Consider the following 56,452-nt stretch of genomic DNA (forward strand, 5'->3'; position numbering starts at 1 on the left):
CGAAGCCGTCCTTGACGCCCATCATCTTGGCGCGCGGGTTGGCGGCGAGCGGCAGCATGCACACCTCGCCGTCCGCGGTGCCGTCGTCGATCTGCCGCTCGGTCCAGCCGACCGTCGCGATCTCGGGGTTGGTGAAGATGTTGGAGGCGATCTTGCGCTCCTCGAGCGGGATCGCGGTGTCCCCCATCGCGTGGAAGACCGCCGTGCGGCCCTGCATCGACGCGACCGAGGCCAGCGGCATGAGGGTCGTGCAGTCGCCCGCGGCGTAGATGTTCGGCACGGACGTGCGGCTCACCTTGTTGACGCGGATGTGGCCCGACTCGGTCATCTGCACGCCGGCCTCCTCGAGGCCGATGCCCGCGGTGTTGGGGATCGCGCCGACCGCCATGAGGCAGTGCGATCCCTCGACCGTGCGGCCGTCCGACAGCGTCACCACGACGCCGTCGCCCGTGTTCTCGACCTTCTCGGCGCGCGACTTCGCGAGCAGCTTCATGCCGCCGCGCTTGAACACCTTCTCCAGCACCTTGGCGGCATCCGCGTCCTCGCCAGGGAGCACCTGGTCTCGGCTGGAGACCAGCGTCACCTTGGCGCCGAGGTTCATGTACGCCGAGGCGAACTCCGCACCGGTCACGCCCGAGCCGACCACCACGAGGTGCTCGGGCAGGGTGGTCAGGTTGTACAGCTGCTTCCACGTGAAGATGCGGTCGCCGTCGGGCCGCGCGGCGGGCAGCTCGCGCGGCGTCGCGCCGGTCGAGACGACGATCGTGTCGGCCTCGATGCGGTCGAAGTCGGTGCCGTCGGGACCGGTCGAGACGACGACGGCGTCCTCGCCCTCCAGGCGGCCGTGGCCCGCGATGATCCGGACGCCGGCCTCCAGCAGGCGGCTGCGCATGTCCTCGGACTGCTGGCCCGCGAGCGCGAGCAGGCGCTTGTTGATCGCGAGCAGGTTGATGGCGATCTCGGGCTTGAGCGGCTTGCCTGTGTCGCCCTTCGCGTAGAACTGGACGCCGAGGTCGCCGGCCTCGGCGATCGCGAGCGCCGCGTCGGCCGTCGCGATCAGGGTCTTCGACGGCACGACGTCGCTGATGACGGCCGATCCGCCGATGCCCGCACGCTCGACGACGGTGACGTCGGCTCCGAGCTGGGCGCTGGCGAGGGCGGCCTCGTAGCCGCCCGGCCCTCCGCCGAGGATCGCGATGCGCTGCCTGCGTTCGAAGTCGAAGACCATGCCCCCATTGTTCCCCACGGGCGTCATCCGGGCGAACGACGTGCGGACGACGCGGGAGACCGCGCGCGAGCCGGAAAGCGGGAACCCCGAACTATCGTGGTGCCATGACGAACGCCCATCCGCTGGAGGCCGCGGCCTCCCCCTTCGAGGTCGCCCGGACCGCGGCCTCCGACATCGCGCGCCTGACCGGCGTGGAGCGCCACGACATCGCCGTCACGCTGGGCAGCGGATGGGGCCGGGCCGCCGAGCTGATCGGCGAGACCGTGGCCGAGATCCCCGCGACCGAGGTCACGGGCTTCTCCAAGCCTGCCCTCGAGGGCCACGTCGGCACCATCCGCTCGCTGCGCACGGCCGGCGGCCGCCACGTGCTCGTGATCGGCGCTCGCACCCACTACTACGAGGGCCACGGCGTGCGCCGGGTCGTGCACAGCGTCCGCACCGCGGCCGCGACCGGTGCGACGACGATGGTCCTCACGAACGGCGCGGGCGGCATCCGGGAAACGTGGCGGGCGGGTCAGCCGGTGCTGATCAGCGACCACATCAACCTCACGGCGGACTCGCCGCTCGAGGGCGCGACGTTCATCGACCTCACCGACCTCTACTCGGCGCGGCTGCGCGAGATCGCCCGCTCGGTGGACCCGTCGCTCGACGAGGGCGTGTACTGCCAGTTCCGCGGGCCGCACTACGAGACGCCGGCCGAGGTGCGCATGGCGCGGGCCATCGGCGGCGACATCGTCGGCATGTCGACGGCGCTCGAGGCGATCGCCGCGCGCGAGGCGGGCATGGAGGTGCTGGGCTTCTCGCTCATCACCAACCTCGCCGCCGGCATCTCGCCCGACCCGCTGAGCCACGAGGAGGTCATCGACGCGGGCCGCCAGGCCGAGCCGGTGATCTCCGGGCTCCTCGCGAAGGTCATCGAGCGCCTGTGAGCGCCGCGATGGACGGAGTGCTCGCGCAGGCGCGCGCCTGGCTCGCGCAGGACCCCGACGCCCAGACGCGCGACGAGCTGGACGGCCTGATCGAACGCGCGGAGGCCGGCGACGCCGACGCCGCGGACGAGCTCGCGGACCGCTTCGACGGCCGCCTGCAGTTCGGCACGGCGGGACTGCGCGGCGCGCTCGGCGCCGGCAGCAACCGGATGAACCGCGTGCTCGTGGCGCAGGCCGCGGCCGGATTCGCCGAGTTCCTCCGCGAGCGCGACACCGAGGGCGCCCCCACCGTGGTCATCGGCTACGACGGCCGGCGCAACTCCGACGTGTTCGCGCGCGACTCCGCCGAGATCTTCGCGGGCGCGGGGCTGCGGGCCATCCTGCTTCCGCGTCGCCTGCCCACGCCGGTCCTGGCGTTCGCGGTGCGCCACCTCGGTGCAGACGCGGGCGTCATGGTGACCGCGAGCCACAACCCGCCGAACGACAACGGCTACAAGGTGTACCTCGGCGGGCGCGACGAGGGCGCGCAGATCGTGGCGCCGTCCGACGCGTCGATCGCGGCCTGCATCCGCCGGGTCGCCGACGGCACGCCCGTCACGGAGCTGCCGCGCTCGACCGACTACGAGATCGCGGACGACGCCGTCGTCGAGGCGTACGTCGCCGCGACGGCCGCGGTCGGTCCCGCCCCCGAGGGCGCGGCCGGCACCCGCTGGGTGTACACGGCCATGCACGGGGTGGGCTGGGAGACGTTCGCGCGCGTGCTCGAGGCAGCCGGCTACCCGGCCCCGACGGTCGTGGCCGAGCAGATCGAGCCCGACGGCGCGTTCCCGACCGTGGCGTTCCCGAACCCCGAGGAGCCGGGAGCCATGGACCTGGCCTTCGCGACCGCGCGCGCGGCCGACGCGGAGTTCGTGATCGCCCACGACCCGGATGCCGACCGCCTGGCCGTGGCCATCCCCGTCCCGGCCGGCGAGGGCGAGGGCGGATGGCGCCGCCTCACCGGCAACGAGGTGGGGCTCCTCCTGGGGCGCCGCGCCGCGCGGGCGCACGCGGGCGAGCCCGGCGCGTCCCTGGCGTGCTCGCTCGTCTCCTCGCCCGGGCTGGGCGCCCTGGCGGAGAAGCACGGGCTCGGCTTCCACGAGACGCTCACGGGGTTCAAGTGGATCTCGCGTGCGCCGGGCCTGGTCTTCGGCTACGAGGAGGCCCTGGGCTACCTCGTCAACCCCGGCACGGTGCGCGACAAGGACGGCATCTCGGCGTCCGTCGCGTTCCTCCAGCTCGCCGCGGAGGCGCGCGGGCAGGGGCGGACGATCGCCGATGCGCTCGACGACCTGACGGCCGAGATCGGCTTCTACGCGAGCGGGCAGGTGTCGGTGCGCGTCGACGACGTCTCGGTGATCGCGTCCATCATGGCGACGCTGCGCGCCGAGCCGCCGGCCGCGTTCGGCGAGCGCTCCGTGACCGAGGCGACGGACCTGCTGCAGGACCCCGCACGGCTGGGCGGGGACGTGCTGCGCTACGGCCTGGACGACGGCTCGCGCGTGATCGTGCGGCCGAGCGGCACCGAGCCGAAGCTCAAGGTCTACCTCGACGTGCGCGGCGAATCGGCGGCGGACTCGGCCGCGCGCCTCGCGGCCCTCGAGGCGTCCGTGCGCGAGCTTCTCGACCGCGTGTCCTGAGTCGCCGCCGGCGGCGGGGCGGCCCCCTTGGCGGCCCCGCCGCCGCGACGTACCATGCCCGCAGGAGGACCGGTCCGCGGGGCCGGCGCAGACCGAAGGGATCTGGACATGGGCATGATGATGGACATGATGCAGGCCATGCCGGAGGCGTCGACCTCGGGCATGGACATGGCGATGATGCAGGAGTGCATGGAGGCGTGTTCGGCCGTGAGCATGACCGCGACCATGTGCGCGGACGCGGACATGGGCGAGGACATGGCCACGTGCTCGGCGATGTGCGCCAACATGGCCGACGTCGCCACGGCGACCATGCGCATGATGATGCGCCCGATGGGCTACGACTCGGCCGTCATGCACGCCATGATGACCGCCTGCATGACGATGGGCGAGGCCTGCGCGGCGGAGTGCCGCATGCACGCCGAGATGCACGAGCACTGCCGCATCTGCGCCATGGCGTGCGAGGCGATGGTCGAGACCTGCCGCAAGGCGATGGCCTCGATGTCGATGGCCTGATCTCGTCAGGCCGCGCGCTCAGCGGCGGCGGGCGCGGATCAGCTCGCCGCCGACGGCCAGCACCTCGGCGACCGGGTGGAAGGCCACCGGCTCCCCCGCGCCGAGGCGCACGCGCGCGTCCAGGAGGATCCGCTCCCCCGCGAGCGTGACGAGCGCGACGCCGTCCGCATCCGCGCACATCGCGAGCGCGTCGATCCACGCGCTCGGCCATGCCGAGACCACGGCGCGCTGCATCGGCAGCACTTCCCGGATCACGTTGTCGCTCATGCCCCCACGGTAGGTTCGACGCCGCGCCGGTGTCACGCGGCCCGTCACACGCCGTCACAGACTGGGGCGCCCCGCCAACCCGCGGTGCTTCGCCGAGCCCGCGGTTGATCGACCGCGGGCTCGCCGGATGAGCGCGGGTTCGGCGACATGTCGTCCACAGCCCCGCGAAAGGGCGGGTTGTGCGGGTCGGTGCGGCGCGGCCGAACGGCTCCGTGCGCGGAGGAGCAGGCTCGCGCGCATGAACGAGCCTCTCACCGTCTACACCCGCGCCGACCTCGAGGAACTCGGGATGACCGATCGCGCGATACGGAAGGCCGTGGCCGAGAGACGCGCGCATCGCATCCGACCCGGTGCCTTCGTGAAGGCCTCGGAGTGGCGAGCCGCGCACAGCGAGCAGCGGCAGCGGGCCGGCGCGCAGGCGGCACTCCAGGCCGCGCGGGGCCGTCCCGTCTTCGCGGGCGTCACGGCGGCCGCCGTCCAGGGGCTGCCGCTCTTCCGCGAGCGCGATGACCGCGTTCACGTGCTCGCCGGCGCGAGCCGGGCGGCTGCCGCGAACGCCTTCGTGGTGCGCCACGAGGCGCCGCTCGACGATCAGGATGTCGTCGACTTCGACGGCATGCTCGTCACCTCGCTCGACCGCACGGTGTTCGACCTGATCCGCGTGATGCGCCCGGAAGCGGGGGTCGCCCTCACCGACGCCGCGCTGCGGCTGGTCCCCGTCGAGCATGAGTTCCGCGATCGCCTGCGCGAACGCATCGCGCGCGCGCCGGGCGCACGGGGCATCCGACGGGCGCGGATCGTCGCGGATTTCGCGGATTCACGCGCCGACTCACCCGGAGAGAGCGCGAGCCGATGGTTCCTCCACGTGCTGGGCTTCCGCGTCATCCGGCTCCAGGTGCACTTCCTCGGCCCGGACGGCAGCGACCTGTGGGTCGACTTCGGATTCAAGAAGGGGCACGGCGAATTCGACGGCGCGAGCAAGTACACGGATCCGCACTTCCTTCGCGGGCGGACGCCCGAGCAGGCGCTGATCGACGAGAAGCGGCGCGAGGACTGGCTGCGCGGGATCACGCAGGAGCCCTTCGCCCGCTGGATGGATCGCGACATGCCGAACGCGCGCGCCCTCGGCGCCCGGCTCGCCTCGTTCGGCATCCATCCCGACGAGTGATCGCCGAACCCGCGCTGCTTCACCGAGCCCGCGGTTGATCGACCGCGGGCTCGCCGGATGAGCGCGGGTTCGGCGACGACGGGCGCGGGTAGGTTGAGGACATGGTGCAGCGGAGCGTGACGATCGGCCTGGCGCACGGGCTGCACGCGCGCCCGGCGGCCGAGCTGGCGCGGCTCGCGCAGGCCGTGGAAGGGCGCCTGCTGATCCGGGCCGGCGAGCGGGCGGTCGACGCGGCGAGCGTCCTGGCGGTGATGGACCTCGCGCTGGGCGCCGGCGACCGGGTGGTGCTCGAGGCCGAGGGATCCGGCGCCGAGGCGACGCTGGACGAGGCCGAGGCGCTGCTCGCGCCGCGCTAGCCGTCGATCACGGCGGCGAGCTCGTCGAGGAACGACGACAGATCCACACCTCGGCGCACGATGCGCTGCGCGCGGTCCGGCTCGCCGAACACCTCCACGAACTGCTCGAAGACCGTCTGGAACGCCTCTCGGTCGCCCTCGCTGAAGGCGACCAGCGCGACGACGTGCACGCGCGCGTCGCCCCATGGCACGGGCTGCTCGCTGACCCCGATCGCGATGGCGGTGCGCGAAGCGGTCATCTTCAGCGCGTGCGGCACGGCGAGCGTCTCGGCGAACGCGGTGGACGACAGCCGCTCCCGCTCGATCGTGCTCTCGACGTAGTCCTCGCCGATCACGCCCTGCGCCACGAGCAGCGCGCCGAGATCCCGGATCATGCCCTCCTCGCCGCGCGAGGCGTCCAGGCCGCGGAGGAAGGCGCCCGGCGCGAAGTACCGCGCGAGCTCGGCCCGCAGCCGCCCCAGCCGGCGGGCGCGGCGGACCCGGCTCGCCGCCGCCGCGACGCGCTCCACGTCGGCGTCGGTGAGGAAGGGCTGGATGCGCACGATCCGGTCCGCCGGGGCGCGCCCCTCCGCGAGCGGCGGCTCGATCGTCGTGAGCACGAGGTCGGTGTCGATCGCATCCCAGTCGGGGTCGACGCGCGTCTCCACCCCCGTGACCTCGATCGAGCGGCCGAGCGAGCGGTCCACGCTCGAGCGCAGCAGCTCGTGCAGCTCGTAGTACCCGGGGCACACGATCGTGGCGGTGAGCGTCGTCTCGGCCCGGCGGCTGCGCTCCAGGCGGCCGCCGACGTGCATGGCGATGTACGCGATCTCGTCGTCCCGGATCGGCACGCCGAGAGCGTCCGACAGCTCGCTCGCGATCGACACGGCGACGTCGAAGATCATCGGGTACGCCGACTTGAGCGTGCGGGTCAGCGGGTTGCGCGACCACGCCTGCTCGCGTGCACGGTGCACGAGGTTCTGCACGTGGAGCGAGAGGCGCTCCACGAAGTCGTCGTGCGCGATGTCGACCAGGTAGCGGTCGGCCGCGTGCTCGACCGCCCGGCGCACGACCGCCGCGATCGCCGGGTCCGGCGCCACGGCCGGCTCGTCCCGCGAGCCCGGCACCACGATCCGGGTGAGCACCAGCGCCGCCAGGTGCAGCCGATCGCCCTCGCCGAGGTCGACGCCGAAGTGCTCGCGCGCGAGCGCGCCGATCGCGTCGGCGATGCGGACCCGCACCTCCTCCGGCTCCCCGTGGACGGCCTCGAGCGCACGGCCCTGCGCGACGCGATCCGCCGCGATCGCGACGTGCAGCACCACGTCGGCGGCCGAGAACTCGTTGACGAAGAAGCCCTGCTCCCCCAGCCGCGCCACGAGGTCGGACTTGAACGCGCCGAGCGCCTCCGACGGGATCGCCATGGTGTCGGCCGCGCGGCGCAGCGCGTCGAGGTCGAACGCGCCGGCCTCCATCTCGTCGTGCGCCAGTCTGCTCACGAAGCGGCGCTGCGCGAGCTCGGTGCCCGCGAGCCGCACGCGCGGGCCCGAGCGCTCGAGCGACAGGCCGCTCGCCTCGCCGCCGCCGAGCATCGCCCGGACGCGCCCCAGGTCGGCCTCGAGCGTCGCGGCGCTCACGTGCATCCGCTCGGCCGTCTCGTAGACGTCGATGCCGTCGCCCGCGTCGAGCAGGGCGCGCACCAGGGCGTGCAGGCGCTCGCGCGGCGTCCCGGCGTCCGGCTCCGAAGCCGCGCGCAGCGCGGCGGCCGCCGAGGCCGTGGCGCGGTACCCCGCGGGCCCCGACTCGATCGCATCCCCGCCCGGGACGCGCGCGTTCAGGGCCGTCACATACGTGCGCACGCTGCGCGGCGTGACGCCCAGCTGGTCCGCGAGCGTCGCCGCGGTCACCCAGTCGCCGCGGCGCATCAGGATGCCGAGCACCCGATCCTGCCGCCGTCTCGTCACACGGCAAGTCAATCAGACGACGTCGGGGCGGAGCCTTTCTTCCGCCCGGGCGGAAAGAACCCTCCTTGCCGCCCCCTCGGCGCCGGGCCAGGATCGATCGGAAGGGAAAGTGACAGATCGATGAGGATCCTCGTGGTGTGCGGTGCCGGTGCCTCCAGCACCTTCGTCGCCCTCCGGCTGCGCAAGGCCGCGGCCGATGCCGGGCTGCCCGTCACCGCCCTGGCGGGCGCAGAGCCCTCCCTCGCGATCGACCTGGACTCGGCCGACGTCGTGCTCGTCGGCCCGCACCTCGAGCGCTCCCTCGACGACATCCGCGCGCTGGCCGCGCCCCGGGGCGTGGCGGTCGCGCTGCTCCCCGACGACATCTTCTCCGACCTCGACGGCAGCCGCGCGCTCGCGCTGGCGCGTGCCGTCGCCGAGCAGGACCCCGCGGCGCGGGGTCCCCGACACGACTCCGCATCCGCGGAGACCGCCTGACGAAGGGATCACCATGGCCACTCGCACCGTTCGCATCGGATCGTCGCACGGGCTTCACGCTCGCCCCGCGAAGCTGTTCGCGCAGGCGGCGAAGGACGCCGGGATCCCGGTCACGATCGCCAAGGGCGACGGCAAGCCCGTCAACGCCGCCAGCATCCTCGGCGTCATCGCGCTCGGCGTCGAACAGGGCGACGAGGTGACGCTGACGGCCGAGGGCGCGGGCGACGAGGGCGTCCTCGACAGCCTCGCCGAGCTGCTCACCACCGACCACGACGCCCAGTGAGCGTCATGACCGAGACGATCACCGGCGTCGGCATCGGGCTCGGCGTCGCGCAGGGCCCCGTGGCCCGCATGGCCGAGCGCGCCCCCGCGCCGAAGGACGCCGCGAGCGACCGCACGCCCGAGGAGGAGACCGCCCGCGTGCGCGAGGCCGTCGCCGCCGTCGCGGCCGAGCTGTCGCGCCGCGCCGAGACGACGGAGGGCATCGCCCGCGACGTGCTCGAGGCCCAGGCCATGATGGCCGAGGACCCCACGCTGGAGGAGTCCGTCGACGCCCGCATCGCGGCCGGCAAGACCGCGGAGTGGGCGGTGCACGACGCGTTCGCGGAGTTCCGGGCGACGCTCGAGGCCGTCGGCGGTTACCTCGGCGAGCGCGCGGCCGACCTCGACGACGTCGCGGCCCGCGTGATCGCGCACCTGCGCGGCGAGCCGGCCCCCGGCGTCCCCTCGCCCGGCCACCCGTTCGTGCTGGTGGCGCAGGACCTCGCCCCCGCCGACACCGCGCTGCTGGACCTCGACCCCGCTTCGCCGAACCGCGTGCTCGCGCTCGTGACGACCGAGGGCGGCCCCACCTCGCACACCGCGATCCTCGCGCGCGAGAAGGGCATCGTCGCGGTCGTGGGCGCGGCCGGCGCCGCGGACCTCGCGGACGGCGACACGGTGATCGTCGACGCCGCCGCCGGCGCCGTCGTGACGTCGCCGACCGCCGACCAGCTGGCCGACGCGCAGCGCCGCGTCGACGAGCGCGCCGCGGTGGAGGCCGCTCCGTGCACGCCCGGCGCGCTGGCCGACGGCACCGCGGTGCCCCTGCTCGCCAACCTCGGATCGCCCAAGGGCGCGGCCGAGGCGCTCGAGCTCGGCGCGGAGGGCGTGGGCCTGTTCCGCACGGAGTTCCTGTTCCTGAGCTCGAAGGAGGCGCCGAGCATCGAGGCGCAGCGCGCCGAGTACGCCGCGCTGCTGACCGCGTTCGCGGGCAGGAAGGTCGTCGTGCGCGTTCTGGACGCCGGCGCGGACAAGCCGCTGCCGTTCCTCAACGACGCCGAGGAGGAGAACCCGGCCCTGGGCCTGCGCGGCATCCGCGCCCTGCGCGCGAACGAGCAGATCCTGCGCGATCAGCTCACCGCGCTCGCGCAGGCCGACGCCGAGACCGACGCCGACCTGTGGGTCATGGCGCCCATGGTCGGCACGGTCGAGGAGGCCGTGTACTTCACCGGGCTCGCGCGCGAGCTGGGGCTGAAGACCGCGGGTGTGATGGTCGAGGTGCCGTCGATCGCGCTCATGGCCGACCGCGCGCTCGCCCACACCGACTTCGCGTCGATCGGCACGAACGACCTGACGCAGTACACGATGGCGGCGGATCGCCTGCTCGGCTCGGTCGCGACGCTGCAGGATCCGTGGCACCCCGCGGTGCTGCGGCTCATCGCGCAGGTCGGCGAGGCCGGCGCGAAGCACGGCAAGCCGGTCGGCATCTGCGGCGAGGCCGCGGCCGATCCGCTGCTGGCGGTCGTGCTCGTGGGCCTCGGCGCCACGACGCTGTCGATGGCGCCGGCCGCCCTGGCCGACGTCCGCTACTCGCTCGGCAGGTACACGCTCGACGACGCGCGGCGCATCGCCGCGGCGGCGCTCGACGCCGACGACGCGGCCGGCGCACGCGCCGCGGCCCGTGCCGCGGCCGAGCAGCCCGCCTCCTGACCCCTTCCCCTCATCACACACCCGAAGAAAGACGAGTCACCATGACCGACACAGCAGCCGCGGCGACGTCGCCGGGCGCACTCCGTGTGGGCGTGCAGAAGTTCGGCACGTTCCTCTCCGGCATGATCATGCCGAACATCGCCGCGTTCATCGCCTGGGGTCTCATCACGGCCCTGTTCATCCCGAGCGGATGGATGGGCAGCGAGGGACCCGTCGAGGCCTGGCGCTGGGCCGACTCCGCCATCCTCGGCGGCGGCACGGCGTCCGACGGCACCGAGTACCTCGGTCTCGTCGGCTCGATCATCACCTACCTGCTGCCGCTGCTGATCGCCTTCACGGGCGGCAACGTCGTGTACGGCCACCGCGGCGGCGTGGTCGGCGCCGTGGCGGCGATGGGCGTCATCATCGGGGCCCAGGGGACGATCATGTTCCTCGGCGCGATGATCGCGGGACCGCTCACGGCCGAGATCCTGAAGCAGATCGAGAAGCTGTGGGACGGCAAGATCCGAGCCGGCTTCGAGATGCTGGTCAACAACTTCTCTGCCGGCTTCGTCGGCTTCTTCGCCGCACTCGCCTCGTTCTTCTGGCTTGCGCCGGTCATGAAGTGGCTCACGGAGATCCTCGGAAACGCGGTCGGATGGCTCGTCGACACCGGGCTCATCCCCCTCGCGAGCATCATCGTCGAGCCCGCCAAGGTGCTGTTCCTCAACAACGCGATCAACCACGGTGTGTTCACTCCGATCGGCACCGAGCAGTCGCAGGAGTTCGGCCGCAGCCTGCTCTTCATGGTCGAGGCCAACCCCGGACCCGGTGCGGGCCTGCTGCTCGCGATCACGGTGTTCGGCGTGGGCGCCGCGCGCGCCACCGCGCCCGGCGCGTGGATCATCCAGTTCCTGGGCGGCATCCACGAGGTGTACTTCCCCTACGTGCTCGCCAAGCCGGTCCTGATCCTGGGCCTCATCGCGGGCGGCGCCACGGGCGTGCTGACGAACGTGCTGTTCGGCTCGGGTCTCGTCGCCCCGGCGTCCCCCGGCTCGATCTTCGCGATCCTGATCCAGACCGCGCCGGGCAGCCACCTCGGCGTCATCCTGGCCGTGGTGCTCTCGGCCGCCGTCACGTTCCTCGTGACCGCGGCGTTCCTGCTGGCCAGCCGCCGTCGCGACCTCGCGGCGGAGGCCGCGGGCGGCGACAAGTTCGCCGCGGCCGTGGCGCAGACGCAGGCCAACAAGGGCAAGTCGTCGGCCGCGCTCAGCGGGCTGGCGGGCGCCTCGACCGGTGCACTCAGCGCGCCGGCCCACGCGGTTCAGCGCGTCGTGTTCGCGTGCGACGCCGGCATGGGCTCGTCCGCCATGGGCGCCAGCGTGCTGCGCAGCAAGTTCAAGGCGGCCGGCCTGGACGACGTCACCGTCACCAACAAGGCGATCGCGGCGCTCGACGGCAACGCCGATCTCGTCGTCACGCAGGCGCAGCTGACCGACCGCGCGAAGCAGCGGGAGCCTGGCGCCGTGCACGTCTCGGTGGACAACTTCATGAACTCGCCGCGCTACGACGAGATCGTGGAGCTGCTGCTGACGCAGCGCGCCACCGCCGAGGTCAAGGCCGAGCACCCGGTGGCCGAGACCGTCCCGGCCGCGCCCGACGGGGTCGCCGGCACCGCGCCCGCCCCCGCCACGCGCGCCGAGGCCCGTGCGGCCGCGGCGGCCGCCGAGGAGGAGCCGCTCCCCGAGGACCCCGCCCGCCCCGACGAGGGCGTGCTGAGCCTCGGCAACGTGCGCATCCACGAGGGCTCCGTCTCGCGTGAGGAGGCGATCCGCGAGGCTGCCGACCTGCTGCAGCAGACGGGCGCCGTCACGAGCGCGTACCACGACGCGATGCTCGCCCGCGAGCAGACCGTGTCGACCTACATGGGCAACGAGCTCGCGATCCCGCACGGCACCAACGACGCGAAGGACGCGGTCCTGGCCTCGGCCCTGACGGTCATCCGCTACGACGGCGGCGTGGACTGGGACGGCGACGAGGTGCGCTTCGTGGTCGGCATCGCCGGCAAGGGCGACGAGCACCTGGGCCTCCTGCAGAACGTCGCGATGCTGTTCTCGGACGACGAGCAGGTCGCCCGGCTCAAGGCGGCGAAGACCCCCGAGGAGCTCTACGAGCTCTTCAAGACGGTGAACGAGGACTGATCACATGGCGAAGGCCGTTCACTTCGGCGCGGGCAACATCGGACGCGGATTCGTGGGGCTCCTGCTCCACGAGGGCGGGTACGAGGTGGTGTTCTCGGACGTGGCGACCGCGCTGGTCGATGCGATCAACGCCGCCGACGAGTACACCGTGCACGAGGTCGGCGAGGGCGGCCGGGATCGCGTGGTCACCGGGTTCCGCGCGATCGACAGCGCCGCGGACCCCGACGGCGTGGCGGCGGAGGTGGCGACGGCGGACGTCGTCACCACCGCCGTCGGGCCGACCGTGCTGCGCTTCATCGCGCCGCACATCGTCGCGGGCCTCGCGCTGCGCGAGCCCAACGCCGCTCCCCTGCAGGTCATGGCGTGCGAGAACGCGATCGGCGCGACCGACACGCTGCGCGCGCACATGCAGGAGGCCGCGGGCGAGGCATGGGACGCGCTCGCCGGCCGCGCCGTGTTCGCGAACACGGCCGTCGACCGGATCGTCCCGGGCCAGCCCGAGGGACAGGGCATCGACGTGACCGTCGAGCCGTTCTACGAGTGGGCGATCGAGCGTCACCCGTTCGGCGACGCTCCCCCGTCCATCCCGGGCGCGCACTTCGTCGACGACCTGGCGCCCTACATCGAGCGCAAGCTGTTCACGGTCAACACGGGCCACGCGACCGCCGCCTACCTGGGAGCGCGCGCGGGGCTCGAGAAGATCTCGGACGCGCTCGCGGACGAGACCGTGGCCGCGGGTGTCGCCCGGGCGCTCGAGGAGACCTCGGGGATCCTCGTCGCCAAGCACGGCTTCGACCCCGCGGAGCTCGCCGAGTATCGCGCCACGATCCTCGGCCGCTTCCGCAACCCGGCCCTGCCCGACACGGTGCGGCGTGTCGGCCGCCAGCCGCTGCGCAAGCTGTCGCGCCACGAGCGGTTCGTGGGCCCGGCGGCGGAGGCGGTCGAGCGGGGGCTCCCGGTGGACGGCCTGCTGGCCGCCATGGGCGCCGCGCTCGTGTTCTACGACCCCGAGGACGAGCAGTCGGTCGAGCTCCGCCGCCTCCTGGCGGAGCTCGATCCGAACGCGTTCACCGCGCACGTGACGGGCCTGGAGCCCCAGCACCCGCTGTTCGCGCGGTTCGCGGCCGTGGTCGCGGAGGCGCAGTCGGCGCAGCGCTGATCAGAGGCGCAGGACCCCGCGGGCCCCGGTGGCGACACCGGATTCCGCGGGGTCCGTCCGTCTCCGCGGGTCCGAGAAAATAGTCGAAATTTCGGTTCGATAATCGAACGCGGCGGCTAGGATCGGTCGCGTGAGCGAGACATCCGAGACCGTCGCCGTCGACACAGCCCGTCCCGCTGCGCGCGCGGGCGCGCAGGCCGGCTCCCAGACCCTGAGCCGGGGCATCCGGCTGCTCGAGGTGCTCGCGGCCGCGGATCGGGCCATGTCGATCGACGAGCTCGCGGTGTCGCTCGGGGTCCATCGATCGGTCGCCTACCGGCTGCTGCGCACGCTCGAGGACCACGGCCTCGTGTCCCGCGGCGGCTCCGGGCTGGTGTCGCTGGGCGCCGGCCTCGCGGCGCTCGCCGCCAGCGTGTCGCGCGATCTGCAGCAGGCCGCGCTCCCCGAGCTCGCCGAGGCGGCCGACGACCTCGGCATGACCTGCCTGCTGGTGCTGCTCGAGTCGGACGAGGGCATCACGGTCGTGAGCACTCCCCCGCGCCGCACGGTGGCGGTGTCGTACCAGCCCGGCCACCGGCATCCGATCACGCGCGGGGCGCCAGGCAAGGCGCTGTTGATGGAGCTCGCGGACACCGCGTGGCCGCCGGACGCGCCGGCGCAGCTGCGCGCCGAGATCGAGCTCAGCCGCGAGCGCGGCTACGCCACCAGCCACGACGAGGTCGTGGCGTCGCTGTGGTCGGTCGCCGTGCCGCTCGTGCTGCCGGGCCAGCCGCTGGCGGCCGTCGCGGCGATCCACGTCTCGCTGCCCCGGCCCGAGCCGGAGATCGCCGAACGGCTGCACGCCGCCGCGGCAGGCATCGCGCGCGCCCTCGGCGCCTGAGCCCGGCGCCTCTCGATCGAGCAGAGGCGCCGGGAGACGCGATCAGACGGTCGCGCGCTGCGGCACGAACACGCCCGCGAAGAACGCCGCGAGCGCGTCGGTGGCGTCGAGGGGAAGCACGTCGGCCACGTAGTGGTCCGGGCGGACGACCACGATCGCGCCGTCGCGGCTGATGCCGCGCGCCTCGAAGATGTCGTCGGCCGGATCGGCCGCGTAGACCTTCTCGTAGTCGACGACCTGGAACGGCCCCACCTTCGGCAGGAAGATCGCGGGGACGCGGTCCATCTCGACCCGCGGGTGGTCCTGCTGGTAGATCACCTTGACGTCGAACCAGGCGTCGACGTCCGCGCCCTCCGGCGTGTAGGCGACGACGGGGGAATCCGGCGCCGAGGCCAGCCATTCCGCGAGCTCGGTCGTCTTCGAGGGCTCGCCGGCCGCGGCGGCGTCGGCGAACACGTAGATGCGCCAGCGGCCGTCCGCGCGGTGATGATGGCCGAGATGCTTGGGGTTGGCGTCGCAGACGCGCACGACAGGGTTCGACTTGAAGCGCTTGCCGACGGGGAACCCGGTCGCCAGCTCCTGGCGCGCCGCGCCGTCGATGATCATCGACGGCTCGTACTGGGTCATGAAGCCGGCCGGGAACTCGATGGTCTTCATGTAGAAGTCCTCGAGCGCCGACGGATCCTCCATCTCCTCGGGCTTGGCCGCCATGAGCGTCGACCACTTCTTGTCGAACTCGATCAGGTTCACGGCGACCTGCTGGCGCTCGGCCGAGTAGGTGTCCAGCAGCGACTCGGGCGCGCGGCCCTCGAGCACGTGCGCCAGCTTCCAGGCGATGTTCCACCCGTCCTGCATCGAGACGTTCATGCCCTGGCCGGCCTTGGCGGAGTGCGTGTGGCACGCGTCGCCGGCGATGAAGACGCGCGGCGTGCGGGCGCCGTCCTCGCCGACCGGCACGTCGTCGAACTTGTCGGTCACGCGGTGGCCGACCTCGTACACGCTGCGCCACGCGACGTTCTTCACGGTGAGCGTGTAGGGGTGCAGGATGCGGTTGGCGCGGGCCTCGACCTCCTCCTGGGAGGTCTGGCGGACGCGCCCGTTGTCGTCGTGGGGCACCTCGCCGAGGTCGACGTACATCCGGAACAGGTGGTTCCCCTCGCGCGGGATGTGCAGGATGCTGCCGCCGTCGTGCGACTGGATCGCGCACTTGGTGCGGATGTCGGGGAAGTCGGTCTCGGCGAGCACGTCCATGACGCCCCAGGCGTGGAACGCCTGGTCGCCGACCAGCTTGCGCCCGATCGACTCGCGCACGCGGCTGCGCGCGCCGTCGGCGCCGACCACGTACTTCGCACGCACCGTGCGCTCCTCGCCCTCGGCGACGCCGGCCGAAGAGCCGGCGCCCTCGGCGCGGCGGAGGGTCACCTCGACGGGGTGCTCGCCGTCCTCGTCGACGCGGAGCGCGACGAACTCCCAGCCCCAGTCCGGCTCGAGGCGCCCCGGCGCGTTGCGCGCATACTCGGCGAAGTAGTCCAGGACCCGCGCCTGGTTGACGATCAGGTGCGGGAACTCGCTCATGCCGTGCGGGTCGTCGGGCGTGCGTGCCGCGCGCACGATGTTCGCCGGGTTCTCGGGATCCGGCTTCCAGAAGCACATCTCCGTGATCCGATAGGCCTCCTCCGTGATCCGGTCGGCGAAGCCGAACGCCTGGAAGGTCTCGACGCTGCGGGCCTGGATGCCGTCGGCCTGACCCACCGCGAGCCGCCCCGGACGGCGATCGATGAGGCGGGTCGAGATGCCGCCGAACTGGGCCAGCTGCGCGGCCGCGATCATGCCGGCCGGGCCGGCGCCGACGATCAGCACGTCCATCTCGTCGGGAAGCTCCGGAGCGCGATCCAGGCCGATGCCCTCGGCGGGCTGCACCCGCGGGTCTCCCGACACGTAGCCATGGTGGTGGAACTGCACGGACTCTCCTACCTCTCGAGGCCCCGCGTCGTCGTGGAGCCGGACTCGCCACCTTCGGCGTTCGATAATCGAACGGCGCGTTCGCTTATCGATCACAGTGATTCTACGGAGCACACGCGTGCCGCGCAACCGGTTAGGATCGTGACAGTCCGGACTGGCCGCACGCCAGGACCGGTGCTCGAAAAAGGGGCACGAAGCCGACGGCGAGACACATACGGGAATCCGCAGTCCACCCGTCTCTCTCAGACACCGTCGTCTCGAAAGGCCTTCGCCATGCCCACCGTCTCCGCACACGTCGCCGCCGCGCTCTCGCGCCACCTCGATCAGGTCTTCGGCCTGATGGGCAACGGCAACGCCCACCTGCTGGACGCGCTGCTGCGCGACACCGGCGCCGCCTTCACCGCCGTGCGTCACGAGGTCGGCGCGGTCGTCGCCGCCGACGCGCACTTCCGCGTCTCGGGCCGGATCGCCGCCGCCACGACCACGTACGGCGCGGGATTCACCAACACGCTCACCGCGCTCGCCGAGTCGGCACAGGCGCGCATCCCGCTCGTGCTCGTGGTCGGAGACCAGCCGACGCACGGCCCTCGCCCGTGGGACGTCGACCAGATCGCGCTCGCGTCGGCCGTCGGCGTGCGCACGTATACCGTCGGCCGCCTCGACGCGGCCGCGACCACGGTGATCGCCATCGAGCACGCGCTGGCCAACCGCACCCCGGTCGTGATCGCCCTCCCCTACGACACCCCCACGCTCGACGCGGGCCCCATCCCGCCCCTGCCCGAGCCGCGCCTCCCCGGCCCCGTGATGCCGTCGGCGGACGCGCGCGCCGCGATCACCCGCGCCGCCGAGGCCCTCGCGGGCGCCGAGCGCCCCGTGCTGCTCGCCGGACGCGGCGCCTGGCTCGCGGGCGCCACCGACGCGCTCGGTCGGCTCGCGGCCGCCGCCGGGGCCGTGACCGCGACCACCGCCCTTGGCCGCGGCGTGTTCCCGGACGGCGAGCACGACCTCGGCGTCACCGGCGGCTTCGGCGCGCCTGGCGCGATGGATCTGATCCACGGCGCCGACGTGGTCGTGGCGATCGGGGCCAGCCTGAGCCCGTTCACGATGCGCTTCGGCGAGCTGCTCACGCCCGAGGCCCGGCTCATCCAGGTCGACATCGCGCCGACCGCGACGCACCCGCGCGTGGGCGAGTACATCCGGGGCGACGCCCGGGCCGTGGCAGAGCTCCTGGCGGACGACGTCGCCCGGCTCCGCACGGCCCGCGGATCGTGGCGCGATTCCGTCGACGCCGCTCCGCTGCGGCGCCAGGTCGTCGAGGGCGAGTTCGCACCCGACGGCCGGCTCGATCCCCGCGCGGCGGCGGCCCGCATCGGCGAGCTGCTCCCGGCCGACCGGATCGTGGTGAGCGACGGCGGGCACTTCATCGCGTGGGCGAACATGTTCTGGGACGTCGCCTCGCCGGGCCGGATGGTGATGGTCGGCACGGCGTTCCAGTCGATCGGCCTGGGCTGGCCCAGCGTGGCCGGCGCGGTGCAGGCCGACCCCGAGGCGACCGTGGTGCTCACCACGGGTGACGGCGGGGGCCTGATGGCGCTGGCCGACCTCGAGACCGCGGTGCGGGCCGCGCGCGGCCGCGGCATCGCCGTGGTCTGGAACGACGCGGCCTACAGCGCCGAGGTGAACCTCTATGGCCTGAAGGGCCTGCACGAGGGCCCGATGCGCATCCCTCAGGTCGACTTCGCGGCGCTCGGCCGCGCGGCCGGCGCCGAGGGGGTCGTGGTGGAGCGCCTCGCCGACCTCGAGCGTCTCGCGACCTGGGCCGCGGAGCCGGTCGCCACCCGCCCGTTCCTGCTGCTCGACCTGCGCATCTCGGGTGACGTGATCGCGCCGTACCAGCACGAGGTCATCCGCGTGAACTCCTGACAGCACAGAGACGGAGAGGCCGCCCCGGACGGATCCGGGGCGGCCTCTTCACGTCGACGCGGGGCTGCGTCAGCGCTTGTGCCAGACGTACATGCCGTGCGCCTGCTCGTCCTCGTGCTCGGGACCGAGCGGAAGACCGCGCCGGTCGCGCAGCAGCAGGGTCGCGGTCAGGCTCGCCGCCACCATGAGGAACAGGTACAGCGTCACGCCGTCGGTCGAGCCGGTGCCCGCCACGATCGCCTGCGCGATGGTCGGGGCGAACGCGCCGCCGATGATGGCGCCGATCGCGTACGAGATCGACACGCCCGAGAAGCGGACAGAGGCCGGGAACAGCTCTGAGTACCACGCCGACTGCGGGCCGTACGAGAAGCCGAGGCCGATCGTCAGCAGGATCAGGCCGAGCGCGAGCAGGGCCACGCTGCCCGAGTTCACGAGCGGGAACACCAGCAGCACCGCGACGCCGAGCCAGATCCAGCCCATCGTGTAGGTGACCTTGCGGCCGATCTTGTCGCTCAGCCAGCCGCCGATGAAGGTCGCGATAAGCCAGGTCACCGACGACAGCGTCACGGCGCCGAGCACCTCGCCCAGCGGCAGCCCGACGGGACCCTCGGGGTTCGACGCGTAGCGCTGGATGAAGCCGCCCGTCGTCATGTAGCCGACGGCGTTGTTCGCCGCGAACACGAACGCGCACAGGATCACCAGGGGTGCGAAGCGACGGAACAGCAGGCTGATCGGGGCGCGCGCCTGCTCCTTGCGCTCGGCGATCTCCTGGAACACCGGGCTCTCCTCGACGCGGCGACGCACGTAGTGGCCCACGAGGATCAGCACGAAGCTGAACAGGAACGGGATGCGCCAGCCCCAGTCGAAGAACGAGTCACCCGGGAAGAAGAGCGTCATCAGCTGGTTCATGCCGCTCGCGAGCAGGAGGCCGATGGGCACGCCGATCTGCGGCATCGCGCCCATCAGGCCGCGGCGGTGCTTGGGCGCGTGCTCGACGGCCATCAGGACAGCGCCGCCCCACTCGCCTCCCGCCGAGATGCCCTGCAGGATGCGGAGCAGGATGAGGATGATCGGCGCGATGACGCCCGCCATCGCATACGTCGGAAGCACGCCGATCAACGTCGTGGCGGCACCCATCAGCACGAGGGTCGCGATCAGGACCGGACGGCGTCCGAACTTGTCGCCGTAGTGCCCGGCGAGGAAGGCGCCCAGCGGGCGGAACAGGAAGCTGATGCCCACGGTGGCGAACGAGATGATCGCGGCGCTGCCGGGGAACAGCTCCTTCCACGGCGCGAAGAACAGCGTCTCGAACACGACACCGGCGGCGAACGCGTAGATGAAGAAGTCGTACCACTCGACGGTGGTGCCGACGACCGTGGCGAAGGCCACGCGGCGGCGGTCGGTGGAGCTGGAGATGGTGCCGGTCGGCGTGAGCGGACCGGACGCGTCTGGGGCAGACATCAGGACCTCCTTCGGTCGAGATTCTCCGGCGCATCGTCGCGCCGGGGTCGGGGGGGGGAACGCTTGTTCGGATATGGAACGCTACGTTCACATACGGAATCGGGCGATTCGGATGCGACGCTACACCACGACAGCCCTGGAGGGCCAGCATAATGTGACCGATCGATCGGTCAGTAAGTCCGCGGCGACAGCCGCCCCTTGACGCGATCCCGCGGGAGGTGCGTGAGGATCAGGACCCGAAGCCCTCGCCGATGAGCTCGATGAGCTCCTCGCGGTCCTCGACGGGTAGGAACGCGCCGGCCGCCGCGTTCAGCTGGAAGGTCTCGAGGTCGTCGAGCCCGTAGCCGAACACGGCGACGAGCTGGGCCAGCTCCCGGGTCAGCGAGGTGCGGCTCATCAGGCGGTTGTCGGTGTTGACCGTGACCGCGAACCCGAGCTGGTAGAGCAGGTCGAACGGGTGGTCCTCGAGCGTCTTGCCCCAGGCCGCGACCGCGCCCGTCTGGAGGTTCGACGAGGGCGACAGCTCGAGGGGGATCTCGCGGTCCCGCACCCACCGCGCGAGGTCGCCGAAGCGCACCCGCACCTCCTCGCCTTCGCGGCTGACGACCTCGAGATCCTCGGCCAGGCGCACGCCGTGACCGAGCCGCAACGCGCGCCCGTCGATCAGCGCGGAACGGATCGAGTCGAGCCCCGCCCCCTCGCCCGCATGGATCGTGGTGGGCAGGAACGCGTGGGCGACGATGTCGATCGCCTCGCGGTGCCCCGAGGCGGGGAACCCGTCCTCCGGTCCGGCCAGGTCGAAGCCGACCACGCCCTCGTCGCGGAAGTCCACCGCGAGCCGGGCGATGTCGGCCGAGCGGGCGTTCTGCCGCATGGCGGTGAGCAGCTGCCCGACCCGGATGCTGCGTCCGGCGTCGTCCGCGGCGTCCTCGCCCTGCTCGATCCCCTCCTGCACGGCCTCGACCGCCTCCTCGAGCGTGAGGCCGCCCGCGAGGTGCTGCTCGGGCGCCCAGCGCACCTCGCCGTAGATCACGCCGTCCTCGGCGAGGTCCTCGACGAACTCGCGGGCGACGCGCGTGAGGCCGTCGCGGGTCTGCATGACGGCCGTGGTGACCGCGAAGGTCTCGAGGTACTTCTCGAGCGACCCGGAATCGCTCTGCCGCGCGAACCACGATGCCAGGCGGGCCGGGTCGGTCTCGGGCAGGTCGACGCCGGCGGCGTCCGCGAGCTCCACGATCGTGTCGGGCCGCAGGCCGCCGTCGAGGTGGTCGTGCAGCGACACCTTGGGCAGACTGCGGATCGACACACCCTCCACGCGGGCGTCGCCGAACGGATCGATCATGGGGTGCTCCTCGAGGACGGTGATGCCGGTGGCGGACGGAGGGTCAGGACGCGGTGATGCGCTCGCGCACGAGCGGGGACCTGTCGGGCTCGGCGTCGCCGATCTCCCACGCCCCCTCGAGCACCTCGAGCGCGCGGGCGAAGCGGCTGTCGTCGGGTCCGCCGATCGTGAAGAGCGGCTGGCCCGCGGCGACGCGGTCGCCGGGCTTGGCGTGCAGGTCGATGCCCGCCTCGTGCAGCACGGGGTCCTCCGCGCGGGCGCGGCCGGCGCCGAGACGCCAGGCGGCCACGCCGAAGCCGTAGGCGTCCATGCGGGTGACATAGCCGTCGCGCGGGGCCGTGACGACGTGCGTCTCGGCCGGGACGGGAAGGGGCGCGTCCGGGTCGCCGCCCTGGGCCTCGATCATCCGGCGCCAGGCGTCCATGGCCCGGCCGTCGCGCAGCGCGGCCTCGACGTCCGCGTCGGGTTGCCCCGCGAGCGCGAGCATCTCCCGGGCGAGCGCGACCGTGAGCTCCACGACGTCCGCGGGACCGCCGCCGGCGAGCACCTCGACCGACTCGCGGACCTCGTTGGCGTTGCCGATCGCGAGGCCGAGCGGAGTGTCCATGTCCGTGAGCAGCGCGGTTGTGCGCACGCCGGAGTCCGTGCCCAGCTCGACCATCGTCCGCGCGAGCTCGCGCGCCCGGTCGAAGTCCTTCATGAAGGCGCCCGAGCCGAACTTGACGTCGAGCACGAGCGCATCCGTACCCTCGGCGATCTTCTTCGACATGATGCTCGAGGCGATGAGCGGGATGGCCTCGACCGTGCCGGTGACGTCGCGCAGCGCGTAGAGGCGCTTGTCGGCGGGCGCCAGCCCCGACCCGGCCGCGCAGATCACGGCGCCGACGTCGCGCAGCTGCGCGGTCATCTCGTCGTTCGACAGCGCCGCGCGCCAGCCGGGGATCGACTCGAGCTTGTCGAGCGTGCCGCCCGTGTGACCGAGGCCGCGTCCGGACAGCTGCGGCACCGCGACGCCGAACGCGGCGACCAGCGGTGCGAGCGGCAGCGTGATCTTGTCCCCGACGCCGCCGGTCGAGTGCTTGTCGGCCGTGGGCTTGCCGAGGCCCGCGAAGCTCATCCGCTCCCCCGACGCGATCATCGCGTCGGTCATCACGCGGATCTCGTCGCGGTCCATGCCGTTGAGCAGCACCGCCATCGCGAAGGCCGCCATCTGCGCGTCGGCGACGTAGTCGCGCGTGTAGGCGTCGATCATCCAGCGCAGCGCGTCCTCCGGGACCCGCCCGCCGTCGCGCTTCGCGCGGATGACGTCGACCGCGTCGAAGGGCTCGACGGCGCCGTTCTCGGTCGCGCTCATCGGCTCGCCTCCTCGAGGTCGCGGGGCCCGAACGCGTCGGGCAGCACCTCGTCGATCGTGCGGATGCCGGACACCGTCTCCAGAAGCATTCCGGTGACGGCATGCTCGGAGAGCAGCTGCCGGCAGCGGCCGCACGGCATGATCGTGGCGCCGTGGGCGTCCACGCACACGAACGCGACGAGCTTGCCGCCGCCGGTGCGGTGCAGGTCGGACACGAGACCGCACTCGGCGCACAGCACCACGCCGTAGGCGGCGTTCTCGACGTTGCATCCCGACACGATGCGCCCGTCCGACACGAGGGCCGCGGCCCCGACCTTGTAGCGCGAGTACGGCGCGTACGCGTGCTCCATGGCCTCGGTGGCGACGGCGCGCAGCTCGTCCCAGTCGATGTCCCCGGAGGGGAACTGATCGTCGCTCATCTCATCCCTTGATGTACGGCTTGCCCGCGGCGGCCGGCCCGCGCGACTGCCCGACGAAGCCCGCGACCGCGAGGATCGTGACGACGTAGGGCAGCATCTGCATGAACTGGCCGGGGATCGGCGATCCCAGCACGGTGAGCAGGTTCTGGAGGTTGGTCGCGAAGCCGAAGAGCAGCGCCGCGAGGGCCGCGCGGATCGGGTCCCAGCGACCGAAGATGACCGCCGCGAGCGCGATGAAGCCGAGGCCGGCCGTCATGCCCTCGCCGAACTGCGGCACCGACACGAGCGTGAAGTACGCGCCGCCCGCGCCCGCGATCACGCCCGCGAGGCACACGTTCCAGAAGCGCGTGGGGTTGACCTTGATGCCGACCGTGTCGGCGGCCTGCGGGTGCTCGCCGACCGCGCGCAGGCGCAGGCCCCAGCGGGTGCGGTAGAGACCCCAGGCGACGAGCGCGACCGTCGCGTACATCAGGTAGACGATGAACGGCTGGTTGAACAGCACGGGCCCGAGCACCGGGATCTCCACGAGGCCCGGGATCGGCAGGCGCGGGAAGGTCGCGGGGCGGTTGAGCACGAGCTCGTTGGGCACGAGGAGGATGCCGTAGAGGAAGCCCGTGAGGCCCGTGACCAGCACGTTGAGCACGACGCCGACGATCACCTGATCGACCAGGTACTTGATCGAGAACGCCGCCAGCACGAGCGCGACCAGCACGCCGCCGATCATGGCGCCGATCAGGCCGACGTACGGGCTGCCGGTGACGCTGCCCAGGATGGCCGCGGAGAACGCGCCGAGGAGCAGCTGTCCCTCGATCGCCACGTTGACCACGCCCACGCGTTCGCCGATGACGCCGCCCAGCGCGCCGAACACGATCGGCACCGAGATGGACAGCGCGCCGCCGAACAGGTTGACGACGGGCACGAGGCCGCCGGCGCCGGACCAGGTCAGGAACGCGAACAGCGCGATCAGCCCGAACGCGAGCGTGAGCCACAGGCGCGTGCGCCGGTAGGCCCAGACGTCCCACACCGCGACCGCGGTGAGGGCCGCGAGCAGCACGAGGCTCGTGAGCACGGCCGGCGCCGTGGGCACCGAGACCTCGCCGAGCGAGAGCGCCTCTCCCCCGCCCAGGCCGAAGCGCGTGACGCCGTCTCGGCCCGCCAGCAGGAACAGCGCGCCGAGCAGCACGGTCACCACCGCGAGCGTGATCGCCGGCTTGGGGTGACGCACCCGCACCGTGGGGTGGACGACCGGGGCCTCCGGGTCGAGGGTCGCCGTCGTGGTCATCAGGCCACCGCCTTCCGCGCCGCCTTGGCCCTGGCCCTGGCGCTCTTCTCGGCCTCGCTCTTGGGCAGGAAGAAGATCGTGCGCACGAGCGGCGGGGCCGCGACGAACAGCACGACGAGCGCCTGCACGACCAGCACGAAGTCGATCGGGATGCCCGCCGCCTGCATCTGGTACGCGCCGGCCTTCAGCGCGCCGAACAGCAGGCCCGCCGCGAACGTGCCCCACGCGCGGCTGCGCCCGAGCAGCGCCACCGTGATGGCGTCGAAGCCGAAGCCGGCGTCGATGTGGGAGTTGAAGCCGGTCGTGACCGCGCCCTGGATCTGGTTCATGCCGGCGAGGCCCGCGAGCGCGCCCGCGAACAGCATCGCGTAGACGTACACGCGCGGCACCGAGATGCCGGCGGTGCGGGCGGCGCTCGGATTCTCGCCCACGGCGCGCATCCGCAGCCCCAGCGCCGAGTGCTCGAGCAGCCACCAGACGAACACGGTGGCGAGCACCACGATCACGAAGCCGAGGTCCAGGTTCGGGAAGCGCGGGCCGAGCAGGTCGGGGAAGACCGCGCCGGCCGGCGTCGCCTCGGTGATCGGCTGGGTCGTGCCGGCCTTCTGCAGGACGCCCTGCGTGCTGACCATCCACTCGACCAGGAGCACGCCGACGTAGTTGAGCATGATCGTGAGGATCACCTCGTGCGCGCCGGTGCGGGCCTTCAGCAGGCCCGCGATGCCGGCCCAGATGGCGCCTCCGATCAGGCCGCCCGCGAGCGTCACCGGCAGCTGGAGGGCGGCCGGCAGATCGAGCTGGAACGTCAGCAGCGCGGTGAAGGCGGCGCCGAAGACGATCTGGCCCTGCGCGCCGATGTTGAACAGCCCGACCCGGAACGCGACCGCGACGCCGAGGCCGGCCGCGATCAGCGGTGCGGCGGCGCCGAGCGTGTTGGTCAGGGAGCGGATGCCCGTGAGGAAGTCGTCCGCGCGCGTGTTGTAGATCGCGCCACGGAACAGCGCGTCGTAGCCGGCGACCACGGCGTTCCACGCCGCCGAGAGGGTGTCCGCCGGGCGCGCGAAGAAGTAGCCGGACGCGGCGGCCACGTCCTCGTCGGTGAACGCGATCAGCACGCCGCCGACCACGAACGCCGCGACGAGAGCGAGCACCGTGGTGACGATGCTCCCCCTCAGGATCTCGCGCAGGAGGACGCTCCCCCGCGGCGGGGGTGCCGCCGGGGCCGTGTGCGGCCGCGGCGCCTGGGGCGCGGGCGTGGTCTCGGTCATGCTGCGGTCTCCTGTGCGCCGGCCATCATGAGGCCCAGCACGTCGCGCGGGGTGTCGGCGGGGACGATGCCGACGATCCTGCCCCGGTACATCACGGCGATCCGGTCGGCGAGCGCGACGACCTCGTCGAGCTCGGTCGACACGACGATCACGGGCACGCCCGCGTCGCGCGCGGCGACGATCCGGGCGTGGATGAACTCGATCGACCCGACGTCCACGCCGCGCGTGGGCTGGGCCGCGAGCAGCAGGCTGAGCTCACGGCTCATCTCGCGCGCGACGACGACCTTCTGCTGGTTGCCGCCGGACAGGGTGCCGGCCGGCGTGAGGGGGCCCTGGGCGCGGATGTCGAACTCGTCGATCCGCTCGCGCGCGAAGCGATCCAGCGCTCCGCGCTGAAGCGTGCCGGCCTTGACGAACTCGGGAGCGCTCGACCGGTCGAGGATGAGGTTCTCGGCGATCGACATGCCGCCGACCAGGCCGTCGATCTTGCGGTCCTCGGGCACGAAGCCGACGCCCGCCTCGAGGATCGAGCGCACGCTCTGCCCCACGAGCTCGCGACCGTCGAGCGTGATCGAGCCGGCGACCCGGTCCTGCAGCCCCACGAGCGCCTCGGTGAGCTCGGTCTGGCCGTTGCCCTGCACGCCCGCGATGGCGAGGATCTCGCCGGGCCGCACCTCGAAGTCGACGTCGTCCACGAGCACCGCGCCCGTGGGCGAGACGACGCGAAGGCCGCGGACCTCGAGCCCGCCGGTCGTGGCGGGGGCCGCCGGCTCCTTGTGCACGGTCAGCTCGACCGCGCGACCCACCATGAGCGAGGCGAGCTCGGCGTTCGTCGACTGCGGCGACGCCTCCCCCACGACCTTGCCGCGGCGGATGACGGTGATCTTGTCGGCGACCTCGCGCACCTCGCGCAGCTTGTGGGTGATGAAGACGATGCCCGTGCCCTCGTCGCGCAGCTGGCGCATCATGGCCATGAGCTCGTCGGTCTCCTGCGGCGTGAGCACGGCCGTCGGCTCGTCGAACACGAGCACCTTCGCGTCGCGCGAGAGCGCCTTGATGATCTCGACCCGCTGCTGGACGCCCACGGGCAGGTCCTCCACGAGCGCGTCCGGGTCGACGTGGAATCCGAACCGGTCGGCGACCGTGCGCACCTGCTCGCGCGCGGCGTCCAGGTCGAGGCGGCCGAGCGCGCCGGTGCGCTCGTGACCGAGCGCGACGTTCTCGGCGACGGTGAAGACCGGGACCAGCATGAAGTGCTGGTGCACCATGCCGATGCCGGCGGCCATCGCGTCGCCCGGCCCGCGGAATCGCTGCGGCACGTCGTCGAGCAGGATCTCGCCCTCGTCGGCCTGGTAGAGGCCGTAGAGCACGTTCATCAGCGTCGACTTGCCCGCGCCGTTCTCCCCGAGGAGGGCATGGATCTGGCCGGGCTCGACCGTGAGATCGATGTGGTCGTTGGCGACGAGACTGCCGAATCGTTTCGTGATCCCGCGGAGCTCGAGCTTCATGTGTGGCACCCTATCGCGCGCGTCTGTCGAGGTGGAGGAGCGGCCGCATGACGCGGGGCGACCGGACCGTCCAGGTCCGATCGCCCCGCGTGCGGCGTGCTGAGGGTTACGGCGAGTTCTCCGACTCGACCGTGATCTCGCCGGCGATGATCGCCTCCTGCAGGGCGGCGATCTCGTCGAGCGTGCCCTCGGGCAGCTCGGCCTCGAAGTCGTGGAAGCTCGACAGCGCGACGCCGCCGTTCTCCAGCGTGCCGATGTAGGGGGCCGGGTCGAACTCGCCCGCGGCGGCCGCCTTGGTGGCGTCGTACACGGCCTGGTCGATCGCCTTCATGATCGACACGAGCGTGATGTCCGCGAGGTCCGGGTCCTTGACCGCGAGGTCGCTGTCCACACCCATGAGCAGCACGTCCTGGCCGCCGTCGCGGATGGCGGCCGCGGCGCTGGTGTAGATGGGGCCGCCGACGGGCAGGATCACGTCGACGCCCTGGTCGAGGATGCCCTGCGCGGTCTGGCGCGCGACGTCGTTGGCCTCGAAGCCGCCCGTGAACGAGCCGCTCTGCGCCTCGGCGTCCCAGCCCACGACCTCGACCGCGGCGCCCTTGTCCTCGTTGTACTTCTCGACGCCGAGCTGGAAGCCGTCCATGAACACGGCGACCGACGGGATCTGCATGCCGCCGAAGGTGCCGACCTTGTTCACACCGCTCTCGGCCGACCACGCCGCCGCGGCGTAGCCGCCCAGGTACGCGGCCTCGGCCGTGTTGAAGACGAGCGGCTTGATGTTCGGCGCGTCGGTGGTGCCGTCGAAGTCGGTGTCCGCGTAGTCGTCGATGATCGCGTAGTTCACGTCGGGGTTCGCCGTGGCCGACTCGACCGTCGCCGCGGCCAGGTTGAAGCCGACGGAGATGATCAGCGAGCAGCCGTTCGAGACGAGCGTCTCGAGGTTCGGCGCGTAGTCGTTCGCGCTGGTCGACTCCATCTCCTGGGCCTCGACGCCGAGCTCCTCCGCGATGCGGTCCATGCCCTCCTTGGCCGACTGGTTGAAGGAGCGGTCGTTCCAGCCACCCTCGTCCGAGATGAGGCAGGGGATGAAGTCGTCGGCGGGCTCCGGAGCGGCCGAGCCGCCGGGGGTCTCCTCCTCGGGCGCCGCGCCGCAGCCGGCGAGCAGGATCGCCGTGCCGGCGATCGCGAGGCCGGCGAGCGCGGCCTTCCGGGTGGTCCTGATCACACTGTCCTCCATGAAGAACGTCGGCCCCGGATGTGCGGGGGCGCTATGCGGCCCCGCATGGGCGCGGGGCGATACGCTCACGCTACATAACGTCGACCGAGCATTCCGCCCAGAGCAGGGCCCCGAAACGCGATAGTTACAAAACCGCCTCGCGCGGCGCGCTCACGCCGGCGTCCGCGGTCAGAGGACGCTGTCGCGTCCGTCCTCGTGCAGGCGGCCCACGACGCTCTTCACGCGCTGCGCGTGCTCGCTCGTCGTGACGAGGAGGGCGTCGTCCGTGTCCACCACGATCAGCCCCTCGACGCCGACGACCGCGATCACGCGGTTGGTCTGCGAGACGACCAGCCCCGTGGACTCGTCGACCAGCACCTTGTCGTTCTGACCGAGGATCGACATCGTGTCCGGCCGGCCGCCGGAGATGAGCTTCGCCAGGCTCGCGAAGTCCCCCACGTCGTCCCAGTCGAAGTGGCCGGGGATGACCGCCAGGCGACCCTTGGCCGCGGCCGGCTCGGCGACCGCGTAGTCGATCGCGATCTTCTTCAGCCCGGGCCAGACGCGGTCGCACACCTCGGCGCGGCGGTCGGTGTCCCACGCCCGCGCGATCTCGAGCAGGCCGGCGTGCAGCTCGGGCTCGTTCGCGGCGAGCTCCTCCAGCAGGACGTCGGCCCGCGAGATGAACATGCCCGCGTTCCACAGGTAGTTGCGGTCCGCGTAGTAGCGGCGCGCGGTCTCGAGGTCGGGCTTCTCCACGAAGCTCTCCACGATGGCCGCCATCGGCGCGCCGTCGACGTCGATCTCGTCGCCCTTCTTGATGTAGCCGAAGCCGACCGACGCCTCGCTCGGCGCGATGCCGATCGTGCAGATGTAGCCCGCGCGCGCGGCCGCGACGGCCTGCTGCACCGAGAACTCGAACGCGCGCTGCCGCGTGATGTGGTGGTCGGCGGCGAAGGAGCCGATGATCACGCCGGGCTCGCGCTGCTCCAGGATGGCGGCGGCGAGGCCGATCGCGGCGGCGGAGTCGCGCTGCGACGCCTCGATGAAGACGTTCGCGAGCGGGATCTCGGGGAGCTCCTCCTCGACGCGGGACTCGTGCGCGCTGCCCGTGACGACCGCGATGCGGTCCGGTCCGGTCAGCGGCAGCAGACGGTCCCACGTGTTCCGCAGCAGCGACACTCCCGACCCGGTGAGGTCATGCAGGAACTTGGGCGCCTCGGCGCGCGAGAGGGGCCACAGGCGCGAGCCGACTCCCCCTGCGGGGATGACGGCGTAGAAGTGCTCGATCTCGGCAGGCATGCGCTCCACGCTACCGGTTCCCATTTCTCTCGACGTCGAGAGAGTTAGGTTCGCCTTCATCGCGGAACCGCGCGCGCCGCAATAGAGTTGGGGTGCCTACGGCCCGCCCCGCGCGCCATCCGGGCGACGACCTCGCAACGATCAGGGAGGAACGACGTGTCCGCTCCTACGCGTCTGACATTGTCGGTGGCGGAGACCACCTCGAGGGTCCCCCGGGGCACCCTCTACCGCGGCCGTGAGGGCATGTGGTCCTGGGTGCTCCACCGCATCACCGGCGTGGCCATCTTCTTCTTCCTGCTCGTGCACGTGCTCGACACCGCGCTCATCCGGGTCTCCCCCGAGGCGTACGACGCGGTCATCGGCACCTACAAGCACCCCATCATGGGCCTCGGCGAGATCGCCCTCGTCGGCGCGATCGCGTTCCACGCCTTCAACGGCCTGCGCATCATCCTGGTCGACTTCTGGGCGCGCGGCGCGCAGTACCAGCGCCAGCTCTTCTGGGGCGTCATCGCCGTCTGGGTCGTCGTGATGGCCGGCTTCGTGCCCCGCCAGCTGATCAACACGTTCTCGCACATCGGAGGGGGCCACTGATGACCGCCGACACCCTGGCCGCGCCCCGCGCGCCGCACAGCGCCCCCCGCAACAAGGGCGTGAACCTCGAGAAGTGGGGCTGGATCTACATGCGCGTCTCGGGCGTGCTGCTGGTCGTGCTGATCTTCGGACACCTCTTCGTGAACCTCGTCGCCCCCGAGGGCGGCGTGCACGCGCTGAACTTCGCGTTCGTCGCCGGCAAGTTCGCCTCGCCGTTCTGGCAGTGGTGGGACGTCCTGATGCTGTGGCTGGCGTTCATCCACGGCGCCAACGGCATGCGCACGATCGTGAACGACTACGTGCACAACGCGAAGGTCCGCTCGGCGCTGGTGTGGGTCATCTGGATCGCCGCCGCCGTGATGATCGTGCTCGGCACGCTCGTGGTGTTCACGTTCGACCCGTGCCTGGGCGTCACGCCCGACAGCACGCTGTGGGACATGTGCCAGGCGCAGGCCTGACGGAAGAACGAATAAGGGATATGGCAACGCAGACCAGCGAGTCCGTCGTGCGCGACGGCGTCCACTACCACCAGTTCGACATCGTCATCGTGGGCGCCGGCGGCGCCGGCATGCGCGCGGCGATCGAGGCCGGCCCCGGCGCGAAGACCGCCGTGATCACGAAGCTCTACCCCACCCGCTCGCACACGGGCGCGGCGCAGGGCGGCATGGCCGCGGCGCTCGCGAACGTCGAGGAGGACTCGTGGGAGTGGCACACCTTCGACACGGTCAAGGGCGGCGACTACCTCGTCGACCAGGACGCCGCGGAGATCCTCGCCAAGGAGGCCATCGACGCGGTCATCGACCTCGAGAACATGGGCCTGCCGTTCAACCGCACGCCCGACGGCAAGATCGATCAGCGGCGCTTCGGCGGCCACACGGCCGAGCACGGCAAGAGCCCGGTGCGCCGCGCGTGCTACGCCGCCGACCGCACGGGCCACATGATCCTGCAGACGCTGTTCCAGAACTGCGTCAAGCTCGGCATCAACTTCTTCAACGAGTTCTACGCGCTCGACCTCATCACGGTGAAGGACGCCGACGGGAAGACGCAGATCGCGGGCGTCGTCGCGTACGAGCTCGCCACGGGCGACCTGCACGTCTTCCATTCGAAGGCCGTGATCTTCGCGACCGGCGGCTTCGGCAAGATCTTCAAGACCACGTCCAACGCGCACACCCTCACGGGCGACGGCGTCGGCATCGTGTGGCGCAAGGGCCTGCCGCTCGAGGACGTGGAGTTCTTCCAGTTCCACCCGACCGGCCTGGCGGGCCTGGGCATCCTGCTCACCGAGGGAGCCCGCGGCGAGGGCGCCATCCTGCGCAACGCCTCGGGTGAGCGGTTCATGGAGCGCTACGCCCCCACCATCAAGGACCTCGCGCCGCGAGACATCGTCGCGCGCTGCATGGTGCAGGAGGTCCGCGAGGGCCGCGGCGCCGGCCCCAACAAGGACTACGTGCTGCTCGACTGCACGCACCTGGGCGCCGAGGTGCTCGAGACCAAGCTCCCGGACATCACGGAGTTCGCGCGCACGTACCTCGGCATCGACCCGGTTGTCGAGCCGGTGCCCGTGATGCCGACCGCGCACTACGCGATGGGCGGCATCCCGACCAACAACGACGCCGAGGTGCTGGCCGACAACGAGACCGTCGTCCCCGGCCTGTACGCCGCCGGCGAGTGCGCCTGCGTGTCGGTGCACGGCGCCAACCGCCTCGGCACCAACTCGCTGCTCGACATCAACGTGTTCGGCAAGCGCGCCGGACGCAACGCGGTCGAGTACGTGAAGAGCGCCGACTTCGTGCCGCTGCCCGCGGACCCCGCCGCGGGCGTCCGCGACATGATCGAGGGCATCCGCTCCGCCAAGGGCACCGAGCGCATCTCCGACATCCGCAAGAAGCTGCAGGAGGAGATGGACGACAAGGCCCAGGTGTTCCGCACCGAGGAGAGCCTGACGGACGTCCTGGGCACGATCGCGGAGCTGCGCGACCGCTACCGCAACATCTACGTGGACGACAAGGGCAAGCGGTACAACACCGACCTGCTCGAGGCCGTGGAGCTGGGCTTCCTGCTCGACATCGCCGAGATCGTCGCCTACGCGGCCCGCAACCGCCGCGAGAGCCGCGGCGGCCACATGCGCGAGGACTACCAGGCGCGCGACGACGAGCAGTACATGAAGCACACGATGGCGTACCTCACGGGCGACCCGCACTCGTCGAACCCCGAGGACCACATCAAGCTGGACTGGAAGCCGGTCGTATTCACCAAGAACGAGAAGGGCGAGTTCGTCTACCCGCCCCTGGAGAGGAAGTACTGATGGCCGCCGCCGTCGTGACCGAGGACACCGCCGCTCCCGCGCCCGCCGAGTCGAACGACTCCGGCATCCAGTCGTATCTCGTCACGTTCATCATCCGCCGCTTCGACCCCGAGGTCGACAGCGAGCCGCGCTGGGTGGACTACGACGTCGAGATGTACTCGACCGACCGCGTGCTCGACGCCCTGCACCGCATCAAGTGGGACCAGGACGGCTCGCTCGCGTTCCGCCGCTCGTGCGCCCACGGCATCTGCGGCTCGGACGCCATGCGCATCAACGGCCGCAACCGCCTCGCCTGCAAGACGCTGATCAAGGACCTCGACATCTCGAAGCCGATCTACGTCGAGGCGATCAAGGGCCTGCCGCTCGAGAAGGACCTCATCGTCGACATGGACCCGTTCTTCGCGGCCTACCGCGAGGTCCAGCCCTTCCTGCAGGCGAACTCGGCGCCCGAGAAGGGCAAGGAGCGCGTGCAGTCCGTGTCGGACCGCGCGATCTTCGACGACACCACCAAGTGCATCCTGTGCGCCGCGTGCACGTCGTCGTGCCCCGTGTTCTGGACGGACGGCCAGTACTTCGGCCCGGCGGCGATCGTGAACGCGCACCGCTTCATCTTCGACTCGCGCGACGACGCGGGCGACGTGCGCCTGGACATCCTGAACGACAAGGAGGGCGTGTGGCGCTGCCGCACGACCTTCAACTGCACCGAGGCGTGCCCGCGCGGCATCGAGATCACGAAGGCGATCGCCGACGTGAAGCAGGCGCTCGTCCGCGGCACCGACGCGCAGAAGAAGGCGCTCAAGCTGCTGCACGCCTGACGCCTCCTCGCTCGTCAAGGGCCCGTGGCTGATGCCACGGGCCCTTTCGCATGCCCGGGCTGGTGTCTCTCCGGATCTCGCGGTACAGTTTCTGCAGAGCAGATTTCGTTTCTGCAGATGACCGTGAAGGATTGGCGATGACGACAAGCCCCACCATCTACGACGAGGTGCGCAACGGCATGCTGCCCGCGCACATCTACAACGATGCCGAGATCTTCGAACGCGAACGCAGGAACCTCTTCAGCCGCGCGTGGCTGTTCGTCGGCCACGAGTCGGAGATTCCCCAGCCGGGCGATTACGTCGTCCGCAAGGTGCTGGACGACTCGTTCATCGTGGTGCGAGACGAGAAGGGCGAGATCCGCGCCCACTTCAACATGTGTCTGCACCGCGGCATGCAGGTGTGCCGTGCGGAGATGGGCAACGCCTCGCACTTCCGCTGCCCTTATCACGGCTGGTCCTACCGCAACGACGGCCGGATCGTGGGACTGCCGTTCCATCAGGAGGCGTACGGCGGCGAAGAGGGCTTCAGCCGCAAGGGGGCCCGCCTCCTTCCGGCGCCGAACCTCGACACGTACAACGGGTTGATCTTCATCAGCATGGATCCGGACGCACCGAGTCTCCCCGACTACCTCGGCGACTTCGCGTTCTTCCTCGACTTCTACACGAAGCAGTCCGCCGCGGGCATCGAGCTGCGGGGCCCGCAACGCTGGCGCGTGAACGCCAACTGGAAGATCGGCGCCGAGAACTTCGCGGGCGACATGTACCACACGCCCCAGACGCACACGTCCGTCGTGGAGATCGGCCTGTTCCGCGAGCCGAAGGCCGAGAAGCGCAAGGACGGCAACACGTACTGGGCCGGAAACGGCGGCGGCACCACCTACAAACTGCCGCCGGGGACGCTCGAGGAGCGGCTGCGCTACGTCGGATATCCCGACGACATGATCGAGCGGATGAAGCAGACCTGGTCGCAGGAGCAGCTCGATGTGATCGGCGACAACGGATTCATGATCTCGGCCGCATCCGTCTTCCCGAACATGAGCCTGGTGCACAACTGGCCCAAGGTGGAGGACGGCGACGATGTGCTCCCCTTCATCTCGCTGCGCACCTGGGTGCCGATCAGCGAGTGCGAGACCGAGGTCTACTCGTGGTTCGCGGTCGCGGCCGATGCGCCCGAGGAGTTCAAGGAGCTCAGCTACAAGGCGTACCTCATGTGCTTCGGCTCGACCGGCATGTTCGAGCAGGACGACGTCGAGAACTGGGTGTCGCTGACGAACACCGCCAAGGGCGCGATGGCGAGGCGCCTGCTGCTGAACAGCCGCATGGGCATGCTGAAGGACGGCAGCCCCGTCGTGGAGCCGCTCGGCGACGACGAGTGGGCGGGGCCCGGCGTCGCGCACGTCGGATACGGCGAGTACAACCAGCGCCACCTGCTCGAGCGCTGGGCCGACTACGTGGAGGCGGATGCGCCGGAGCCGCAGCGGCCGATCGGACTGGGCGGGGTGCGACTGACGCCCTCGGCGGCGGCCGCCGCCGCGGCGGGCGACTGCGCGACCGGTGATTCCTGCGACGCGGGCACCGCGGCCGGCGACGGCGCGGTGGACACGGAAGGAGTGACGGCATGACGTTCGTCGGAGCGGAGCTGTCCGCGGAGTCCGTGCTGAATCGGGGCGCGACGCAGGCCCGCAAGGTCGGACCGTCGCTGTCCTTCGGGGACGCGCGGCACCTCGAGCTGTCGCGCTGGCTGGTCGAGGAGGCGTACACGCTCGACGACCAGCGGTACGAGGACTGGCTCGCCACCATCGCGGACGATGTGCACTACCTCATGCCCGTGCGGGTCACGACCGCCCTCGGCGCGGGCTACACGACCTCTCCGGGCATGGCGCACTGGGACGAGAACAAGTACTCCCTGAGTCGCCGCGTAGCGCGGTTTCTCACCGAGCACGCGTGGACCGAGGATCCCCCGTCCCGCCTGCGGCACTACGTCACCAACGTGCGCACGTTCGAGACCGACGTGGAGGGCGAGCTCATCGTCGACTCCGCCGTGCTGCTGTTCCGCAGCCGCAGCGACACGAATCCCGCGTCGATCCTGTCCGCGCAGCGCGAGGACGTCCTGCGGTGCACGGAGGACGGCTACGTGCTGGCGCGACGTGTGATCATGATCGACGAGTCGGTGCTGCGCACCCAGAACCTGGCGATCTTCCTATGACTCTCGAATGGGAAGGCGAGGACATCGATCGCGCCGCCGCGCACCGCGCGTACGAGGCGCATCAGCGGCTCGTCGAGCGCACGATCGGCGTGCCGCTGACGATCGCAAACGAATTCAGCGAGATCCGTGTATCGCACGTGGAGACCCGAAACGGTGCGCGCCTGCTGATCGAGTCGCCGAAGTCGGGCCAGTGGATCGCCCTCGACCCGCTCGAGCTCGAAGCGCTCACGTGGCAGACGACGCAGACCTTCTCGGCGATGATCGCGTCGCCGTACGAGCCCATGTTCCCGGAGCCGGCACAGTCGCCGGCGGAGTGAGAGGTGATGAGATGACCGCCATTGTGAAGGCCGACCTCGGCGCCTGCCAGGGCTACGCGAACTGCGTGGTCGGCGCCTCGGACTACTTCGACATCGACGACGACGGCGTGGTCGTGCTGCTGCAGACGGACGTCCCGGACGCGGAGCTGACGCGCGTCGAGGAGGCGGCCCGCAGCTGCCCGGTGTCGGCGCTGAAGGTGATCCGGGGATGACCAGGATCGTCATCGTCGGCGCCTCGGTCGGCGGTGTGAAGACGGCGCAGGGTCTGCGCTCCGGAGGATTCGACGGCGAGATCGTCGTGGTCGAGAAGGAGGACGTCGCGCACCCGTACGACAAGCCGCCCCTGTCGAAGGCCTACCTCACATCGCCGGACGACCTCGGCGCGATCCGGCTGATCGATCAGGAAGACCTCGCCGCGATCGACGCGTCCTGGCGCTTCGGCGTCGCCGCGACGGGGCTCGACCCTGCGGCGAAGGAGCTGCTGCTCGAGGACGGCGAGCGGCTGGCGTACGACGCACTGGTGATCGCAACCGGATCCCGCGCGCGCACGTCACCGTGGGGCGAGGGGCCGGGCATCCATGTGCTGCGCACGACCGCCGACGCACACGCGCTGCGTTCCGCGCTGCAGCCGGGCCGTCGTCTCGTGATCGTGGGCGGCGGGTTCATCGGCGCGGAGGTCGCGGCGACCGCACGCAAGGCCGGCGTCGACGTGACGATCGTCGATCCGCTGCCCGCGCCGATGTCCCGCGTGCTCAACGAGGACGTCGGGCGGATCTTCCTCGACAAGCACGCCGCCGAGGGGGTCCGGACGCGTTTTGGGACGGGCGTCGACGGTGTCGAGCGCGTCGGCCGGGAGCTCGAGGTCCGCCTCTCAGATGGCGAGCGGATCACCGCTGACGCGCTGCTCGTGGGCATCGGCGCCGTCGTCAACACCGAGTGGCTCGAGGGATCCGGGCTCGTTGTCGACAACGGCATCGTCACGGACGGCCGGCTCCGCGCGATCGGCGCCGCGGACGTGTTCGTCGTCGGCGATGTCTGCCGCTGGCAGCATGAGGACGGGTCGGGCTCGACCCGCCTGGAGCACTGGACGAGCGCCGCGGATCAGGCGCGTCTCGTCGCGCACAACCTGCTCTCCCCGGCGGAGGCGCGCGCGTATGTGCCGGTCGAGTACGTCTGGAGCGACCAGTACGACTGGAAGATTCAGGTGGTTGGCCGCACGGGCTCCGCCGAATCGCAGCTGATCGGCGACCCCGCGCACGATCGCTTCGCCGTCGTGTACTCCGACGGCGCGCGCGTGACGGGCGCCGTCATCGTGAACTGGCCGCGCGCGCTCATCGCCGCCCGCCGCGCGGTGGCCGATCGAGGCGACGCGGATGCGCTCGTGACGATGCTGACGGAGATCACCGCCAAGGCGCCGGCGCCCGTCGTCTCCTGAACGGATCGGCTGCGCGTCGCGCACTCCTCAGAGCGCCGTGATGGCGCTCTCGTCGATCGCCGACGCGAGCCGCTCGCCGAGGCGGGCGCGCGTGGTGTCGTCCATGCGGCTTGCGGGGACGGAGACGTTGATCGCGAGCCGCATCGGCAGGGCACCGGCGGGGAACGCGGCCGCGACCGAGCACACGCCGTGCTCGCTCTCCTCGTCACCCACGGCGTACCCGCGGCGGCGGACCTCTTCCAAGGCGCGCTCCAGCTCGGGGAGCCGTCGGATCGACTTCTCCGTCAGCGTCTCGAGCTCCTCACCGGGGAACGTCCTGTGCAGCTCGTCGGCCGACAGCGACGCGAGCATCGACTTCCCGGACGACGTGCAGTTGGCGGGCATGGTCCGCCCGAGGCGCGACGCCACCCGCACGGCCTGGGGGCTCTCGATGGCGTCGATGAAGCGCACCTGCGCGCCGTCGAGCGTCGCGAGGTGCACCGTCTCGCGGAACTCCTCGTTCAGCCGACGCAGCAGCGGGCGCACGGCCTCGCGCACGTCGAACCGCTGCAGGATCGCGAACGACACGCTCGAGAGCGCCCCGCCGGCCCGATAGGTCTTCGACGCCGCATCCTGGCGCACGAACCCGCGATACTGCAGCATCGCGAGCAGCCGGTGCGCGGTCGACGATGCGACACCGAGTGCCTCCGCCACCTCGGTCAGCCGCAGCTCGGGCCGCGCGCCGAGGAGATGGATGATCTTGAGTGCGTTGTCGACCGACTCGATCGGGTACTGCGGCGCGGGGCCGCTCGCCGGGAGGTCGACCGTACCGCTCTTCTTCATGACAGAAATCCTATGCGCGGCGCGGAGAGTCGCGGCCGGGCGTTCCGGACACTCGGCGCGGCGCGGTGGCTCATTCCGTGCGGACGACGCCCCGCAGCCGGGCGAGCTCATGCCGCCAGGCCGTGGCCGTGTTGAAACCGGTGCCGAGGTCCGGCAGCTCGGCCATGTCCGTCTCGGGAAGATCGACGATCTCTCCTCCCGCCGACGCGACAACGAGCGACAGACCCGCCAGGATGTCGACGCTGATCGCCTGCAGCACCGCCTGCTCGACGCCGGCGGCCGCGCTGGTGATGCCGTGCCCGCGCAGCACCACCAGCGGGCGCTCGCCCATCGCGTCCGCCATCTCGGCCGCCAACGTCCGGTTGCGGACGAGGACGCCGCGCGCGTACACGGGCACGCCGCCGGCCGCGAGCCGCGTGCCGGGGATGTCGAACGCGCCGATGAGAGGACGGATCCGGATCCCGGCGAGATCGGCCGCCACGACGCGAGGCGGGTGAGCGTGCACCACTGCCGCCACGGCCGGCCGGCGGCGCAGCACCTCCGCGTGCAGAGGCAGTTCGTTGGGGACCGACCAGCCGTCGAGCTCACCTGGTGCCGCGGCCTCGCCTTCGAAGTCCACGAGCCGGATGTCGTCGGGCGTGGTGTACCCGAGGCCGCGCTCGTGCGGGCCGCGGCACCGCACGAGCATGATGTGCTCGCCCACGCGCAGGCTGATGTGCCCCAGGATGCCATCTGCGAGACCGCGCCCCGCCAGCACACGGCAGGCGTCCGCGATGAGCCGCCGTTCCGCCGCGAAGTCCGCCCGCATCATGCCTTGATCCCCATTCCCCCGTCGGTGTGGATGACATCCCCCGTGATCCCCCGCGCACGGTCGGACGCGAGGAACACGTAGCTCCACGCGTGATCCGCGCCGGACAGCGCGACCTTCAGCGGCACTCGCGCGGCGATGTCGTCCGCGCGGTTCGGGACGTCGCCGAGACTGCGCGCGCCGAGGCCGAGGCTGCCGACGCCGCGCAGATCCGTGCCCACCGTGCCCCCGGGCGCGATGCCGTTCACCCGGATGTCCGGCGCCAGCTCGTGCCCGAGGGCCGTCACGAGCCCGCGCACCGCGAACTTGCTCGGCACGTACAGCACGCCGCCGCGCCCCGGGTAGTACGCGGATGTCGACTCCGTCAGCAGGATCGATCCGCGCGCCTCGCGCAGCGCCGACAGCGCGGCCTTGACGGCGTGGAGTTGGCTCTTCACGTTCACGCGGAACATCTCGTCGAACGAGGCGTCGATCTGATCCGCGTCGATGTCCGAGATCCCGCGATAGAAGTCGAAGATGCCGACGCAGCTGACGAGGACGTCCAGCCCGCCGTACGCGGCCACGGTCGCGGCGACCGCCGCCTCGTTCGCCTCGCGAGTCGTCGCATCCCCCTGCACGGCGGGCACCTCCGGCAGCTCGCTCCGGAGCGCGGCGACCTTCGCCGGGTCCCGCTCCAGGACCGCGACCCGCGCCCCCTCCGCGCGGTACGCGTCGACGACGGCCCTGCCGATCCCCGACCCTGCTCCGACGATCAGCGCGCGCTTCCCCTGGAGCCACCCGACCTCAGACAATGACGCGCTCCAGCGTCTCGGGGGCGAACAGGTCCTCGGCGCGATAGCGCTCGGGCGCGAGCCCCTGCTCATGTGAGTACCGCAGGAAGGTGTCCAGCACGTGGCGATTCGCCTCCAGCCCGTACGGCCACCAGTCGTCGCCGAGTGCCTCGCGCGTGCGCTCCACCTCCGCCCACAGCCAGGGCAGGGCGAACCTCAGCGCCGCGGTCTCGTCGATCCCCGCGAGCCCCACCCGCTTGGAGAGCTCCGCGGCTTTCATCAGCTCCCGCGGCAGCCACCGGTGCTGTTCATAGACGTCGCGGCGCACCACCAGGACGTGCATGATCGGGAAGATCCCGGTGCGCGCGAAGTAGTCCCGCTCCACCGCCTCGGTGTCCGGGAACAGTCGCCGTATGCCGCCATGGCCGGGTGCGTTGTACGGGCCAGGATTGCGCGCGCTGTGGATCGCGTCGATTTCGCCGTCGAGCAGCATCTGCGACAGCGTCCGGCCTTCGGAGATCGGGGTCACGGAGACATCGTCGGGCAGGTCGAGAGCGATCTTCTCGTAACGGCCCGGCTCGTCCAGGCCCCCTGTGCGGTACGACACGGACGAGACAGGCAGCCCGTGGTGCTCCGCGAGGATGCCCCGGATCCAGACGGCGGCCGTGATCTGGTACTCGGGGACTCCGACCGCGCGGCCTGCGAGCTGCGCGGCGTCGGTGATCTCGGAGTCCTCGCGCACGTAGATCGCGCTGTGCCGGAACGCACGCGAAGGGAACACGGGGATCGCGACGAACGGCGCTCCGCGGCTCAGACTCAGCGTGTAGGACGACAGCGACATCTCGGCGATGTCGAACTCGCGGAACCGCGCCATGCGGAAGAACGTCTCCTCCACCGGGAGATCGAGGAAGTTGACCTCCGCGTCCCCGAGCCGAACAGCGCCTCGGCGCAGCAGATCCATGCGGTCGTATGCCTGACAGGCCATCGTGAAGGTCAGGCTCATCCGCGCGCTCCTTCTCCCGGCAGCCGTCGCACGAGGTAGTCCCACACGCTCGCGAGCGCGGCCTCGTGATAGATGTGCCCGCGCTTGGCGAGCGACTCCTCGGCCGCGGACCAGCTGGGCCATCCACCGGCGGCGTGCGTGAGGATCTGCTGCTCGCACGCCCGCTCGAGCAGCACGGCCGTCACGGTGGCCTCTCGGATGTCCCGGCCGACAGCGACGATGCCGTGGTTCACGAGGAACAGCGCCTTCGCCTCGCCCAGCGCCGCCGCCACCGCCGCGCCGAGTTCGCGCGTCAGGATGAGGTCGGCCGTCTGCGTGAAGCGCGGCACGGCGGGCGGAACGAACATGTTCGCGGCGTGGCTCACCGGCCGCAGCTCCTGTCCCGTCGCGGCGAGCGCGACCGCGTGGGGCGGATGCGTGTGCACGACGGCCCCCACGTCCGGACGCGCCGCCATCACCTCGGAGTGGATCGCGCACTCGCTGTGCGGCTGCCCCTCGCCCTCGACGAGGCGGCCGTCGTCGTCCACGAGATGCACGCGCGACGGCGTGATCTCGTCCAGTCCCCACCCCGCGGCCTTGATCCAGATGCCGCGGCCCTCGGGATCCCGCGCCGACGCGTGCCCCCAGACGAGATCCCCGTGCCCGGCTGCGGCGAGCACACGGGAGGACAGCGAGACCTGCTCACGCACTTCGCCCATGGAGTCGTTCCCTCTCTTCGCGATCGTCATGTCGGTGGTCATGCCAGCGACGCCGGGAGGATGAAGGCGAGCCAGGTGAAGACCGGCGCCGTGACGATCATGATCCCACCCCACAGGAGCATGAATCGGAACAGCTTCGGGCGCTCCTCCTCCGGCGCGGTCGACAGCGTCAGAGCGCCGACCGAGGAGAACGGCATCGCGTCCACCACCGTCGCGGAGATGACGAGCGCGACCAGCACCCACGTGGCATCGATCCCGCCCATGGCGATGAACGGCACCGCGAGAGGCACCAGTACGCCGATCAGCCCGGCACTCGAGCCGAACGCCGATGTCACGGCCCCGATGAGGCACAGCAGGAACGCCGTGAGCAGCGGCGCGCCGATATCGGCGAGTCCGCCCCCGATCCACTCGACGGTGCCGAAGCGCTGCATGGCTCCCACGAGGGTGGTGATGCCGCAGATCAGGAGGACGACGGACCAGACGATCTTCTTGTCCGCGCCGTCGAAGTAGTTCGCGAAGATCGAGTGCAGCAGGGCCGCTGCCACCAGCGTGACGAAGCCCAGATCGAAGTCGAACACGAGCGCGGCGATCGCGACGCCGATGATGACGATCAGCGTGACCACCTGATCGAGGCGGATCGGGGTCTTCGGGTGCCCGAGCAGCTCCGTGAACCCGCCCTTGGCCGGGCCACCCGCGGACGTCCCACCGGTGACCGCCGCGCCCGTCGCGCCGATCGTCGCGCCGTCCGCAGCGACGAGCACGCGCTCGCTCACCGCGACGCGGTGGGCACGCGCATCGCGCATCAGGGTGCGCCCGCCGAAGACGAAGTAGATGACGACCGCGAGAGCCACGTTGTACCCGAGGTTGCCCAGGAACAGCGCGGTCCCCGACACGTGCAGGCCGTTGTTCTCCGCCGCCTTCTGTGCGATGATCGCGAGCCCGTTGATCGGCGAGAAGTTGCCCGCGCAGGATCCGTGCATGGTCATGAGCGCGGACATCCGCCGGCTGAGCCCGTAGCGCTCGCCGAGCCGAAGGCACAGCGGCGCGAGCATCGCGACCCCGGCCGGGCCCAGGGCGCCCGCCATGGTGGGCAGCGACGAGAAGATGAAGATCAGCCACGGGACAAGTGCCGGACGATCTCCGAACGCACGGGCAGCGCGTTCGACGATCCACTCCAGCGTCCCATTGGTCGAGGCGAGGCCGAACAGGTATGTCACGCCGACGAGCAGCACGAAGATGTCCGCGGGGAAGCCGGCCAGCACCTCCTTCGGATCCTCGCCTGCCATCGTGACGCCGATCGCGAATGTCGCGATCAGAGCGAAGATGCCGATGTTCACGGGGCGCACGGTGCCGAGTACGAACACCAGGACCAGCGCGACGACTCCGACGACGTGAATGCTCACGTTACGTCCTCTCCGCGCACGCCACTGTGCGCGTCTGTGAAGGGAGCGACAACGCCGCCGTCATCGCTTTCTGTCTTGCAGAACATGATTCTGATTGAACGAGACCGTGTCAACCCCCGCCGCTATGCCCCGTCCGCGCTCGGCGGTGCTCACCGGCCGCGGCGCGGACGGATCAGGGCGGCGAGCACTCCCGGCGCGCCCGCGGCGATCCCGCCCGCAGCCATGGCAATGGCCATCGGCGCGACGAGCGTGACCGCCGTCACGAGAAGCGGCATGGCCAGGAGCGCGCCCGCACGGAAGACGCCCGCGAACACGACGGCACTACCGCGTTGAGAATCGGGGACGGCCGCCCCCACGACCGTCGGCCCGAGCGTCAGGACCACACCCGACGCGATCCCCGCCCCGACGACGCCGGCGATCGACAGGACGGGTGCCGCGTCCGCCGCCGCGAGCGCGACGACACCCAACCCGATGGCCGCGGTCATCGCCGTGAGTGCAGGCGTGTGGCGACGGCGTGGCAGCCACCCACCGAGCAGCGCGCCGACCACGAGCCCACCGTTCGCCGTGCCGACCAGCAGCCCCACATCCGCCTCCGACCATCCGACATCGTCGAACAGCACCGGGACGAACGTGACGAGGATCGCATTGAAGCCCCCTGCCGCGAGGCTTCCCAGGGATCCGACCCTCACGTCGCGGTACCGCCAGATGCGGTTGTCGGCGCTCTTCGGCACGCGCTCGAAGAGCGGCAGCGGCGCCAACAGCGCGCACAGCCCCGCGCCCAGCACAGCGACGACAGCGATCGGGACGGCTGCGGATCGCGGGCCACCGTCCGCCAGCGCGCCCGCGAGCATCGGGCCGAGCGCGCCGAGCCCGTTGGCGATGAACTGGTTGCGAGCCATTCGCGGAGCGGGTCGGGCCGCGATCCGGATCACATGCACCTGCGAGCCACTCCAGAAGCACGCTCTCGAGACACCCTGCAGGACCTGGGCGAGCACGAGCCCTGTGACCCCAGGCGCCGCCAGCACAAGGACCATCGAAGCCGCAAGCATCCCGAGGGCGCCCGCCATGATCACACGATCGGTCGCCACGCGGTACAGCGCCCCGACCGCGACGCGCGAGACGAACTGCGCCGCCGCGGAAGTCGCCCCGAGAGCAGCGATGACCGCGAGGGAGAGCCCATCCGCAATGGCGACGAACGTGAGCATGACTCCCGACGCGGCGAGCGCGAGCGCGTAGAGCCCCGTCACGACATCGATCGCGACGGAGCTCGCCTTGCCACCCTGCCCTCGAAGACCGCGCACCCTGCGCATGCTATTCCACTGTGCAGAGACGGATTCCGCGGCAGGACGTGATGTCGGGGGTCCTTGTTACGTTTAGGGCATGCCTCGTTCGGTCCGCATCGCCTCTGTCAACGTCAACGGGATCCGGGCCGCCGCCCGCAACGGGATGGGCGCGTGGGTCGAGGCCGCGCAGCCCGACATCATCACGCTGCAGGAGGTGCGCGCCGAGCTCGAGCACCTCGAGGCGGCGCTGCCGGGGTGGCGTATCGTGGCCGACGCGTCGCTGCAGAAGGGCCGCGCGGGCGTCGCGATCGCGAGCCGCGAGGAGTGCTCGATCTCGCGCGTCGAGCTCGGCGACGACGCGCTCGAGTCCAACGGCCGCTGGATCGAGGCCGACTTCGAGTTCGGGGACGAGACACTGACCGTCGTCAGCGCATACGTGCCCACGGGTGAGGCAGAGACCCCGGCGAAGCAGGATCCCAAGTGGGCGTTCCTCGACGCGATGGAGCGCCGGCTGCCGGAGCTGTCCGCCGACGGCGGTCTCGCCCTCGTGACCGGCGACCTGAACGTCGGGCACCGGCCGTTCGACATCCGCAACTGGAAGGGCAACGTCACCAAGGCCGGCTTCCTGCCGCGCGAGCGGGCGTACTTCGACCGCTTCCTGACCGCCGCGGGCGAGCCCGTGACCGGCCAGGAGGGCATCGGGCGTGGTCTCGGCTACGAGCGCAGCGACACCCGTGCCTTCAGCGCGGGCGCCACGGGTCTCGGCTGGGTCGACGTGGGCCGGGCGGCCGCGGGCGAGGTCGACGGCCCGTACTCGTGGTGGTCCATGCGCGGCAAGGCGTTCGACAACGACTCGGGCTGGCGCATCGACTACCACCTGGCCTCCCCCGCGCTGGCGCCGCGCGCCTCGGGCTATCGGGTCGACCGCGCCCCGTCCTACGACACCCGCTGGAGCGACCATTCCCCCGTGGTGGCGGACTACACCGTCGGCTGACACACCGAGAACGCCTGCTCCGGATCCCGACGCTGCTGTTCCGACCACGTGCGAGCGAAGCGAGCGTGCCGCGAAGCGGCCCACCAGCGCGCCCCGGACGGAGCGGAGCGACGTGTCATCGATCGCGAGTCCCGGCGCGGAGCGTCGGGCGAGCGATCGATCAGCGCGCGGCGCGAGCGAAGCGAGCAAATAGACTCAACGGGTGACCAAGCAGCGCCTCTACTCCGGAATGCAGCCCTCGGCCGATTCGCTCCAGATCGGCAACTACATCGGGGCTCTCCTGCAGTGGCGCGGCATGCAGGAGGAGTACGACGCGTTCTTCTCGGTCGTCGACCTGCACGCCATCACGGTGGCGCAGGACCCGGAGCACCTGCGGGAGAAGACCCGTCGCACGGCGGCGCAGTACATCGCGGCGGGGATCGAGCCGTCGCGCTCGACCCTGTACGTGCAGTCGCACGTGCGCGCGCACGCCGAGCTGGCGTGGATCCTGTCGACCATCACGGGCTTCGGCGAGGCCGGCCGGATGACGCAGTTCAAGGACAAGTCGCAGAAGCAGGGCGCGGACGCGACCAGCGTGGGCCTGTTCACGTACCCCATCCTGATGGCGGCGGACATCCTGCTGTACCAGACGGATGTGGTGCCCGTCGGCGACGACCAGAAGCAGCACGTCGAGCTGACGCGCGACCTGGCCGAGCGCTTCAACTCGCGCTTCGGCGACACGTTCGTGGTGCCGAAGCCGGTGATCCAGGCCGAGACCGCGCGCATCTACGACCTGCAGGATCCGACGTCGAAGATGTCGAAGTCGGCCGAGTCGCACGCCGGCGTGCTGTGGCTGCTGGACGAGCCGAGCGTGACCGCGAAGAAGATCATGCGCGCGGTCACCGACAGCGAGGGGTCGGTGCGCTACGACCGCTCCGAGAAGCCCGGCGTCTCGAACCTGCTGACGATCTACTCGGCGCTCTCGGGACGTCCGATCGCCGAGATCGAGGACGAGTACGCGGGTCGCGGCTACGGCGACTTCAAGAAGGGCCTGCGGGACGTGGTGGTGTCCGAGTTCGAGCCCGTGCGCGCCCGCGCGCTCGAGCTGCTCGACGACCCTGCGGAGCTCGACCGCCTGCTCGCCGTGAACGCCGACCGCGCCGCGGAGATCGCCGATGCGACGCTCGCGACCGTGTACGAGCGCGTCGGCCTGCTGCGTCGTGGGTGAGCCGGTCGAGCTGCGCACCGGCCGCCTGAGGCTGTCCGCCCCCGTCGAGGCCGACGTCGACGCGATCCACCGGATCTGCCAGGACGAGCTGATCCAGCGCTACACGACCGTGCCGTCGCCGTACCGACGCGAGGACGCCGAATCGTTCGTGCGCCTCGTGGCGGAGTGGTGGGAGGCCGGGTCGGAGTGCGTCTGGGCGCTGCGCGACGCCGAGGGGCTCGTGGGCATGGTGGGCCTGCACCGCATCAAGGACGGCGCGGCCGAGCTGGGCTACTGGCTGGCGCCCGAGGCGCGCGGCCGCGGCTACATGGCCGAGGCGACCCGCGCGGTGGTCGATTTCGCGTTCGGGCCGATGCGCCTCGAGCGCCTCGAGTGGCACGCGGTGGTCGGCAACACGGGATCAGCGCGCGTGGCGCAGTCCCTGGGCTTCCAGCTCGAGGGCGTCCGCCGCAGCGGCCTGGCCGGGCACGGCGCCCGCATGGACGGCTGGATCGCCGGCCTCCTCGCCACCGACCCCCGCATCCCGCAGGCCTGGTCCGTCTGACCGGCGTCCATCCGCCCCGGTCGCGGCCCGTCGCCGACACAACGCAGGACCTCCGCACGCGCGTCGGCGTGTCGGGGCGCGAAACCGACGGGACACGCCCGGGATCCCGCTGGGCTCCTGCGTTGTGTCGGGCAGCGGCCCAGTGCGGCGGGCGGGCGGCTCACGCCACGGGGCGGGTGGCGAGCAGGCCGCGGATGGCCTCGCGAAGCACGTGCGGTTCCGTGAACAGCTGGTGCGCCGTGACGCGGATCCGGGCGTAGCCCCGCGCGGCGAGTGCCATGTCGCGGCGATGGTCCTCCTGCTGCGCCTCCCACGTGCTGTGGAACTCACGACTGTCGCACTCGATGACCAGCCATCCGTCCACCACGAGGTCGACCCGACCGACGCCGTCGATCCGCTTCTGGAGCTCGATCGGCAGACCGAACTCGCGGGCGATCAGCCGAGCGTACGTCTCCGGGCCGGACTCGGCACGGCCGTCGATGAGACCGCGGATGACTCGATACCGCTCCGGCGCCAGCTGGAACAGCAGATCCAGATCGCGCTCAGACAGCTTTCCCGTGTGCAGGGCGCTGTCGATCGATGCGATCGTCGCCCGTACCCCCTGACATCCGAACGCCTGCGCAAGCGCCTCCACCAAGGGAGTCACCGTGTCATCCGGCGCGGCACCGGTGCACCTCCAGTGCACGCGTCCACGGTGGGTGGAGGGTGCTCGGACGAGGGGCGTCCGCCGATCCGCTGAGCTCCGCAGGCGCGATGCGTTCGGCGCCACCTGAACATGGAGCTCGGTCTCGTCCAGGACGAAGATCCCGAGCTCGGCGAGCCGCGAGATGCAGTCGACCCGGCCGCCGATCCGTGTCGCGGAACGCTGCCGCGGCGTGGCACCGCGCCAGAGATACACGTCGCGGCGGGCGTGAAACAGGTGCCCGCTGTCGATGGCCGCCTTGAGCGTCTTCCTGCTGTAGCCCATCGCACGGAGCTGCTGATAGCCGACCGCCGCGGTGGGCGTCGGTGCGGCGAAGGCTGCCGATGACCTGAGCATGAACCTGATCCTCCGCAGGCGCACCGCAGCCGGCAGCCGGGCTCCCTGCCGATGGGGACAGATGCCGCCAGGCACGGCTTGTGGACGAGGTGCGCATGCAGCCGCCCCGACACAACGCAGGACCTCCTGGCCACCATCGGCGTGTCGGGCACCCGCCCGGCGTGGACACGCCCGGGATCCCGCTGGAGTCCTGCGTTGTGTCGGGCGGCGGGGCCGGGGCAGGATGGGCGCATGCCGGAGATGCCCGAGGTCGAGGGACTGGTCGAGTTCCTGCGGGGCAGGGTGACCGGGCTGGCGGTGAGCTCGGCGCGGCTGACGCAGATCGCCGCGCTGAAGACGTTCGACCCGCGGCTGGACGAGCTCGTCGGGCGCGAGGTCACCGAGGTGGGCCGGCACGGCAAGTTCGTGCGGATCGCCGCCGGCGACCTCCACCTCGTGTTCCACCTGGCGAAGGCCGGATGGCTGCGCTGGCACGAGACGCTGCCGACCACCGTGATCAAGCCGGGGCGCTCCCCCATCGCGCTGCGCGTCGGCTTCGGCGACGGCTCCGGCTTCGACCTGACCGAGGCGGGCACCAAGAAGTCGCTGGCGGTCTACGTCGTGCGGAATCCCCCGGAGGTGCCCGGCATCGCGAAGCTGGGGCCGGATCCGCTGGACGACGGCTTCACACGCGACACTCTCGCCGGGCTGCTGGCGGGGCGTCGCACGCAGATCAAGGGCGTCCTGCGCGACCAGCAGATCGTCGCCGGCATCGGCAACGCGTATTCCGACGAGATCCTGCACGCGGCCCGGATGTCTCCGTACGCGCTGGCGGCGAATCTGGGCGACGAGGACGTCGACCGGCTCTACACCGCGCTGCGCGAGACGCTCGCCGCGGCGGTCGATGCCGCCCGAGGCCGCCCGCCAGCCGAGCTCAAGGACGCCAAGCGCCGCGGCATGAGCGTCCACGCGCGCGGGGGCCAGCCGTGCCCCGTGTGCGGCGACACCGTGCGCAGCGTATTCCTGGCGGACCGCAGCTTCGAGTACTGCCCCACCTGCCAGACGGGCGGCAAGGTGCTCGCGGACCGGCGCCTGTCCCGACTGCTCAAGTGAGCTGACGCATCACCTCGTCATCCCGCGTCACGGGAATGAAACCCGCGCACAGGCGTTCGGCTAATCTGAGTGCAGCACACGTGCTCCGGGGTCGGTGGGAATCCGAACCGGCGGTGACAGTCCGCGAGCCGAAGCGCCAGACGCGCCAGGCTGATCCGGTGGAATTCCGGGACCGACGGTGATGTGCGACGAGAGTCGCACGAGTCCGGATGGGAGGCAGCACGACGCGCATCGCGGTGAGCCGCGGCGCCGTTCGCGACCCCGGTGTTCTGAAGGAGGGTCGCATGGCGCACAGCCCCGACGAGCCCCGCTCTGCCCTCGAGTCCCCGACCGCGCCGGTCTCGGACGCCGAGCAGAGCGCGATGGCCCGGGCGCTCGAGCTCGCCCTGCGCGGACCCCGCAGCCGCAACCCGCAGGTCGGCGCGGTCATCCTCTCGCCCACGGGCGAGGTGCTCGCCGAGGGCTGGCACCGCGGCGCCGGCACCCCGCACGCCGAGGTCGACGCCCTCTCGCGGCTGCCCGAGGGCGGCGCGCGCGGCGCGACCGCCGTGGTCACTCTGGAGCCCTGCAATCACACGGGCCGCACCGGCCCGTGCGCCGAGGCACTTCTGCGCGCCGGCGTCGCCCGCGTCGTCTACGCGCTGGACGACCCCGGCGAGGTCTCGGGCGGAGGCGCGGAGCGGCTGCGGGCCGCCGGCGTGGACGTGCAGGCCGGCGTACTGGCCGACGCGGCGCGCGCACTCATCGAGCCGTGGCTGACCGCGACCCGCCTGGGCCGCCCGCACGTCACCGTGAAGTGGGCGCAGAGCCTGGACGGCCGCGCCGCGGCCGCCGACGGGTCCAGCCAGTGGATCACCGGTCCCGAGGCTCGCGCCGACGTGCACGTGCGCCGGGCGCAGGCGGACGCGATCGTGGTCGGCACCGGCACCGTGCTGGCCGACGACCCCGCGCTGACCGCGCGCGACGGCGACCTGCTGCGTCCCGAGCAGCCCGTGCCGGTCGTGATCGGCGCCCGCGAGACTCCCCCGGACGCCGCGCTGCGGCGCCATCCGCACGAGCCGCTGTTCTACGACACCCACGACCTTGCCTTCGTGCTGGACGACCTGTGGGACCGGGGCCTGCACCGCGTGTTCATCGAGGGCGGCCCCACCCTGGCGAGCGCCTTCGTGGCGGCCGGGTTCGCGGACCGGGTGCTGGCGTACGTCGCGCCCGTGCTGCTGGGCGGGCCGCGCGTCGCGCTGACCGACGTCGGGGTGCCGTCGATCGACCGCGCCCACCGTCTGCGGGTGATCGAGCGGATCCCGCTGGGCCCCGACACGCTGTTCGTCGCCGAGGGCGAAGACCTCGCGGATCCGGATGACCCGGCCGCGACATCCGAAGGAGAGAGCTGATGTTCACCGGGATCGTCGAGGAGATCGGCCGGATCACGGCCGTCGAGCCGTCGGGCGACGGCGTGCGCCTCACGGTGCACGCGCCGGGCGCCGTGGTCGATGTGGCGCACGGCGACTCGATCGCCGTGAGCGGCGTGTGCCTGACCGTGGTCAGCTGGACCGAGGACGGCTTCACGGCCGACGTGATGCGGCAGACGCTCGACATGTCGACGCTCGACGCCGCCATCCCCGGCACGCCGGTCAACATCGAGCGCGCGACGGCGGCCGGCGGCCGCCTCGGCGGCCACATCGTGCAGGGCCACATCGACGGCACCGGCATCGTGCGCCAGGTGCGCGACGGCGCGCAGTGGCGCGTCGTGCGGATCGCGCTGCCCGGCCACCTGGCCCCGCTGGTCGTCGACAAGGGCTCGATCGCGGTCGACGGCGTCTCGCTCACCGTCAGCGCGGTGAGCGCGGCCGGCGTCGCCGACGCGTGGTTCGAGGTGTCGCTCATCCCCGAGACGCTCGCGGCCACCACCCTCGGCGACCGCGTCGCCGGCGAGCGCGTGAACCTCGAGACCGACATCCTGGCGCGCCACGTGCAGCGTCTGCTCGCATTCGGCGCCGCGGCCCCGGCCCCCGAGCGGGCGCCCTGGTCCTTCGCGACCACCGAGGTGCCCGCCGCCGACTACTCCGTGCTCGACCCGTCCCTCGCCCCGGTTCCCGCCGCGGGCACCCGCCGTGAAGGAGGCGCCCAGTGACCGCCGAGACCGCCGAGGGCCTGGCGCCCGGAAGCCTCGCCACGATCGAGGAAGCGCTCGACGCGCTCCGCGCAGGCCGCCCCGTGATCGTGGCCGACGACGAGGACCGCGAGAACGAGGGCGACGTCGTCCTCTCCGCGCAGCTGGCCACGCCCGAGTGGATCGCGTGGGCCGTGCGCTGGTCGTCGGGCTTCCTGTGCGCGCCCATGCCGCACGAGGTCGCCGACCGCCTCGACCTGCCGCCCATGGTGGAGACGAACGAGGATGCGCGCGGCACCGCGTACACCGTGAGCGTGGACGCCGCCGAGGGCGTGACGACCGGCATCAGCGCCGCCGACCGCGCGCACACCCTGAACGTGCTCGCGGACCCGGCCTCGACCGCGCAGAGCCTGATCCGGCCCGGTCACATCCTGCCGCTGCGCGCGGTCCCCGGCGGCGTGCGCGACCGTGCCGGCCACACGGAGGCCTCTGTCGAGCTGATGCGCCTGGCCGGCCTGGAGCCGGTCGCCGTGATCGGCGAGCTGGTCGCGGAGGACGGCAGCATGATGCGGATGCCGGGGCTCATCGAGCTCGGCCGGCGCGAGGGCATCCCGGTCATCACGATCGAGCAGCTGATCGCCCACCTCGACGAGATCGACCCCCGCGGCGCCGAGCGCCCCGCGACCCGTCGCCAGGTGAGCCTGCGCGCCGATGCCACGGTGCCCACCGCGCACGGCACCTTCCGCTTCCTCGCCTACAAGGACCGCCAGACCGGCACCGACCACATCGCCGTCGTGTCGGGCGATCTCTCGGCCGATGCGCCGCTCGTGCGCGTGCACTCCGAGTGCCTGACGGGCGAGGCGTTCGGCTCGCTCAAGTGCGAGTGCGGTCCGCAGCTGGAGGCCGCGCTCGACGCGATCGAGCAGGACGGCGGCGTGGTGATCTACATGCGCGGCCACGAGGGACGCGGCATCGGGCTCATCAACAAGCTGCGCGCCTACGCGCTGCAGGAGCGGGGCCTCGACACAGTCGACGCGAACACGGCGCTCGGCCTCCCCGCCGACGCGCGCGACTACGCGGCGGCCGCCGGCATCCTCGCGGATCTCGGCATCGAGAGGATCCGGCTGCTCACGAACAACACCGACAAGGTCGCCCAGCTGCGCGGCTTCGGGCTCGACGTCGTCGAGCAGGTGCCGCTGATCGTGGGCGTCGGCCCGAACAACCACCAGTACCTCGAGACCAAGCGGGACCGCATGGGTCATATCATCGGCGAGGACGAGCTGGCCGACGCGATCGCGCGCATGCACGAAGGGGGAGCACGATGAGCGGCAAGGGAGCACCGGAGCGCACCGGACTCGACGGATCCGGCCTGGAGGTCGTGATCGTCGCCGGCACGTGGCACGAGACCATCACGGAGGCGCTCATCGCGGGGGCGCAGCGCACGCTCGAGGCCGCGGGCGCCACGCACCGGCTGATCCGCGTGGCGGGATCGTTCGAGCTCCCGGTCGTCGCCAAGGCGGCGCTCGAGGCCGGCGCCGACGCGGTGGTCGCGCTGGGCGTGATCATCCGAGGCGGCACGCCGCACTTCGAGTTCGTCTCCTCGGCCGCGACCGACGGGCTCACGCGCGTCGCGCTCGACACGGGCAAGCCGGTCGGCTTCGGCGTGCTCACGCTCGACGACGAGGAGCAGGGGATCGAGCGCTCGGGCCTGCCCGGCTCCAAGGAGGACAAGGGCGCGGAGGCGGCGGACGCGGCCCTGCGCACGGCGCTCACGCTGCGCGAGCTCCGCGCCTGACACCTCGAGACGCAAGTGAGGCCCTGCAGATCGCACAGATCTGCGGGGCCTTCGCTCATCGTTGTGCGAAGTGCTCAGCGCGAACGGGGGACGATCCGATGAACCGAGCGAAAGTGACATCCCTACGCGCATAGACTTTGGGTTTGCATTGCGGCCGAGAGGGCCGTGCGATACCCGTCCGTTCCGTCACCTCAGACAGGCATGTCCATGACCACCGCTGTTCAGACCCCCTCGGGTCCCGCCTCCCAGCCGGTGAACTCGCGCTCGCGCGTGATCACCGCGAGCCTGGTCGGCACCACGATCGAGTTCTACGACTTCTACGCGTACGCCACGGCCGCCGTGCTCGTGTTCCCCGCGCTCTTCTTCCCCACCGGCAACCCGACGACGGCGCTGCTCGCGTCGTTCGCGACGTTCGGCGCCGCCATGGTCGCCCGCCCGATCGGCGCGATCGTGTTCGGTCACTTCGGCGACCGCTTCGGCCGCAAGGCGACGCTCGTCGCGTCGCTGCTGACCATGGGGATCGCGACGTTCCTGATCGGCCTGCTGCCGACCTTCCAGACCATCGGCTGGTTCGCCGCGTTCCTGCTGCTGATCATGCGCCTCGCGCAGGGCTTCGCGCTCGGCGGCGAGTGGTCGGGCGCCGCGCTCGTCGCGACCGAGAACGCCCCGGCGGGCAAGCGCGCGCTGTACGGCACGTTCCCGCAGCTGGGCGCGCCCATCGGCTTCATCATCGCCAACGGCCTGTTCCTGATCATCAACTTCTCGATGCCCGGCGAGAACGGCGCCCCCTCGGAGGCGTTCCTCGCGTGGGGCTGGCGCATCCCGTTCCTGTTCTCGGCCGTCATGGTCATCGTGGGCCTCTGGGTCCGCCTGAAGCTCGTCGAGTCGGCCAGCTTCGAGAAGGCGCAGAAGCAGGGCGCGATCAAGCGCTTCCCGCTCGGCGAGACGTTCCGCCGCTACTGGAAGCAGCTCATCCTCGGCACGTTCATCATGCTGGCGACCTACGTGCTGTTCTACCTGCTGACGAGCTTCATGCTGTCGTACGGCACCAAGGCGCAGGCCGCCCCCGAGGGCTACGACGCCGCCGCGAGCGGCCCGTGGGTGCCCGGTCTCGGCTTCACCTACGTCGAGTTCGTCCTGATGCAGATCGTCGGCGTCGTGTTCTTCGGCATCTTCACGATCGTGGCCGGCCCGCTGGCCGACCGCCTCGGCCGCCGTAAGGTGCTCATCGCGGTCACGATCGGGATCATCGTGTTCGGTGCCCTCTTCCCGGTGTTCCTGCTGCCGCAGGGCGCCGCGACCGGCCCGCTGGTGATCTTCTTCCTGATCCTCGGCTTCGCGCTGATGGGCTCGACGTTCGGCCCCATGGGCGCGCTGCTGCCCGAGCTGTTCCCGACCCATGTCCGCTACACCGGCTCGGCCGTCGCGTACAACGTGTCCTCGATCCTGGGTGCCGCCCTGGCGCCGATGGTCGCGGTCGTGCTGTGGGCGGCCGGCGGCGGCAACCCGTGGCTCGTGGGCCTGTACCTCTCGGGCGCGGGCGTCCTCACGCTCGTGGCGCTGATCCTGTCGCGCGAGACCAAGGACGTCGACTACGACGCCGTCGAGATCCTTCCCTGATCTCCCGCGCATCGGCGAGGCCCCTCGGATCATCCGTGGGGCCTCGCCTCTTCTCCGGCGTCAGAGGCCGTAGCCCTCGAGCAGCCGCAGCCAGAACTCGCTGAGCGTGGGGTACGCCGGCACCGCGTGCCACAGCCGCGAGAGCGGCACCTCCCCGGCGATCGCGATCGTCGCGGCGTGGATGAGCTCCCCCACCCCCGGCCCCACGAGCGTGACGCCGACCAGGACGCCGCGGTCCTCGTCCACGACCGCGCGCGCCCGGCCCGCGTAGTCGTCGGCGATCAGCCCCGCGCCCGCCACGTCGCCGAGCTCGTAGTCGACCACCCGGATGCGCAGGCCCCGTTCCTCGGCCTGGGCCGCGGTCAGACCGGCCGAGGCGACCTCCGGGTCGGTGAAGACCACCTGCGGCACGGCCGCGTGGTCGGCCGTCGCGACGTGCCGGCCCCACGGCGCGTCGTCGACCCGCTCGCCGCGGGCGCGGGCCGCGATCGCGTCCCCAGCCGCGCGCGCCTCGTACTTGCCCTGGTGGGTGAGGAGGACCCGCCCGGCCGCCTCGCCCACGGCGTAGAGCCAGTCGGTTCCGCGCACCCGCATCGTGTCGTCGACGCCGAGGCGACCGCGGTCATCGAGCAGCTCGTCGAGGCCGATGCCGTCCAGGCGCGGTCGCCGGCCGGTCGCGGCGACGACCTCGTCGGCGAGCAGGTCGCCGTCCTCGAGCCGGATGCGCACGGCGCCGTCGTCCGTGCGGGCGATCTCCGCCGGCTGCGCGTCCTCCCGCACCTGGACGCCGCGCTCGCGCAGGGCGTCGCGCACGGCCTCCCCCGCGAACGGCTCGAGCTCGTGGAGCAGGGGGCTGCGCGAGAGGAGCGTCACCTCGCTGCCGAGATCCGCGAACACGGTGGCCACCTCGACCGCGACGACCCCGCCGCCGATCACCGCCAGGCGCGCGGGCACGGCCCGGGCCGACGTCGCCTCGCGGCTGCCCCACGGGCGCGCGTCGCGCAGCCCCGGGATGTCGGGGATGTGCGGCTCGCTCCCGGTCGCGACCACGACGGCATGCCGCGCGACCAGCTCGACGTCGCCGCCGTCGCCCTCGACCACGACCCGCCGCTCCCCCGCGACGCGGCCCCGCCCGCGGATCAAGTCGATGCCTGCGCCCGTGAGCCAGCGCACCTGACCCGAGTCGTCCCACTCGGCCGCGAACGCGTCGCGCCGTCGCAGCACCTCGGCCGGGTCGAGCTCCCCGCCGCTGAGGCCTCGCACCGCTCGCGCCGCCCGCAGGGCTGCGCCGGGGCGCAGCAGCGCCTTGGAGGGCATGCACGCCCAGTACGAGCACTCGCCGCCGACCAGCTCCCGTTCGACGATCACCGCCTCGAGCCCGCCTCGCACGGCCCGGTCGGCCACGTTCTCGCCGACCGGCCCGGCCCCGATCACCACCACATCCGTCTCGCGCACCGTCATGCTCCGACGCTACGCCGGGCGGGGGCGGATGGGCCGGTGACCGACCACGACGACCGCGATAGCGTGAGGGCATGGACTTCCTCGAGACTCTGCGCGACATCGTCGTTCTGGTGCACCTGGCCGGCTTCGCGATCCTGTTCGGGTCGTGGGCCGTGGAGGCCGCGGCGAAGCGGTACCAGGCGACGCCCCTCATGAACGCGGGCCTCGGCCTCGCATTCCTGGCCGGCCTCGTGCTGTCGGCGCCGTGGGGCCTGGGCGACGGCGAGCTGAACTACATGAAGATCGGCATCAAGCTGGTCGTGCTCGTGATCATCGGCGCGCTGATCGGCATCAGCACCAGCCGGGCCAAG

Annotated in this window: 53 protein-coding genes and 1 riboswitch (2 of these 54 only partly in view); of the genes, 31 read left to right on the plus strand and 22 right to left on the minus strand. The window is 71.7% G+C overall.

What is annotated here, in order from left to right; translation table 11 throughout:
• Positions 1-1,228, minus strand: the 5' portion of a protein-coding gene (locus ASD19_RS07260) for an NAD(P)H-quinone dehydrogenase (RefSeq protein ID WP_055990370.1). The gene continues 224 nt to the left of window position 1, outside the view; 1,228 of the gene's 1,452 nt are visible here — the first part of the coding sequence; its start codon is at positions 1,226-1,228; the stop codon falls past the left edge of the window.
• Positions 1,229-1,332: 104 nt separating this feature from the next.
• Between ASD19_RS07260 and ASD19_RS07265 the strand changes: the two genes are divergently transcribed.
• The 3 genes from ASD19_RS07265 to ASD19_RS07275 all read left to right on the plus strand — a co-directional run bounded on the left by ASD19_RS07265 (position 1,333) and on the right by ASD19_RS07275 (position 4,349).
• Complete coding sequence (locus ASD19_RS07265; RefSeq protein ID WP_055990373.1) at positions 1,333-2,157, plus strand: purine-nucleoside phosphorylase; 825 nt, start codon at positions 1,333-1,335, stop codon at positions 2,155-2,157.
• Positions 2,158-2,165: 8 nt separating this feature from the next.
• Positions 2,166-3,836 (plus strand): phospho-sugar mutase, encoded by a 1,671-nt coding sequence (locus tag ASD19_RS07270; protein ID WP_055990376.1) that lies wholly within the window; start codon positions 2,166-2,168, stop codon positions 3,834-3,836.
• 108 nt (positions 3,837-3,944) lie between these two features.
• A complete protein-coding gene (locus tag ASD19_RS07275; RefSeq protein WP_268777925.1) occupies positions 3,945-4,349 on the plus strand; it encodes an aldehyde dehydrogenase in 405 nt (134 codons plus the stop codon).
• Positions 4,350-4,367: 18 nt separating this feature from the next.
• Here ASD19_RS07275 and ASD19_RS07280 read toward each other — a convergent pair whose 3' ends face one another.
• Positions 4,368-4,616, minus strand: coding sequence for a hypothetical protein (locus ASD19_RS07280; protein WP_055990379.1), 249 nt, complete (start codon positions 4,614-4,616; stop codon positions 4,368-4,370).
• A 238-nt stretch (positions 4,617-4,854) separates the two neighbouring features.
• Between ASD19_RS07280 and ASD19_RS07285 the strand changes: the two genes are divergently transcribed.
• Positions 4,855-5,784: a hypothetical protein gene (locus ASD19_RS07285; protein ID WP_055990382.1), complete on the plus strand. Its 930-nt coding sequence runs from the start codon at positions 4,855-4,857 to the stop codon at positions 5,782-5,784.
• A 101-nt stretch (positions 5,785-5,885) separates the two neighbouring features.
• Entirely contained in the window at positions 5,886-6,140 is a 255-nt protein-coding gene (locus ASD19_RS07290; RefSeq protein ID WP_055990385.1) for an HPr family phosphocarrier protein, read from the plus strand.
• Here ASD19_RS07290 and ASD19_RS07295 read toward each other — a convergent pair.
• Positions 6,137-8,041, minus strand: coding sequence for a BglG family transcription antiterminator (locus ASD19_RS07295; RefSeq protein WP_055990676.1), 1,905 nt, complete (start codon positions 8,039-8,041; stop codon positions 6,137-6,139). The genes ASD19_RS07290 and ASD19_RS07295 overlap by 4 nt on opposite strands.
• A 159-nt stretch (positions 8,042-8,200) precedes the next feature.
• On the opposite strand from ASD19_RS07295, the gene ASD19_RS07300 reads away from it, so the two are divergent.
• The 6 genes from ASD19_RS07300 to ASD19_RS07325 all read left to right on the plus strand — a co-directional run bounded on the left by ASD19_RS07300 (position 8,201) and on the right by ASD19_RS07325 (position 14,747).
• Positions 8,201-8,557: a PTS sugar transporter subunit IIB gene (locus ASD19_RS07300; RefSeq protein WP_055990388.1), complete on the plus strand. Its 357-nt coding sequence runs from the start codon at positions 8,201-8,203 to the stop codon at positions 8,555-8,557.
• Between the two features lie 13 nt (positions 8,558-8,570).
• The gene (locus tag ASD19_RS07305) at positions 8,571-8,840 is read left to right on the plus strand and encodes an HPr family phosphocarrier protein (RefSeq protein WP_055990392.1); all 270 of its coding nucleotides are present in this window, start codon (positions 8,571-8,573) and stop codon (positions 8,838-8,840) included.
• Between the two features lie 5 nt (positions 8,841-8,845).
• Positions 8,846-10,528: a phosphoenolpyruvate--protein phosphotransferase gene (gene ptsP / locus ASD19_RS07310; RefSeq protein WP_055990679.1), complete on the plus strand. Its 1,683-nt coding sequence runs from the start codon at positions 8,846-8,848 to the stop codon at positions 10,526-10,528.
• A 41-nt stretch (positions 10,529-10,569) separates the two neighbouring features.
• Complete coding sequence (locus ASD19_RS07315; protein ID WP_055990396.1) at positions 10,570-12,708, plus strand: PTS sugar transporter subunit IIA; 2,139 nt, start codon at positions 10,570-10,572, stop codon at positions 12,706-12,708.
• 4 nt (positions 12,709-12,712) lie between these two features.
• Positions 12,713-13,867, plus strand: coding sequence for a mannitol-1-phosphate 5-dehydrogenase (locus ASD19_RS07320; protein WP_055990398.1), 1,155 nt, complete (start codon positions 12,713-12,715; stop codon positions 13,865-13,867).
• Between the two features lie 130 nt (positions 13,868-13,997).
• Entirely contained in the window at positions 13,998-14,747 is a 750-nt protein-coding gene (locus ASD19_RS07325; RefSeq protein ID WP_082543039.1) for an IclR family transcriptional regulator, read from the plus strand.
• A 42-nt stretch (positions 14,748-14,789) separates the two neighbouring features.
• Here the strand turns inward: ASD19_RS07325 and ASD19_RS07330 are convergent, their stop codons facing one another.
• Positions 14,790-16,709, minus strand: coding sequence for an FAD-binding monooxygenase (locus tag ASD19_RS07330; RefSeq protein WP_055990401.1), 1,920 nt, complete (start codon positions 16,707-16,709; stop codon positions 14,790-14,792).
• A 273-nt stretch (positions 16,710-16,982) separates the two neighbouring features.
• On the opposite strand from ASD19_RS07330, the gene ASD19_RS07335 reads away from it, so the two are divergent.
• Positions 16,983-18,632 carry a thiamine pyrophosphate-binding protein gene (locus ASD19_RS07335; protein ID WP_055990404.1) on the plus strand — a complete coding sequence of 550 codons (1,650 nt, stop codon included), beginning with the start codon at positions 16,983-16,985 and terminating at the stop codon, positions 18,630-18,632.
• A 69-nt stretch (positions 18,633-18,701) separates the two neighbouring features.
• Here the strand turns inward: ASD19_RS07335 and ASD19_RS07340 are convergent, their stop codons facing one another.
• The 9 genes from ASD19_RS07340 to ASD19_RS07380 form a co-directional block, all read right to left on the minus strand.
• Positions 18,702-20,093, minus strand: coding sequence for an MFS transporter (locus ASD19_RS07340; RefSeq protein WP_055990407.1), 1,392 nt, complete (start codon positions 20,091-20,093; stop codon positions 18,702-18,704).
• A 229-nt stretch (positions 20,094-20,322) separates the two neighbouring features.
• The gene (locus ASD19_RS07345; RefSeq protein WP_055990410.1) at positions 20,323-21,435 is read right to left on the minus strand and encodes an adenosine deaminase; all 1,113 of its coding nucleotides are present in this window, start codon (positions 21,433-21,435) and stop codon (positions 20,323-20,325) included.
• A gap of 43 nt (positions 21,436-21,478) precedes the next feature.
• Positions 21,479-22,789, minus strand: a complete 1,311-nt coding sequence (locus ASD19_RS07350) for a thymidine phosphorylase (RefSeq protein WP_055990413.1) — start codon at positions 22,787-22,789, stop codon at positions 21,479-21,481.
• Positions 22,786-23,208, minus strand: a complete 423-nt coding sequence (locus tag ASD19_RS07355; protein ID WP_055990416.1) for a cytidine deaminase — start codon at positions 23,206-23,208, stop codon at positions 22,786-22,788. Before ASD19_RS07355 ends, ASD19_RS07350 begins: the two co-directional genes overlap by 4 nt.
• 1 nt (position 23,209) lies before the next feature.
• Positions 23,210-24,490: an ABC transporter permease gene (locus ASD19_RS07360; protein ID WP_055990419.1), complete on the minus strand. Its 1,281-nt coding sequence runs from the start codon at positions 24,488-24,490 to the stop codon at positions 23,210-23,212.
• Complete coding sequence (locus ASD19_RS07365; RefSeq protein WP_082543040.1) at positions 24,490-25,758, minus strand: ABC transporter permease; 1,269 nt, start codon at positions 25,756-25,758, stop codon at positions 24,490-24,492. The genes ASD19_RS07360 and ASD19_RS07365 overlap by 1 nt, the downstream gene beginning before the upstream one ends.
• Complete coding sequence (locus ASD19_RS07370; protein WP_055990422.1) at positions 25,755-27,266, minus strand: ABC transporter ATP-binding protein; 1,512 nt, start codon at positions 27,264-27,266, stop codon at positions 25,755-25,757. Before ASD19_RS07370 ends, ASD19_RS07365 begins: the two co-directional genes overlap by 4 nt.
• A 106-nt stretch (positions 27,267-27,372) precedes the next feature.
• Positions 27,373-28,488 carry a BMP family lipoprotein gene (locus ASD19_RS07375; RefSeq protein ID WP_442922525.1) on the minus strand — a complete coding sequence of 372 codons (1,116 nt, stop codon included), beginning with the start codon at positions 28,486-28,488 and terminating at the stop codon, positions 27,373-27,375.
• Positions 28,489-28,671: 183 nt separating this feature from the next.
• Entirely contained in the window at positions 28,672-29,784 is a 1,113-nt protein-coding gene (locus ASD19_RS07380) for a mannose-1-phosphate guanylyltransferase (protein WP_055990688.1), read from the minus strand.
• Positions 29,785-29,940: 156 nt separating this feature from the next.
• On the opposite strand from ASD19_RS07380, the gene sdhC reads away from it, so the two are divergent.
• From sdhC to ASD19_RS07425, 9 genes are all read left to right on the plus strand, one after another.
• Positions 29,941-30,375: a succinate dehydrogenase, cytochrome b556 subunit gene (gene sdhC / locus ASD19_RS07385; protein ID WP_082543041.1), complete on the plus strand. Its 435-nt coding sequence runs from the start codon at positions 29,941-29,943 to the stop codon at positions 30,373-30,375.
• Positions 30,375-30,833, plus strand: a complete 459-nt coding sequence (gene sdhD, locus ASD19_RS07390; protein WP_055990428.1) for a succinate dehydrogenase, hydrophobic membrane anchor protein — start codon at positions 30,375-30,377, stop codon at positions 30,831-30,833. Before sdhC ends, sdhD begins: the two co-directional genes overlap by 1 nt.
• Before the next feature lie 20 nt (positions 30,834-30,853).
• Positions 30,854-32,680 (plus strand): succinate dehydrogenase flavoprotein subunit, encoded by a 1,827-nt coding sequence (gene sdhA, locus ASD19_RS07395; RefSeq protein WP_055990431.1) that lies wholly within the window; start codon positions 30,854-30,856, stop codon positions 32,678-32,680.
• Positions 32,680-33,495: a succinate dehydrogenase iron-sulfur subunit gene (locus tag ASD19_RS07400; protein WP_055990434.1), complete on the plus strand. Its 816-nt coding sequence runs from the start codon at positions 32,680-32,682 to the stop codon at positions 33,493-33,495. The genes sdhA and ASD19_RS07400 overlap by 1 nt, the downstream gene beginning before the upstream one ends.
• Before the next feature lie 137 nt (positions 33,496-33,632).
• Entirely contained in the window at positions 33,633-35,117 is a 1,485-nt protein-coding gene (locus ASD19_RS07405; protein ID WP_082543042.1) for a Rieske 2Fe-2S domain-containing protein, read from the plus strand.
• A complete protein-coding gene (locus tag ASD19_RS07410; RefSeq protein ID WP_055990437.1) occupies positions 35,114-35,701 on the plus strand; it encodes a 3-phenylpropionate/cinnamic acid dioxygenase subunit beta in 588 nt (195 codons plus the stop codon). Before ASD19_RS07405 ends, ASD19_RS07410 begins: the two co-directional genes overlap by 4 nt.
• Positions 35,698-36,018: a hypothetical protein gene (locus ASD19_RS07415; protein ID WP_055990440.1), complete on the plus strand. Its 321-nt coding sequence runs from the start codon at positions 35,698-35,700 to the stop codon at positions 36,016-36,018. Before ASD19_RS07410 ends, ASD19_RS07415 begins: the two co-directional genes overlap by 4 nt.
• A gap of 11 nt (positions 36,019-36,029) precedes the next feature.
• Positions 36,030-36,230: a ferredoxin gene (locus ASD19_RS07420; RefSeq protein WP_055990443.1), complete on the plus strand. Its 201-nt coding sequence runs from the start codon at positions 36,030-36,032 to the stop codon at positions 36,228-36,230.
• The gene (locus ASD19_RS07425) at positions 36,227-37,453 is read left to right on the plus strand and encodes an NAD(P)/FAD-dependent oxidoreductase (protein WP_055990446.1); all 1,227 of its coding nucleotides are present in this window, start codon (positions 36,227-36,229) and stop codon (positions 37,451-37,453) included. The genes ASD19_RS07420 and ASD19_RS07425 overlap by 4 nt, the downstream gene beginning before the upstream one ends.
• Positions 37,454-37,480: 27 nt before the next feature.
• Here ASD19_RS07425 and ASD19_RS07430 read toward each other — a convergent pair whose 3' ends face one another.
• From ASD19_RS07430 to ASD19_RS07460, 7 genes are all read right to left on the minus strand, one after another.
• Positions 37,481-38,275 carry an IclR family transcriptional regulator gene (locus tag ASD19_RS07430; RefSeq protein ID WP_055990449.1) on the minus strand — a complete coding sequence of 265 codons (795 nt, stop codon included), beginning with the start codon at positions 38,273-38,275 and terminating at the stop codon, positions 37,481-37,483.
• 70 nt (positions 38,276-38,345) lie between these two features.
• Positions 38,346-39,086, minus strand: coding sequence for a class II aldolase/adducin family protein (locus ASD19_RS07435; protein WP_230667726.1), 741 nt, complete (start codon positions 39,084-39,086; stop codon positions 38,346-38,348).
• Positions 39,083-39,874 (minus strand): 3-(cis-5,6-dihydroxycyclohexa-1,3-dien-1-yl)propanoate dehydrogenase, encoded by a 792-nt coding sequence (gene hcaB, locus ASD19_RS07440; RefSeq protein ID WP_055990451.1) that lies wholly within the window; start codon positions 39,872-39,874, stop codon positions 39,083-39,085. Before hcaB ends, ASD19_RS07435 begins: the two co-directional genes overlap by 4 nt.
• A complete protein-coding gene (locus tag ASD19_RS07445) occupies positions 39,867-40,856 on the minus strand; it encodes an ABC transporter substrate-binding protein (protein WP_055990453.1) in 990 nt (329 codons plus the stop codon). Before ASD19_RS07445 ends, hcaB begins: the two co-directional genes overlap by 8 nt.
• Complete coding sequence (locus ASD19_RS07450) at positions 40,853-41,554, minus strand: class II aldolase/adducin family protein (RefSeq protein ID WP_055990697.1); 702 nt, start codon at positions 41,552-41,554, stop codon at positions 40,853-40,855. The genes ASD19_RS07445 and ASD19_RS07450 overlap by 4 nt, the downstream gene beginning before the upstream one ends.
• Before the next feature lie 38 nt (positions 41,555-41,592).
• Positions 41,593-42,957, minus strand: a complete 1,365-nt coding sequence (locus tag ASD19_RS07455; protein WP_055990456.1) for an SLC13 family permease — start codon at positions 42,955-42,957, stop codon at positions 41,593-41,595.
• 149 nt (positions 42,958-43,106) lie between these two features.
• Entirely contained in the window at positions 43,107-44,267 is a 1,161-nt protein-coding gene (locus ASD19_RS07460; protein ID WP_235562990.1) for an MFS transporter, read from the minus strand.
• Between the two features lie 70 nt (positions 44,268-44,337).
• Between ASD19_RS07460 and ASD19_RS07465 the strand changes: the two genes are divergently transcribed.
• The 3 genes from ASD19_RS07465 (at position 44,338) to ASD19_RS07475 (ending at position 46,985) form a co-directional block, all read left to right on the plus strand.
• A complete protein-coding gene (locus ASD19_RS07465) occupies positions 44,338-45,234 on the plus strand; it encodes an exodeoxyribonuclease III (RefSeq protein WP_055990462.1) in 897 nt (298 codons plus the stop codon).
• 202 nt (positions 45,235-45,436) lie between these two features.
• Positions 45,437-46,441: a tryptophan--tRNA ligase gene (gene trpS / locus ASD19_RS07470; protein ID WP_082543044.1), complete on the plus strand. Its 1,005-nt coding sequence runs from the start codon at positions 45,437-45,439 to the stop codon at positions 46,439-46,441.
• Positions 46,434-46,985 carry a GNAT family N-acetyltransferase gene (locus tag ASD19_RS07475; RefSeq protein WP_442922519.1) on the plus strand — a complete coding sequence of 184 codons (552 nt, stop codon included), beginning with the start codon at positions 46,434-46,436 and terminating at the stop codon, positions 46,983-46,985. The genes trpS and ASD19_RS07475 overlap by 8 nt, the downstream gene beginning before the upstream one ends.
• Positions 46,986-47,145: 160 nt before the next feature.
• Here the strand turns inward: ASD19_RS07475 and ASD19_RS07480 are convergent, their stop codons facing one another.
• Positions 47,146-48,099: an endonuclease domain-containing protein gene (locus ASD19_RS07480; RefSeq protein ID WP_156377134.1), complete on the minus strand. Its 954-nt coding sequence runs from the start codon at positions 48,097-48,099 to the stop codon at positions 47,146-47,148.
• 156 nt (positions 48,100-48,255) lie between these two features.
• On the opposite strand from ASD19_RS07480, the gene ASD19_RS07485 reads away from it, so the two are divergent.
• The 6 genes from ASD19_RS07485 to ASD19_RS07510 all read left to right on the plus strand — a co-directional run bounded on the left by ASD19_RS07485 (position 48,256) and on the right by ASD19_RS07510 (position 54,641).
• Entirely contained in the window at positions 48,256-49,116 is an 861-nt protein-coding gene (locus tag ASD19_RS07485; RefSeq protein WP_055990471.1) for an Fpg/Nei family DNA glycosylase, read from the plus strand.
• Positions 49,117-49,194: 78 nt separating this feature from the next.
• Positions 49,195-49,341: riboswitch (FMN riboswitch) on the plus strand.
• A gap of 59 nt (positions 49,342-49,400) precedes the next feature.
• On the plus strand, positions 49,401-50,507 hold the full coding sequence (gene ribD / locus ASD19_RS07490) for a bifunctional diaminohydroxyphosphoribosylaminopyrimidine deaminase/5-amino-6-(5-phosphoribosylamino)uracil reductase RibD (protein ID WP_055990703.1): 1,107 nt from the start codon (positions 49,401-49,403) through the stop codon (positions 50,505-50,507).
• A complete protein-coding gene (locus ASD19_RS07495) occupies positions 50,507-51,247 on the plus strand; it encodes a riboflavin synthase (protein WP_082543045.1) in 741 nt (246 codons plus the stop codon). Before ribD ends, ASD19_RS07495 begins: the two co-directional genes overlap by 1 nt.
• Positions 51,244-52,551 (plus strand): GTP cyclohydrolase II, encoded by a 1,308-nt coding sequence (gene ribA, locus ASD19_RS07500; RefSeq protein ID WP_235562991.1) that lies wholly within the window; start codon positions 51,244-51,246, stop codon positions 52,549-52,551. The genes ASD19_RS07495 and ribA overlap by 4 nt, the downstream gene beginning before the upstream one ends.
• Positions 52,548-53,021, plus strand: coding sequence for a 6,7-dimethyl-8-ribityllumazine synthase (gene ribH / locus ASD19_RS07505; protein ID WP_055990474.1), 474 nt, complete (start codon positions 52,548-52,550; stop codon positions 53,019-53,021). The genes ribA and ribH overlap by 4 nt, the downstream gene beginning before the upstream one ends.
• A 207-nt stretch (positions 53,022-53,228) precedes the next feature.
• Positions 53,229-54,641: an MFS transporter gene (locus ASD19_RS07510; protein ID WP_055990477.1), complete on the plus strand. Its 1,413-nt coding sequence runs from the start codon at positions 53,229-53,231 to the stop codon at positions 54,639-54,641.
• A gap of 60 nt (positions 54,642-54,701) precedes the next feature.
• On the opposite strand, the gene ASD19_RS07515 is transcribed toward ASD19_RS07510, so the two are convergent.
• Positions 54,702-56,102, minus strand: coding sequence for a dihydrolipoyl dehydrogenase family protein (locus ASD19_RS07515; protein ID WP_055990480.1), 1,401 nt, complete (start codon positions 56,100-56,102; stop codon positions 54,702-54,704).
• A gap of 71 nt (positions 56,103-56,173) precedes the next feature.
• On the opposite strand from ASD19_RS07515, the gene ASD19_RS07520 reads away from it, so the two are divergent.
• On the plus strand, positions 56,174-56,452 hold the 5' portion of the coding sequence (locus ASD19_RS07520; RefSeq protein ID WP_055990483.1) for a hypothetical protein. 84 nt of this gene lie beyond the right edge of the window; 279 of the gene's 363 nt are visible here — the first part of the coding sequence; its start codon is at positions 56,174-56,176; its stop codon lies beyond the right edge, outside the window.

Source organism: Microbacterium sp. Root53 (assembly GCF_001426925.1).
Lineage (GTDB): Bacteria > Actinomycetota > Actinomycetes > Actinomycetales > Microbacteriaceae > Microbacterium.

What these genes read in the sequence shown, in the direction of transcription:
- ASD19_RS07265 (WP_055990373.1), top strand. Translation starts at nt 1,333, where the DNA reads ATGACGAACGCCCATCCGCTGGAGGCCGCGGCCTCCCCCTTCGAGGTC.
- ASD19_RS07270 (WP_055990376.1), top strand. Translation starts at nt 2,166, where the DNA reads ATGGACGGAGTGCTCGCGCAGGCGCGCGCCTGGCTCGCGCAGGACCCC.
- ASD19_RS07275 (WP_268777925.1), top strand. Translation starts at nt 3,945, where the DNA reads ATGGGCATGATGATGGACATGATGCAGGCCATGCCGGAGGCGTCGACC.
- ASD19_RS07280 (WP_055990379.1), bottom strand. Translation starts at nt 4,616, where the DNA reads ATGAGCGACAACGTGATCCGGGAAGTGCTGCCGATGCAGCGCGCCGTG.
- ASD19_RS07285 (WP_055990382.1), top strand. Translation starts at nt 4,855, where the DNA reads ATGAACGAGCCTCTCACCGTCTACACCCGCGCCGACCTCGAGGAACTC.
- ASD19_RS07290 (WP_055990385.1), top strand. Translation starts at nt 5,886, where the DNA reads ATGGTGCAGCGGAGCGTGACGATCGGCCTGGCGCACGGGCTGCACGCG.
- ASD19_RS07295 (WP_055990676.1), bottom strand. Translation starts at nt 8,041, where the DNA reads ATGCGCCGCGGCGACTGGGTGACCGCGGCGACGCTCGCGGACCAGCTG.
- ASD19_RS07300 (WP_055990388.1), top strand. Translation starts at nt 8,201, where the DNA reads ATGAGGATCCTCGTGGTGTGCGGTGCCGGTGCCTCCAGCACCTTCGTC.
- ASD19_RS07305 (WP_055990392.1), top strand. Translation starts at nt 8,571, where the DNA reads ATGGCCACTCGCACCGTTCGCATCGGATCGTCGCACGGGCTTCACGCT.
- ptsP (WP_055990679.1), top strand. Translation starts at nt 8,846, where the DNA reads ATGACCGAGACGATCACCGGCGTCGGCATCGGGCTCGGCGTCGCGCAG.
- ASD19_RS07315 (WP_055990396.1), top strand. Translation starts at nt 10,570, where the DNA reads ATGACCGACACAGCAGCCGCGGCGACGTCGCCGGGCGCACTCCGTGTG.
- ASD19_RS07320 (WP_055990398.1), top strand. Translation starts at nt 12,713, where the DNA reads ATGGCGAAGGCCGTTCACTTCGGCGCGGGCAACATCGGACGCGGATTC.
- ASD19_RS07335 (WP_055990404.1), top strand. Translation starts at nt 16,983, where the DNA reads ATGCCCACCGTCTCCGCACACGTCGCCGCCGCGCTCTCGCGCCACCTC.
- ASD19_RS07340 (WP_055990407.1), bottom strand. Translation starts at nt 20,093, where the DNA reads ATGTCTGCCCCAGACGCGTCCGGTCCGCTCACGCCGACCGGCACCATC.
- ASD19_RS07345 (WP_055990410.1), bottom strand. Translation starts at nt 21,435, where the DNA reads ATGATCGATCCGTTCGGCGACGCCCGCGTGGAGGGTGTGTCGATCCGC.
- ASD19_RS07350 (WP_055990413.1), bottom strand. Translation starts at nt 22,789, where the DNA reads ATGAGCGCGACCGAGAACGGCGCCGTCGAGCCCTTCGACGCGGTCGAC.
- ASD19_RS07355 (WP_055990416.1), bottom strand. Translation starts at nt 23,208, where the DNA reads ATGAGCGACGATCAGTTCCCCTCCGGGGACATCGACTGGGACGAGCTG.
- ASD19_RS07360 (WP_055990419.1), bottom strand. Translation starts at nt 24,490, where the DNA reads ATGACCACGACGGCGACCCTCGACCCGGAGGCCCCGGTCGTCCACCCC.
- ASD19_RS07365 (WP_082543040.1), bottom strand. Translation starts at nt 25,758, where the DNA reads ATGACCGAGACCACGCCCGCGCCCCAGGCGCCGCGGCCGCACACGGCC.
- ASD19_RS07370 (WP_055990422.1), bottom strand. Translation starts at nt 27,266, where the DNA reads ATGAAGCTCGAGCTCCGCGGGATCACGAAACGATTCGGCAGTCTCGTC.
- ASD19_RS07380 (WP_055990688.1), bottom strand. Translation starts at nt 29,784, where the DNA reads ATGCCTGCCGAGATCGAGCACTTCTACGCCGTCATCCCCGCAGGGGGA.
- sdhD (WP_055990428.1), top strand. Translation starts at nt 30,375, where the DNA reads ATGACCGCCGACACCCTGGCCGCGCCCCGCGCGCCGCACAGCGCCCCC.
- sdhA (WP_055990431.1), top strand. Translation starts at nt 30,854, where the DNA reads ATGGCAACGCAGACCAGCGAGTCCGTCGTGCGCGACGGCGTCCACTAC.
- ASD19_RS07400 (WP_055990434.1), top strand. Translation starts at nt 32,680, where the DNA reads ATGGCCGCCGCCGTCGTGACCGAGGACACCGCCGCTCCCGCGCCCGCC.
- ASD19_RS07405 (WP_082543042.1), top strand. Translation starts at nt 33,633, where the DNA reads ATGACGACAAGCCCCACCATCTACGACGAGGTGCGCAACGGCATGCTG.
- ASD19_RS07410 (WP_055990437.1), top strand. Translation starts at nt 35,114, where the DNA reads ATGACGTTCGTCGGAGCGGAGCTGTCCGCGGAGTCCGTGCTGAATCGG.
- ASD19_RS07415 (WP_055990440.1), top strand. Translation starts at nt 35,698, where the DNA reads ATGACTCTCGAATGGGAAGGCGAGGACATCGATCGCGCCGCCGCGCAC.
- ASD19_RS07420 (WP_055990443.1), top strand. Translation starts at nt 36,030, where the DNA reads ATGACCGCCATTGTGAAGGCCGACCTCGGCGCCTGCCAGGGCTACGCG.
- ASD19_RS07425 (WP_055990446.1), top strand. Translation starts at nt 36,227, where the DNA reads ATGACCAGGATCGTCATCGTCGGCGCCTCGGTCGGCGGTGTGAAGACG.
- ASD19_RS07430 (WP_055990449.1), bottom strand. Translation starts at nt 38,275, where the DNA reads ATGAAGAAGAGCGGTACGGTCGACCTCCCGGCGAGCGGCCCCGCGCCG.
- ASD19_RS07435 (WP_230667726.1), bottom strand. Translation starts at nt 39,086, where the DNA reads ATGATGCGGGCGGACTTCGCGGCGGAACGGCGGCTCATCGCGGACGCC.
- ASD19_RS07445 (WP_055990453.1), bottom strand. Translation starts at nt 40,856, where the DNA reads ATGAGCCTGACCTTCACGATGGCCTGTCAGGCATACGACCGCATGGAT.
- ASD19_RS07450 (WP_055990697.1), bottom strand. Translation starts at nt 41,554, where the DNA reads ATGGGCGAAGTGCGTGAGCAGGTCTCGCTGTCCTCCCGTGTGCTCGCC.
- ASD19_RS07460 (WP_235562990.1), bottom strand. Translation starts at nt 44,267, where the DNA reads ATGCGCAGGGTGCGCGGTCTTCGAGGGCAGGGTGGCAAGGCGAGCTCC.
- ASD19_RS07465 (WP_055990462.1), top strand. Translation starts at nt 44,338, where the DNA reads ATGCCTCGTTCGGTCCGCATCGCCTCTGTCAACGTCAACGGGATCCGG.
- ASD19_RS07485 (WP_055990471.1), top strand. Translation starts at nt 48,256, where the DNA reads ATGCCGGAGATGCCCGAGGTCGAGGGACTGGTCGAGTTCCTGCGGGGC.
- ribD (WP_055990703.1), top strand. Translation starts at nt 49,401, where the DNA reads ATGGCGCACAGCCCCGACGAGCCCCGCTCTGCCCTCGAGTCCCCGACC.
- ASD19_RS07495 (WP_082543045.1), top strand. Translation starts at nt 50,507, where the DNA reads ATGTTCACCGGGATCGTCGAGGAGATCGGCCGGATCACGGCCGTCGAG.
- ribH (WP_055990474.1), top strand. Translation starts at nt 52,548, where the DNA reads ATGAGCGGCAAGGGAGCACCGGAGCGCACCGGACTCGACGGATCCGGC.
- ASD19_RS07510 (WP_055990477.1), top strand. Translation starts at nt 53,229, where the DNA reads ATGACCACCGCTGTTCAGACCCCCTCGGGTCCCGCCTCCCAGCCGGTG.
- ASD19_RS07515 (WP_055990480.1), bottom strand. Translation starts at nt 56,102, where the DNA reads ATGACGGTGCGCGAGACGGATGTGGTGGTGATCGGGGCCGGGCCGGTC.